We start from the raw sequence: 52,821 nt of genomic DNA, 5'->3' as shown, positions 1-52,821 counted from the left end.
CTCCGTCCCGCTAACGCGAATGGAAACAAGCAGAATGCTATCGCTGCATAGTTGAACAGTGATGTTCAGCAGTGTTCAGCGTAAATGTATCAGATACGCCATCAAGTCTCAACCCGGCCTGGAGGCGGCTGGCAGCGGGGGCAAAAGTGGGCCGAGCGGCCCGAGAGCTTACTCCGCTGAATGGGGGTGCCACAGAGGCGACAGGGATCCCCTTCTCGACCGTACACCCACGCCTGCCCCTGGTAGTTGCCGTTGAGCCCACGCAGATCCCGGTAATCCCGCAGGGTGGTGCCCCGCTGCTCCAGCCCGGCCCGTAACACCTGGATCAGGCTTTCTCGCAGGCGGCTCTTGGCAGCGTCGGAAAGCTGCGCGGCGGGTGTTGAGGGGTGGATGCCGCTCAGAAACAGGGCCTCGTCGGCGTAGATGTTGCCCACCCCCGCCACCAGCGACTGATCCAGCAAGGCGGCTTTGATGGGGCGGCGGCTCTTCTGCAAGGCAGCTTGGAAATAGGCCTCGGAAAAGGCCGGCGAAAGCGGCTCCGGCCCCAAGCTCTGCAGGGCAGGGATCACCGTCTCCGGCTCCACCCCGGCGGGCACCAGCCACATCTGGCCAAAGGTGCGCAGATCAACAAAGCGCAGCTCCCACCCCTGCTCCAAATGCAGCCGGACGCGAGTGTGGATCGGCAAAGGCGCGGATCCCTGAACCCAGAGCAGTTGCCCGGTCATGCGCAGATGCACGCCCAGAACCGCTCCAGAGTCCAGGGATCCCAGAAGATATTTGCCTCGCCGCTGCCACTGGGTCAAACAGCTGCCTGCCAGCCCCTGCGCAAACTCGTCTTTGCCGGGGTAGGCCACGGTGCGAGGGAGAAGCACCTCCACCGCCAGGATGCACAGACCCAGGGTGAGGCGCTGCAGATCCCGCCTGACGGTTTCAACTTCCGGCAGCTCGGGCACAGGAAGAGGAAGCCAAAGAGCTTGGTTGAGTTGGCAGGGGCAGCCTTAGCTGGAAGCTTTGGCTTTGGGCTTGGGCTCCTCCACCACTTCCAGCTCATCTTCGCGGAAGTTGTTGGTGTTGATGTTGTAGTAGTTGATCTTGTCGAAGCGGACGATCACCGGGTAGAGAATGCCGCTGGTATCCACCGCCGCAACCGTTCCCACATCCCGATACCAGTAGGATTCTTTCCGCAACACCCGGACTTTGGCACCACGCTGAATCGCCATAGAGGTTCTCTCCATTGACCTGCCCTTCAGATTACCCTAGTCCGTGAGAAGGCTGCGATTTCCGAATTTTTGTAACGGGGATCCCTGTGGCTTCCCTGCAGGTGGGAATCTTCTGGACGCTGGTGCCGCCCCTGCGTTAGGGCAAAGCCCAGCCCCCAAGGCTGCCACTCCCCTGCTGCCGTCGGAAGCGGCTGGTGTTGCGATGTGAAGAAATGCAAACTATACTGAAGGGCAGGTGCTCCTCTTGTAGCCCTTCCCAAGCCCTAACTGGAGGTTTCCATGTCCAACCCCAACTTGTCTGAGCCCAAGTTTGGCTTTAACGAATATGCCGAGCGTCTCAACGGCCGCGCGGCCATGATCGGCTTTGTGTTGGCCATTGTCATCGAAGCGGTGACGGGCCAAGGCGTCGCCTCCTGGCTGGGCCTGATCTAGATCTAGAAAACTCAGCTTGCCGCGCTATGGAGTCGCTCCCGAAGCGGTAAACGCGAGATTCTGGGATCCCTGTGAGCAGAGAGGCAAGCTTGAAAGCCCTGCTCTCTCTGTTTTTTGTTGAGTTGAGGAAAAGCTTTGTTCTGGGGTCTGCCGGCCGGCAGACCCTCATTCACAGAAAACATACCCGCACCCCTACCCCAATCCTTGCAGGAAAAGCGAAACCGGTTGCGCTCTCCCAACCCTCCTCTCCCTCTGGGAGAGGGACCGGGGGTGAAGGTCAACTGATCCCTTCCTGGCGTTTGGCAATGGGCATGCGCCAGCCGGTGCCAAAGGCCCGATCGGTCACGCGCAGGCCAGGGGGAGCCTGGTGGCGCTTGAACTCGGCACTCTGCACCAGGTGCAGCACCTGCTGAACAGTGTCGGGATCAAACCCTTGGGCCACCAGCTCGGCAGCGGATTGGTGCTGCTCGATGTGCCGCTGCAGGATGGCATCCAGCACGTCATAGGGGGGCAGGCTGTCGCTATCTTTCTGGCCGGGCCGCAGCTCTGCCGAGGGGGGCTTGGTGAGGATGGGAAGAGGGATCCGCTCTTGGTGGCGGTTGATCCAGCGGGCCAGGCGGTAGACCCAGGTTTTGGGCACATCGGAGATCACCGCCAAGCCGCCGGACATATCCCCGTAGATGGTGCAGTAGCCCACCGCCAGCTCCGACTTGTTGCCCGTACTCAAGAGCAGCCGGCCAAACTTATTGGAGAGGGCCATGAGCAGGGTGCCGCGAATGCGCGATTGCAGGTTCTCCTCCGCGATGTCGGGGGGCAGGCCGGCAAAGGGCTCATCCAGCAGGTGCTGGTAGCTCTCCATAATTGACTGGATGGGCAGCTTCAGGGTCGGGATCCCCAGGTTTTGCGCCAGTTGGTAGGCGTCCGTCAGGCTGCCGGGACTGGAATAGGGAGAGGGCATGAGCACCCCCAGCACCCGCTCTGGCCCCAAGGCGTCGGCGGCAATGACGGCAGTAACAGCCGAGTCAATCCCTCCCGACAGGCCCAGCAACACCTCGCGAAAGCCACATTTGCTGACGTAGTCGCGGGTGCCCAAAACCAGCGCCTCGTAGAGCTCCGCTTCCGGCTCCGCTGGCCAGCGGGATCCCTGAACTTCCGGGCCTTCCTCAGGAGGGTGAACCAGCGCCTCCACATCTACCATCAGGCAGTCCGGCTGAAAGGCAGCGGCTTGGGCCACCACCCGGCCCCGGCAGTCTAGGGCGCAACTGGCCCCGTCGAAAATGAGGTCGTCGTTGCCCCCCACCTGGTTGACATAGAGGATGGGCAGGGCGTGCTTGCGGGCCAGGGATCCCAGCATTTCCACCCGCAATTTTTGCTTGCCCAGGCTAAAAGGCGAGGCCGACAGATTGATGAGCAAATCGGCGCCGCAGCGGGCCATCTCGTCTACCGGATCCCGGTGGTAGCGGCGGTGCTGCCAGAAGTCACGGTCGTTCCAGATGTCTTCACAGATGGTGAAACCCAGGCGATAGCCGCCGTACTGGACGGGCTGGGGCGGGGATCCCGGCTCAAAGTAGCGGTCTTCGTCGAAGACATCGTAGGTGGGCAGGAGCGACTTCTGGAACCAGTGGCGGATCTGCCCCCCTTCCAGCCAGGCCGCGGCGTTGTAGAGGGGTCGCCCCTCCGGCAGCGGGTTGGGCTGCACGGATCCCACCACCACCGGAATGCTCTCCCGCAGCCGGGCCGCCAACTGCTGCAAAACCTGGCCTACCCTCTCAATCAGGGCCGGGTAGAGCAACAGATCCCGGGGCGGGTACCCCAACAAGGCCAGTTCAGAAGTAATCGCCAGCTCTGCCCCCTTGGCTGCTGCCGCCTCGACCGCCGCACGGATGCGCTCGGCATTGCCGCTAAGATCACCAACGGTATAGTTAAGTTGCAACAGCGCTACCTTCACTTAGCTCCCTTGGTCGAGAATGGCGGACTCCACGATGATACGCCAGCTCAGACTTAGGTTTGGCTAGAGGCGGGTTGCACTGTTGCCGGCAACTCGGTTTCGGCGTCTGGGTGGAAGTAGCGGTAAATCTGGCGGGCCAGCTTGGGGCCAATGCCTGGCACCTGGGCCAACTGCTCTTCGGTGGCCACTTGAATGCGGGCAAGGGAGCGAAACGCCTCCATGAGCAGCTTTTGGCGCTGCTTGCCTAGGCCAGGGATCTCCTCCAGAACCGAAGCCTGTTGGCGTAGTTTCCGCTGCTGGCGATGGTAGGCAAGGGCAAAGCGGTGGGCCTCATCCCGCAGACGCTGCAACAGCAGGCGGGCCGGATCCTGGGGCGGCAGCCGCAGCGGCTCAGGATCCCCGGGCCGAAAGATCTCCTCTTCCCGCTTGGCCAGGGCAAAGACCGGCAGGTGATCCAGCCCCAGCTCTGCCAAGACGGCCATCACTGCTGCCAGTTGCCCCTTGCCCCCGTCGATGAGCACCAAGTCCGGCTGATCCTCGGAAGTCATCTTGCTGAAGCGACGCCGCGCCACCTCGGCATGGCTGGCAAAGTCGTCGGAGTGGCCAGGACGCACCTCGGGGTTGCGAATCCTGTAGCGGCGGTAGTGCTGCTTGGCCGGCAGGCCGTCGATAAACACCACCTGGCTGCCCACCGCATCGGATCCCTGGATGTGGGAGATGTCGTAGGCTTCTAGGCGACGGGGCGGCTCTGGCAGATCCAAAACTTCCGCCAAGCGCTCCAGCGCTGCTGCCTCCCGCTCCGCCAGGCGCTGGCTGCGGGCTAGCTCTAGCTGGGCGTTCCGCTCCACCAGTTCGATTAGCTCGGCTTTGCTCTGCCGCTGCGGGGCAAGGAGGCTGACCTTGCGCCCCTTTTTCTGGCTCAGCCAAGATTCCAAAAAATCGCGATCCGGCAACTCATACTGGGTCAAAATCTCGGAGGGAATTTCCACCGGGTCGCAATATTGGTAATGTTCCTGCAAAACCCGCTGCAAAATAAGAGCCGGGTCGTCGCCGCGGTTTTCGGCCACAAACCCTAGCCGTCCCACCAACTTGCCCGCCCGCACCTGAAACAACTGAATACAAGCCCGCGAGTCGTTCATGGCCAAAGCTATGGCATCGCGGCTGGCGGTAGAGTTGGGCAAAGAGACCTTCTGGGATTGGCCCAGTTGCTCTAGGCCGCGGATTTGATCCCGATAGCGCGCCGCCGCCTCATAGTTTTCTTGCTGCGCTGCCTGGGCCATTTTCTCCTTCAACTCACGGATAAGCTCGTCCGTCTGGCCTTGGAAGATCATCGCCACTTGAGCAACGGTCTTGCGATACGCTTCCGGGCTAATCAAGCCCTGACAGACACCAGGGCAACGCCCGATGTCATAGTTCAAACAGGGGCGGTCCTTGTAAAGCGGCTTGGGGCGCTGGCGCAAGGGAAAAATGCGCTTTACCAGACCGAGGGTGTAACGCAGCAGGCCCACATCGGTATAGGGCCCGTAGTACTTATCTTGATTTTGGTTGAGACGGCGGTGGCGGGTAATGTAAATCTGCGGGTAAGGCTCTGACCACGTAATGCACAAATAGGGGTATTTTTTATCCTCTTTGAGGAGAACATTGTAGGGCGGCTGATAGGTTTTAATGAGATTGTCTTCCAGGGCTAGAGCTTCGCTTTCGTTATCAGTGACGATAAACTCGATCTCGCAAACCTGAACTACCATGCGCTGAATACGAGGAGACAGGTCGCCGGTAAAGCGAAAATAGGATCGCACGCGAGATCGCAACTTTTTGGATTTGCCCACATAGAGAATCTGGTCGGTGGCATCCCGCATCAAATAGACACCAGGTTCGGCAGGAATCTCCTTAAGGCGGCTTTCTAGAACCTCAGGGTTTTGAATCAGAGGGACAGTCATACAGCTTCGCTCCAACAGGCAAAGCCAGGGATCCCAAGGCTTTCATTCAGTGATGACCAAGTCACTCCCATCTTAAAATCATCCCATCGCCCAGTTGGCTGCAGTTCATTTTCTGGCCGGCTAAGTGTAGCTATCACTCGACTGAAAAACCTCCCAAGCGTTTCGCAACGCTGCCGGGCCGCAGCCCTGCCGCCCCTAAGCCCGTTTCCTTCGGGGGAGGAGATGTGACAGACGGTTTCGCGACAGCTTGCAACGCTCCCACCGGGCACTTCCCCCTGGAGAAGGGGGAGAGGTTTTCTGTCAAGTTGTTAGAACTTGTTTGCCAAGGTCGCCTATTGAATGACTTGGCTCATGTAGTTTCTCCAAGTTTGGGCGGCGATGCTGCTGCTGCCGCGGGTGGGGCTGGCGTCGTCGTTGCCCAGCCAAATGCCGGTTACCAGAGGCGGATTGGGCGTGTAGCCGACAAAGAGCAGATCCCTGTTGGCGGTGGTGGTGCCCGTTTTGCCGGCCTCCCCGATCCCAAGGCGGGCGGCGGTGCCGGTGCCGGAGCGGATCACCCCTTGCAATACGGCGGTCATCTGCTGGGCGACGCTCTCCGACAAAACCAGCCGCTGCGAGCGGGGATCCTCGCGACCGGGGTAGATCTCGCGGCAGGTGCGAAAGTCGTCGGGGTTGGCGCAATCGCTGCTATCCAGGATGCGGCGGATGGTGTGGGGCCTAGACCAAAGGCCGCGATTGGCCAAAGGGGCAAAGGCCGCGGTCAGCTCCAGCAGGTTCACCTCCATCGTGCCGAGAACCAGGGAAGGATAGGGCTGTAAGGGGGATTGGATGCCCATTTGCCGCGCCATGGCCACCACCCGCTCCAGCCCTACCTGTTGGGCCAGCCGCAGGGCGATCACGTTTTCGGAGAGGATCAGGCCGCGGGCCAAGTCCATGGGGGCACTTCCCGAGCGGCAGCCCTGAAAGGTGAGGTTGCCCCAAGTAAGCGGCTCACAGGAGAGCACCTGCGACAGCGGGATCCCCTGGCTGAGGGCAGCGGCATAGGCGAAGACTTTGAAGGTGGATCCGGGCTGCCGTTGGGCTTGGGTGGCACGGTTAAAGGGGCTGGCGGTGTAGTCGATCCCGCCCACGAGAGCTAGGATCTCGCCGTTGCGGCTGTCGAGGCTGACCAAGGCGCCTTGGTTGAAGCCCAGGCGGGATCCCACCTCGCGCACCGTTTGGGCCAGGGCCTGCTCCGCCAGCCGCTGGTAGGGCAAATGCAGCGTCGTCTCGATGACGAAGTTGCCCTCTGCCGAGAGATCTTGCCCCAAAAGCTGCCGCAGCTCCTGGAAGACGGTGCTGTAGAAGTAGGGGGCAACTGTCGAGGTCTGGGAGCGCAGGTTGGGGTTGAGGGTGAGGCGGCTGCGCCGGGCCCGCCGAATCTCCTCTTCCGGGAAAACTTTGAGCTCGCTGAGGCGATCCAACACCCGATCCCGGCCCCGCACGGCGGCCTCGTAGTTGGCGACGGGGTTGAAGGCGTTGGGGGCGGGCAGAATGGCGGCCAGGGTGGCGGCTTCGGAAAGGCTGAGCTGGCGGCTGGGGATCCCGAAGTAGAACTGGGCGGCGGTCTCAAAGCCGTAGAGGCCGTTGCCCAGGTAGACGTTGTTGAGGTAGAGGGTGAGGATTTCGTCTTTGCTGTAGCGCCGTTCCAGCTTGAGGGCGGCGACGGCCTCCCGCAGCTTGCGGCCAAAGGTGTTGCCTGAGCCGGTGTAGTCGCGCAAGACGGTGCGAGCCAGTTGTTGGCTGATGGAGCTGCCCCCCTGCTGCACCTCCCCGGAGCGCAGGTTGACCCAAAAGGCGCGGGCAATGCCCAGCAGATCGACCCCGAAGTGGGAGTAGAAGCGGTGATCTTCGGCGGCCACCACCACTTTGGGCAGAATCGGGCCAAAGGCTTCCAGGTTGGGCAGCTCCCGGTAGAGATCCCCCTGGTGGCGGCGCAGCTCGGTTTGCCGATCCCCGGCCAGGACGATCAGGGGGTTGCGATCGGCGGCCAGCGGCGGTTCTACTGAGAACTTGCTCCACTCATGGCCGATCCAAAGCCTCGCCCCCAGCCCCAAGAGCGCCATCAGGATCAGGCAGCCGCGCACCCCGTACACCTGCGGCGGCGGTGGATCCAACACCTGAATAACCACGCTCTCCGGATCCCGGGGCGGGCCAAGGCTGAGTCGCTGGCCGTGGCGCAGGATCACCCGCCGCACCCGCTCGGCGCCGCCAAAGGGCTTGAGGCGAAAGACGCCGTTGGTGGAGTCTTGATCTTCCAGTTGGTAGCGACCAGCGTTCCACCCCAGCCAGTAGAGGAGGGGATGCAGAGGGATCCGCCACCCCAAGCCAGGCAGACGCCAGCCCGGACGCGGGCGAATGCGGGCGTGCAGATGGCTCACCGCAGGGGCGGGGATGCGGATGGTGGCCACCGTCTGGCTGCGACCAAGAATGTCGGATCCCTGCAGGACAAACACCTGGGGAGGCTCTCCTGGGCAGGTGATCTGCAGGCGCACCGGGCGTTTGGGGGGAGGGGGCTCGGCAGGCTTGAGGAGGGCCGTAGGCCCGACCGGAAAGGGCCTCGCCAGGGTCTTGAAGAAGCGAGCGACGGTGCCCCGTAGGGAATTCTTGTCTTCAGAAGCAGACATGGCTCAATCTCCCCGCAATTCGCGCGCGCGGCGCAGCAGCTCCTGCAGGGTCTGGCCGGGACGAGGGCCGGCGGCGGCTGGAGTGGCTCTGGGGGCTGGGCGGGGCTGGGCAACGGGGACGGTGGGCGGGGGATCCCAAACGGCCATGTAGAGGTGGCCCTGGGGGGTGCGCTCGACCACGCCAGACCAGGGGCCGACGCGGAACTGGACGCGCTCAGAACGGTTTTCCCGCACCGCCTGCAGTTCTCGCTGCAACTGGGGGGGCAAGGGGGCCTGCAGCATGTCTTCCAGCAGCCCTTCCGCCTGCGGGGCGGGCACGTCGTCGGCGACGGTGGCCTCGATTTGTTGCAGCGCCAGGCTGGATTCGTCGTAGGTGAGGCTCAAGTTCATGCTGCCCAAGCGGTACAGGTCGTAGACGGTGTTGGGCCGAGCGCCTCGCCCCTGCTGGCTGGGGGATCCCAGGGCGGCCCGCACCACCTCGCGGGAAGTCTGGAGAGGGAAGGCGCGCAACACCGGCCCGCTGTAGGGTTCTAGCTCCGGTGCCGGATCCCGACGGGTTGCGCCCTCGTCCTGCCCAGCACTGCTGCCAAGGATATCCGGAACGAGAACTTCAGGGGCCGTATCGGGCTGCGCCTCCGCTCCTGGGCGCTCATCCTCTAACTCCGTGGCAGCTGGCGAGGGGCGAGAGCCGGAGAGCACCGGAGCCGCAGGGCGCTGCAGCAACCGTCCCAACCCCCAACTCACCAAGGCCAAGCCCAGCAAACTGCCCCCCAAGAAGGGGATCAGGCGGGCCCAGAGCAGGGATCCCCTGTTCTCGCTGGCCATTGTCGGGGGCGCAAGCCGCAGCGTGCCGGCCGTGGCCAGGGGGGGCGCCGAGGGAAAAAGCGGGCCAGAGGGGATCGCTGGAAATTGAAGGGCAACAGCCTGGGAAGCTCCTCTGGGGGATCCCTGCGCTCTGGCTTGGATGCGCTCCAGCTCCGCCAACACATTGGCCACCGTGGGCGGACGGGCGGCCGGATCTTTGGCCAAACAACTGAGGATCAGATCCGACAAACCGGCGGGCAGCGCCAACGGCAGTCCCAGCTCTTCCAAAGGCAGGGGACGCTGCTTGTGGTGGGCCTGGTACCAGCCCGGGAAAGATTCGGTGGTAGGCTGGAGGGGCATCTGGCCGGACACCATCTGGTAGAGCATGATCCCGAAGCTGTAGATGTCGGAGCGGGCATCCAGCGGCAACCCTTCCAGTTGCTCCGGGGAGGAGTAGGCCAGCGTCCCCAGGTAGGCGTGGGTAAGGCTGAGCGACTCGCGGGTGTTGAGCAGCTTGGCAATGCCAAAGTCCACCAGCTTCGCCAGCTCCCCCAAGCTTTCGTCGGCCAGCACGATCACGTTGGCCGGCTTGAGGTCGCGGTGGATCACCTGGATCCGCTGTCCTTCCAGGAGGATCCCTTCGTGGGCTGCTTTGAGCCCCAGGCCAATTTGGCGGGCCAGCCGAAAAAAGCGCTCCAGCGGCAGAGATCCCGTCGCCAGAATGTCCTTGAGGGTTTGGCCGTTGAGGTATTCCATCACATAGAAAGGCACCCCATCGGCAGTGATGCCGTAGTCGCTTACCTTGACAATGTGCAGGCTTTTCTGGCCCAAAGCGGCGCAGGCTTTGGCTTCCCGCTCAAAGCGCAGGCGGGCCTGCTCGTCCATCGCCGGCTGGGAGAGCAGCTTAACGGCCACTTCCACCCCGCCAAAAAGCAGATCCTGGGCCAAGTAGACCCGCCCCATGCCTCCTTGCCCCAGCAGATGGGTCAGGCGATAGCGCTGGGCCAAGAGGCGACCCAAAAAGGGATCCGACGCAGTAAACATAGGGAATCGCGGCGGTAGAGAGAACAGCGCAGAGCCCCCGCAGGGATCCGGCCAGAGTGGGCTACCTCTACCATAAGCACTGGGGCCCCAATAGGCTATGCTCACCCCCGTCGATCCGGTTGCTTGGAATGTCTTTGCCCGTCGTTTACCACCCCGACTACAGCGCCCCCCTGCCGCCGGGCCATCGCTTTCCCATGCCCAAATTCCGCCTCCTGCACGAGCTGCTGCTGCGGGAAGGGGTGATCCGCCCTCAGCAAGTGCATCAGCCGGAACTCCCCCCCCTGGCTTGGATCGAATCGGTGCACACGCCAGAATACGTGCGGGCCTACTGCGAGGGATCCCTGGAGGCCAAACTGCAGCGGCGCATCGGCCTGCCCTGGAGTCCCGAGCTGGTGCAGCGCACCTGTCGCGCGGTGGGCGGCACCGTCCTGACCGCCCAATTGGCCCTGCGCCACGGCCTGGCCTGCAACACCGCCGGCGGCACCCACCACGCCTTTCCCGCCTACGGCTCCGGCTTCTGTATTTTCAACGACCTGGCCATCGCCGCCCAAGTCCTGCTGCAGCAGGGGCTGGTGCAAAAGGTTCTGATTGTAGACCTGGATGTGCACCAGGGCGACGGCACCGCCTGGATCTTCCGCTCCGAGCCGCGGGTGTTTACCTTTTCCATGCACTGCGCCGCCAACTTCCCCGCCACCAAGCAGGCCAGCGACCTGGACGTGCCCCTGCCGGTGGGCCTGGAAGACGAAGCTTATCTGCAAACCCTGGCCGACTACCTGCCCGATCTGTTGGCTCAGGTGCGCCCGGATCTGGTGCTCTATGATGCGGGGGTGGATCCCCACCGCGAAGATCTCTTGGGCAAGCTGGCCCTCAGCGACGAGGGGCTCTTCCGCCGCGATATGCAGGTGCTGGACACCTGCTTAAAGCGAGGCTACCCCGTTGCCTGCGTTATCGGCGGCGGCTACGGCAACGACCTCGCTCAGCTTGTCTACCGCCACTCGCTCCTGCACCGGGCTGCCGGCGAAGTGTACCGGCAATACCGTCTCTAGCTGGCCGCGAACTAGGCGTATTCGGCGATCACCACCGTGATGTTGTCCCGACCGCCCCGCTCTTTGGCCGCCTCGACCAACTGGCAGGCCAGTTGATCCAAATCCTCCACCTTCAGGCAGTACTCGGCGATGACCTCGTCATCTAGCTCTTCGGTGAGCCCGTCACTACACAACAGCAGGCGATCCCCAGGGCGCATTGTAATCGGCTGAACAGCAGGCGGCCCTGCATCGGGGCGGCCCAGGCAGCGCTCGAGAATGTGGCGCCAGGGGTGCATGCGGGCTTGCGCCTGGGTCAACTCCCCTTGGCGAACCGAGCGAGCTACCAAGGTGTGATCCTCCGTCATCTGCTGCATCTCAGATCCGCGGAGGCGGTAAAGGCGAGAGTCGCCGATGTGAGCGCTCCAGCAATTGTTGTTGGGATCCACCAGAGCCACCACCACGGTGGTGCCCATGTCGGCCCGCTCCGGGTTTTCTCGCTGGTCTTTAAGAATGGCCTCGTTGGCCGCTTCTATCGCCTCGCTGAGCAGCTTGGGCGCTGGCACGGTCTGCCAACCCCGCTCAAGGCACTCGCGAATGACCTCGACCGCCAACAGGCTGGCTGTTGCTCCGGCAGCGTGCCCTCCCATGCCATCGGCAACGATGAAGTAACGTCCTTCTGGATCACAGTAGTAGGCATCCTGATTGCTGCTGCGGACCTTGCCTGGATCCGTAGCGCAGGCATATCGTCGCATCACATCAGTGGCTCTGATCCATTTGCCTTTAAGAGTACCCTGACCAGCGCCAAAGCGGCGAGAACGGCCAAAGCCAGGGTGACGATCGCTAAAGTAGCATGCCCAGCCGAAAATAGCTGGGTTGCGCTGAGAAAAAAAGTTGCAAACAACACCGCGTAGATAACTCCCCGTCCGGTGCTGTTCAGCTTGCGCAGCAAACGCTCTGCCTCGCTGGATCGCACCCGCAGGCGTAGCTCCCCCTGTTCCAGCTTGCTCAAGGTCGCTTCAAGACGGCGGGGCAAGCTGAGGCTGCTGCTGGTGAACTCTGCCGCCTGGCGGCTGACCTGGGCTAGCAGAGTCTCCGTCTCCGGTTTGCTGCCGTTCATCAGCTCCTCCGCGAAAGGCTTGGCCACTTCCAGGAAATTGAACTCCGGATCCAAGCTTTTCCCCAGCCCCTCCAACGTGGTCAGGGCCCGCATCACAAAGGTAAAGGTGGCGGGAAAGCGAAACGGCTGATCGTAGGCCAGCTCGTAGAGGTCTTCGCTGATGGCCATCACCGAGATCTCGTCGGAGCTGTTGGAAAAGGGCTTGTCCATGAAGTGATCCAACATGTACTGCACCGAGCGGCGTACTGGCGCCAGATCGGCAGTGGGCACCAACACGCCCAGCTCCACCAGCGAGGCCACCACCAGGTCGGCATTTTTGGCCACCACAGCCGCCAGCATGGCCACCAACTTTTCCTTGATGCCAGGGCGAATGCGCCCCATCATGCCGAAGTCGTAGAAGATCAGCGTGCCATCCGGCTTGACGGCAATGTTGCCAGGGTGGGGATCGGCGTGAAAAAAGCCGTCTTTGAGCAGTTGCCGCAAATAGGCCTCTGCCCCCAAGCGGGCCAAGAGCTTGCGATCCAGCCCCGCCGCGCTCAGGGCTTCGTAGTCGCTGATCTTGATCCCTGGCAGGTATTCCAGCGTCAGCAGGCGGGGGGAAGTGTAGCGCCAGTACACTTTGGGGACGGCAATTTGTGGCATGTCCCGAAAGTTGCGGCGAAAGGTGTCGGCGTTGCGGCCCTCGTTGAGGTAGTCCACTTCCTCCCAGAGGGTGCGCCGACACTCTCCGTAGATGCCGATCCAGTCGCGGCCCGGCCCGCCCCAACGGGTGTGGTACTGAAAGAACTCGGCAATACCGCGGCAGATCTCCAGATCGATCGTGAACAGGCGGGTCAGGCCCGGACGCTGCACCTTGACCACCACTTCTTCGCCGGTCTTGAGCTTGGCCCGATGCACCTGCCCCAAGCTGGCCGCCGCCAAGGGGGTGGGATCGAAATAGCTGTAGATCTGCTCAATGGGCTTGCCCAACTCTTGCTGCACGATGGCTGCCACCTGTTCGTAGCCAAAAGCAGGCACCCGATCCTGCAGCTTGGACAGCTCCTCGACGTACTCGGAGGGGAAGAGATCGGCCCGGGTGGAGAAAAACTGCCCCACCTTGATAAAAGTAGGACCGAGGTGGAGCAGCGTCTCGCGGATCCAGATGGCCCTGGCGCGGCGGCGTTTGGCTTTGCGCTCCGCTGTGGGCTGCCCCCCGTAGCTCCACGCCTGCTGATCCAGCCAGAGGTAAAACAGCCAGGTGAGCACAAATCGCCAAATATCAATGAGGCGGCCCCAGCGGGTGTAGTTTTCTCGGGCCCAACGGTAGGCGGTATAGGGCTTGGCGGGTTCGGATCCCAAAACGGCTCGGGATGGGAGTGTGCTGGCGTTCAAGCGTTTCGACTCCGATACTTCTGCAATTCGGAGCGCAACTGCGCCACCTCTGCCCGCAGGTCGTCTAGGGTTGCCTGCAGGTCTTCTGCCTTGAAGGGGGGTGCCGCCATTTCCTGGGCAGCTAGCGATGCTTCCGCCTCAGCCCGGGCCATGACATCCTGGGCAAAGGTCTGCCAGCCCTCTTGGAGCTCCGCCCACACCTTGCCCACTTCCCCGGCAAGGTCGGCAAGGGTGCTCTCCAGGCGCTCTCGCAGCACGTCGGCCACCGCCTTGCCGACAAAAAAAGCCCGCACAACTGGATTGTTCATGTAACCCAAGTGTTAAGAAGCATCACCCAGATTATAACGAATCTTGCCCCAACCAAGCCGAAGAGCCGATCCACCCGAACGGCGTCGGATGATCGGCTTGAGAGCTTGGCAAGGGCGCAGTGGGTAGGAGGCCCAACCCTCAGCGGCGGTTGGTGGTCATGTCGGGGATCTTCAGATCGAAGACGCTGATGTTTTGCCGCGCTGCCGGCTTGGGATTGAGCATGCGGGCCATGTTGAGGAAGTTTTCCGGATCCCCGGGCTTGGGAGGCCGAGTAATCCGGTAGGTGCGCACCACTTCCCGCGTCGAGCGCTTCACGCCGGAAACATCCCGCCACCGCGCCCCGTAGCGGGGGTTGAGCAAGTTGGTCGGCTTCTCGGAAAGGCGGCGGCGCTGGTAAGGCACCACATCGTCCCCGAAGGCGGCGTTGTACTCCTCACTGTCGACAACGGCGTCGATAAAGCCGTTCAGACCGCGGGTGGCCAGGATGATGGAGTACTTGATGCGCTCCTGCTGGCTGTAGGTGGGCCGGCCCAGGAAGCGCTGGAAGGTGATCTCGACGAAGCGGTAGTTGTCGTTAGGAACCATGACCAGATCCCGGTACACCTCCGACTTGCCCAGGCCACGGATAAACTCCTTCACCGAGATCGCCCCGTTGCGCAGCTGGGACTCCAGCGCTTTTTGCCGGTAGCTCTCCAGCATCAGGTGTTCGCTGAAGATCTGCCGGTAGGCGGCGCGGATGACATTTTCGATGCCCGTCGGGTCGTCGGGGCGATAGGCGGGCGGGGTTTCGTCGCTGGGTACAAAGTAGCGCTCCACCCGCACGCTTTGCGTGGTGGGGCGATCGGCAAGCAGCGGAAGAGTCATAGGTTATGCTCCTGAGGAAACGAAACAACAAAATGGCAGGGGTTATGGATCAGCAGCCAGCTCCTGCTGGCTTAGGCGGGCGCGTAGGGGAATCAAGGGATCCGCATCCTGCAAGGCCATTTGCAGGGCTGCCTCGACGGCAGATCGCAGGGACGCCTCTCCCAGCCGAGCCAAATCCGTCAGGGATCCGACGGCGGCATAGCGAACTCCCCAGTCGGCGTCGCCCAGGCATTGCCGCAACAGGTGCAAGGCTCGCTCTTGATCGGAGAGGGGCCGCCGTGCCGCTACCTGTCCCAGCCCACGGGCCGCCGCTCGCCGCACGCTGGGGGCGAAGTCCGCCACAATGGCTTCCGCCAAAAAGGGGTAGGCATCGCCGTGGCCGATACGGGCCAACGCCCGCACCGAATAGGCGCGCGCCCCATAGTCGAAGCCATCGATGTTGGCCAGCAAAGGCCCTACCGCCGCCTCCCCAAAGCGCAACACCTCTTCCAGCGCGGCCTCCCCCACGGCAGGGCGGTTGAAGCCAAAGGCGCGAATGAGCAGGGGGATCCCTTCCACGTGGCCCAAGGATCCCAGCGCTCTCACCACCCGCAACAGTTCTTCCGCTGAGGTGGCCTGTTCCAGTTCAGCGGCCAGTTGAGCCACAGCAGCGGGAAGCACTTGCGCAGCCGAGGAAGAGGACATAGACAACCCAGAGGCCAAGGTAAGTAAAAAACTAACGAAACATCCAAGCGAGCCAATAGGGGGGGAGAGCCCCAAGCCCTTTCACGTCTAGAACAGCCTGTCCAGTTGCGGGATGATCGCTGCTGCCACCCGATCCGGCGGCACTCGCCCTAACTGCAGCGCCACGTCGAACAGTCGCTTCAGAGCATTGATGCGCAGGTTAAGCGCCACATCGGCTGTCGCCAACAGCGGCGCCCCTGCCACCCAGCCGGATTCTGCCAGATCGAAAAGGGCCGCCTGGCGCAGGCTGAAATTGGGGTGGGCCAGCAGCGCCACCAGAACTTGGGTCAGCTCCTCGGCTTGTGTAAAGCGATAGAGCACCCAAGCGGCTGCCGAACGCACCCGCTCCGAGGGGTGGCTTAAGAAAGGCCGAATCGCCGCCTCGGCCTCGGTGGCGTTGAGCTGGCCCAGCGCCTCGATGAAGGCTTCCCAGGGCTGCTCCTGCTCCCGCGACTGCAGCAAGGCCAGCAAGGGAGCCACCGCCCGCCGGTCTCCCAACTGGGCCAGGGCATAGGCAGCCTCTTCCCGCACATGCAGATCGCTACAGCCAAGGGCCTCGATCAGGCCGGGCACGGCCCGCACGTCGCCAATTTGCCCAAGGGCTTTGGCCGCATTGCGCCGTAGCGGGTAGCCCCCCAAGGCGGTGCGATCCCGCTCATCTCGCAACGCCAACAGCAGTGGCTCTACCCCCCGCGGATCCCGAACCGTGCCCAAGTACCAAGCGGCATAGTACCGATCTTGCGGGTCATCCCCCTGCAGCCGCGCTATCGCCTGCTCCCAGGTGAGCGGCTGGGGCAGCACCGCCGTGTTGGATGTCATGGGAACCCTTGCAGAGCCGTCCATGGAATCGAGGCCACCTTGCCGATGACTGCCGTTGAGCAGAGGGATCCCTTACTCAGCAGCGCCGTTGCTCTGGGCAGGGGCCGCCGATAGAGCAGTGACCTGCACGATTTTGCCGCCCATCCGCAGAATGCGCTGCATCTCCGTGGACAGCCGGCTGTAAGGAACTGTGATGCTCATGGTACTGCGACGCACCTTAGCCGAGGTGGCCAGAGCATCGGGTGGGTTGAGCAGGCCAGTGTACTCAACCTTGTAAACCCGGCTGCCGGCTTCCGTCAAAGTTTCAGGGCCGCTGGTGCTTTGACCAAACATCGTTTTCCCCCGAGTCGAGTTCAACTTTGTGCGGCACCTGGGCACGAAGACCTCCTGACCGCCAGAGAGGCCGCAAAAGCCACCTCTAGAGGCAGAACTGTACCCAGGCACAAAAGCTTGGGAAGCAGGCAGACAACCTAGCTGGCTCGAAGAGAGCCGCGGCGCCGAAAACCTGGAAACGACCAGCTCAGCTCCACTTGGGCTGCTGCCTGCTCTGTAGGGGCACTCAATTGGAAGACGAAGAAAGAGATCGCTCCCCCAAAAACGGGATCTCTACTCTGGCATCCCTTAGCTAAGGGCGTTGATGGCGTAGTCGAAGTAAATGGCTGCTTCGTTCGCCGCTTGGCCCTTCAGCATGCCCAGAGCACGGCTCTTCATGTGCTGCAGAGCTACAATGTACCAGCTCGGGGAGAGGTTAAAGGAGCGGTTCACCTCCCGCAGGCCCGCCACCAGGTATTCATCGAGGGGGCCCGTGCCGCCTGCAACCAGCGAGTAGGTGATAAAGCGCAGGTAGTAGCCAATGTCGCGGGCACACTTGGCCTGAAACACATCGCCGTGACCCATTTCGCCCGGCTGGGTCAGGTAGGGGAAGCGCTTGAACACTTCCTGCACCGCTTCGCGCACCAGCGTTTGTTGGTTTTGGGTCAAGACACGGGCCGCTTCCAGAGAGGCAGCAGCGCGCTGGTAACGACCATTAACGGCCTGCAGCTCGCTGGCATTGAGAAAACGCCCTTGATTGTCAGCAGCGGCAATCGCTTCGGTAATGACAGTTTTCACCTTGCAACTCCTAAATGCGTTGACTGTTAGCAAAAGTCTTAGTTGAGCAGCCGGCACTCCTCCAAGTTGGGAATGCCTGTCTGCCTGTCGGAAAAAAGGGATCTAGGCGATCTCACGGAGCTTTAAAGAGGGACGACCGCTTTTAACTTAAACAATGGCGGCAGCCGCCTTGTCGAAGTAGCTGGCCACCTCGCTTTGCAGCGCCGAGCAGTCGCCAGGGGTGATGCCGTTCGGATCCATGATCTTGGCCAGGGCTTCCTTCTTCATGGCCGCAATGGCGTTGGCCATGGAGCTGGTGGGCACCCCCAGCGCAATGTAGGTCTCCCGCAGGCCGTTGAGGCAGCGATCTTCCAGCACCGAGCTATCCCCCGCCAAGGTGGCGTAGGTGATGTAGCGCAAGATGATCTCCATGTCCCGCAGGCAGGCGGCCATGCGACGGTTGGTGTAGGCATTACCGCCAGGGGCGATCAGATCCGGCTCCTGGGCAAACAGGGAACGAGCCGCGTTGGTTACGATTTGGGCGGCGTTGCTGGTCATGCGGTTGACAGCATCCAGGCGTTTGTTGCCTTCTGCCACCAAAGCCGCCAGACGGTCGAAGTCTTGATCACTTAAAAAGGCACCGCGTGCATCTGCCTGAGCGATCACCCGGGTAAAGGCGTCTTGCATGATGGATCTCCTTCTGGTCTTTCCAAAAAGCGATGGGCGACTGGCTGAACCTCTCAAAAGTGGGATCCCAAACTCTGTTGTTTGCGGGATCCTCCTTGCCCAAAAACCGGGGATCCTGTGGAGCGGGTTGCTCAAAACTACCCCCACCGAAGCCCCAGATTTTGAGACAGGTCAAGAACCTCTGCGACTTTCAGACAGCCGAGCATCCAGGTCAATTTTATAGCGTGGGAGGGATGAGTGTTTTGTGAAGATTTACAAATAAACAGGCACCAGAGTGTCTGCTTGGCCGCCAATCCTCTGGCTCTGTTGGGTCAGCAGGCCAGAAACTGGTCGGCGAGGGCAGTAAAAAAATGTAAACATTCGTTTCACTTGTTTTGAGATAAAGGCAAGCCTCTTGCCCACACACTGCAGCAGTCAATGTTGCGGGGTACCTATGCCTTGCAGGGCAGCTTTGAGATCCCGGCAGAAGTGGGCAATTTGTTGCAGCCCTTGGGCGGGGGTGGGGGCCTTGGCCAGCCGTTGCACAAAGGCACTGCCCACGATCGCCGCATCCGCTCCCCAGAGAGCAATCTGGCGGGCCTGGTCGGGGGTGGAGATGCCGAAGCCTACCCCAATCGGCAGGGAGGTGTATTGGCGCAGTTGCTGCAGCAAGGCCGGGATCCGCTGCTCCAGGGTGGCCCGTTCGCCGGTGACGCCGGTGGTGCTGACCAGGTAGATAAAGCCGCTGGACTGTTGGGCAATACGGCGCATTCGCTCGGCGGGGCTGGTGGGGGCCACCAGCAGGATGAGGTCGATCCCCTCCGCCTGCGTTGCTTCCCGCAGGGATCCGGCCTCTTCCAGGGGCAGGTCGGGGACGACCAAGCCGGCACAGCCGGCCTGGCGCAGTTGCCGCACAAAGGTGGGGATGCCGAGCTGGTGGATGGGGTTGTAGTAGGTGAACAGGACGAGGGGAGCCCGCAGCGAGAGGCCCCGCAAGCCCTGCAAGATGTCGCCCAAGGTGACGCCCCGGCTGAGGGCGCGGGTGGCTGCTGCCTGGATCACCGGCCCATCGGCCAGGGGATCCGAATAGGGCACCCCCAACTCGATGAGGTCGGCGCCGTTCTCCTCCAAAACTTGCAGGGCCGCAAAGGTGGTTTCCAAGTTGGGATCCCCGGCGGTGAGGTAGGGGATGAGGGCGGCTTCGCCGCGGCTGCGCAGCGCCTGAAAACACGCGGTGATCCGGCTGGGCATGGGATCTGTCCAAGCTGAGGAGATGGAGAGCACCCCCTACTGTAGCGCCTGCCCTAGGGGAGGGGCACAAAATCGTAGCCGGTGCCGGAGCGGTTGCCCCGTTCAATGCGCACCAGCACATGGGGAGCATCGCGGTCGCCGGAGGGCAAAAAGCGCACCTCCCCGGAAGCGCCGTCTGGCAAGCGGAAGTTGGGGTCGCCCAGGGCAGTGAGAATGCCGCTGCGGCTGGGGGATCCCTGCCGAATAGCCTGGAGAAAAACACGGGTGGCGTCGTAGGCCAGTGCCGTGCGCCAACTCACCTGCCCTCCCCACATCTGGGCTGCCTTCTGGGCAAAGCCGCGGTTGCGGGGCACGTCGGGATGCCAGGGCACCGCCACCACCAGCCCCTCTACTGCTGCCCCCCCTTCCTTGAGGGTGGTGAGACTAAACAGCACATCCCCCCCCACCAGGGCGAGGGGCTGGCCAAGGGCAGCGTTCTCGCGGGCAACGGCCAGCGCTTTTTCGGCCACGGAAGCCGTGGGCGCCAAGAAAGCCGCCTGAGATCCCTGCCCCAGAGCTGTCTGCAGGCTGGCCTGGGGGTTGAAATCGGCTGCCGACAGGTCGAAGGTCGCCAGCACAACGCCCCCTTCGCTGGTCAGGGTAGCGGCAAAGGCGTCGCGCAGGCTGGTGCTGTAGGCGCTGTTGGGGTTGTAGAAGATGGCCACCCTCTGCAGGCGCAGTTTGTTAAGGACATAGCGGGCCAGTTGCGTGCCAGCAATCTGGTCGGAGGGGACGGTGCGAAAGATGGCGTTCCCCAGCAGGCTGATGCGGGTGCTGGTGGAGGTGGAGGAGATCATGGCCAGGCCGGCAGACTGATAGATCTCAGCCGCCGCCAGGGTGGCATCGCTGGCGTTGTGGCCGATCACCCCCAGGATCTCGGGCTGGCCCACCAGGGCTTTGGCCACTGCCGCCGCTCGCTCTGGGTTATCCCCGTCGTCGGCAATCACCACCCGCAGCAGCCGCCCTGCAATACCCCCTTGCTGAAATAGCTCCTCTTGGGCCTGGGCCACGCCGCGCAGGGTCTCCTTGGCGCGGTTGGGGTTGCTGGAGATGGGCACCACCACGGCTATGCTCAAGGGGTTGCCCTGCTGCTGGGCGCGGGCGTTGTTGAGGAAAATGCGAGCTTCCGGGTCGTTGCGGTTGTTCTGTAGCCCCATCTCTAGGAGCGGGATCGCCGCGCCGAAATTGCCCTGGCGCAACAGCTCTGCTGCAGCCACGGCGGCGGGACTGCTATCGGCAAACAGGGTGCGCTCGCCGCTGGTTAAGAGCAGATCTTGGGCCCTACCGCCCAACCCTGGCAGAGGGATCCCTTCTGGCCAGCGGATGTAGCCCGCCTGCCAGGCGCGATGACCACCCCAGAGGAGCAATAGCCCTAGGGCAATGTAGACGATAGGGGGTGGAGACTTCGCAGCCATGGGCCCCAAGGAAGAGAACAGCAGAATCCGGACAGCAGGGGTACCGCTCACGCCTTCAGGAAGCTCTTGGACCCCCCCTCTTCAAGGATCTTCAAGAACTTTCTTGAAGCATACGCTAAGGATCGGGACGGTAGGAAGGGCTGTTGCGGTATTGGCGCTCCAGTTGCTCCACAATGGAAACAGGAACAGATGGGGTTGCCGGGGGCTCTTCTGGAGGTGCGCCGGCCTGTGGCTCGGTCTCCAAGTTAGCCGGCTGAGAGGTGGCCCAAACGACTCCTGCGATCAGCAAAAGAACCAAAGCGGCAGCGTAAAGAAATGCGGCAATGGCCATTGGGGCAAGACTCTAGCTTTCCCTTCCCATGATAGAGTCCCATGATAGAGGTTGTCGAAAACCCTTTGCCTCAGGATCCGCTCGAGCAAGCCCTGTGGGACTGGCACCGGGGCCAGGCGAGGGGATCCCTGCTCTTGCACGCCTACAGCGCCGAGGGGATCCCGCTGGCAGAGGAGCCCCAGGTGGTCTCGCCGGAGGTGTTCTTCACCCAAGAGCTGCCGGAGGTGGAGGCCCTGGCCTTAGAGCTCTGCCGCGGTCGGGTGCTGGACATTGGCGCCGGCACGGGCCGCCACAGCCTGCTGTTGCAGGAGGAGGGGTTTGCCGTAGCCGCCCTGGATCGCTCGCCGGTGGCGTTGCAGATCATGGCCGAACGGGGGGTGCATTGCCGCATCGCCGCCGACCTGTTCCACTGGGAGGGGCCGGAAGAGCCCTTCGATACGCTGCTGCTGCTGATGAACGGCGCCGGCCTGGTGGGATCCCTGGCGGGGTTGGAGCGCTTTTTAAGCTTGGCCCGCCACTGGGTTCAGCCCACCGGCCAGTTGCTTGTGGATTCCACCGATCTAGCCGATCTCAGTGAAGAGGGCGACGCGGCGGATCTGCCGCAGGTAGAAAGTTCAGCTAATTCTGAAGCCGAGGATCGGGAGAAGGGGAGAGACTGCAGAACAGCGGGCGAGGCAAAAGCCAGGGTGGTGAACTTTGTGGCCGAGTACGGCGGGCAGCGCGGGGATCCCTTTCCCTGGCTGTTTGTGGATCCGGAAACCCTGCTGCGCTGTGCCCACGCCAACGGCTGGCAGGGACAAATTCTCTACCAAGAGCCGGAGGGGGCCTTTCTGGCACGGCTTGCGCCTCTCTAAGCGCAGCCCCTTAGTGGGAAAGGATCTGCGACAAGAAAAGGCGAGAACGCTCTTCCTTGGGGTTGCTGAAAAACTCTTGGGGGGTGTTTTCTTCCACGATCTTGCCGCGGTCGAAGAAGACAATCCGATCCGCCACCTCGCGGGCAAAGCCCATCTCGTGGGTTACACACACCATGGTCATGCCCGAGCGGGCCAGCTCCCGCATCACGTCCAGCACCTCTTTGACCATCTCCGGATCCAAGGCCGAGGTGGGCTCATCGAAGAGCATCACCGCCGGATTTATGGCCAAAGCGCGGGCAATCGCCACCCGCTGCTGCTGCCTCCCCGAAAGTTGACCAGGATACTTCTCGGCTTGCTCGGCGATCCCCACTCGTCTCAACACCTCCATAGCCCGTTCAACTGCCTCGGCCTTTTTCTATTTTCTATGAGCGCAACTGCTGAAGCGAGTGGAGCTAGCTTTCTGGCCCGCCATCGGCGGAACATCGCTGTCTCTCTGGCCCATCGTCTAGAAGCAGCCAGGGCAGCCAACAACACCCACCTGCTGGAGTTGCTGGAACAGGAGCATGACTCTAGTCAATAATAAGCTCAACTATACTGAAAATAATGTATAATATGTTCAGTACGGATTACTACCAGTTGATCTTTCTGTTTACTTTCGAGTCTGCCAACATGGTAGCCAAAGCAAAGCAGAAAATTGGTAGTAAGACGACACGGAAACTGCGCTTTGGGTATTCTACTCAAAGCTTTGCGGGATACCGCCATTCTGTTTGGACTCCGTCCCGCTAACGCGAATGGAAACAAGCAGAATGCTATCGCTGCATAGTTGAACAGTGATGTTCAGCAGTGTTCAGCGTAAATGTATCAGCAACGGCAACCAGCAGCAGAGTCCAGCGGCAGGGATCCCTCTGTTTCGGGTCTATGGCGCCACCTTTGGGAGGGTCTGAGCATCGGTTATCGGGCTTTAGGCGGAGGTGGGATCCGCTTGTTAGGATTGACCTAAATCACGGGAGAGGCGCGGGGATGGTTTGGCAATTGCTGACGTGGCCGGCCCAGAGCTTGCTGTGGTTGGCGGAGCAGATTCGCGAGCGGGCCGAGGCACAACTCGACAGCAAAGAAAACCTCCAGAAAGAACTCACCGCTCTCCAGATTCAGCTCGATCTGGGGGAGATCGATGAAGAGACCTATAGCCAGCGAGAAGAGGAGATCCTGCTGGCTCTGGAAGCCCTGGCCCAGGCCGAAGCCGGCAGTGCCGACGAGGATCCCTGAGTTCTGCGGGGGATCAGAACATGGGAGAATAAGCTTGGGTTGACCTCATTTTCCTACCCTGGGTTGCTTTCCATGGCCGAATCCCGCGAAACCTTAGTGCTCCGCGACGAGCAGAACCAGCCTCTGAAATGCGAGATCCTGAGGCAGGTGGTCATTGAGGAACAAGCCTATGCACTGGCCACGCCCGTGGACGCCGTGATCAAAGTTCTGGTTTGGGAGGGGGAAGAAGAGCCCGGCCAAGCGGTGAACGGAGATGCGGACATGGAAGGGATCCTGGATGAGCCGGATCCAGAGGAGCTCCAGGCTGCTATCCCCACCATCCAGGCCGTCTTGGAGGAGTTGAACTTGACTCTGCAGCAAAACGGCTTCGACATCCTGACGGTGCAGGGAGAGTTGCCCCCTGTTGAAGAGGAAGATGTGTTCGAGCTGGGCGAAAGCGAGGAAGATGCCCAGGAATTCCAACTGCTGGCTACCTTCTTCTACAAAGACAAGAAATACGGCATCTTTACGCCCCTCGACCCAGTTCTGGTCTACGTGGCCCTGCCTGACGAGGGGGATCCCTACCTACTGAACCCAGAGGACTCGCCAGCCCTGTTCGACCAACTCAATGCTGTGCTGCTCGATCTGGACGAGGTAGTGGAAGAGGAGGAGTACGATGATGAAGAATATGACGATGAAGACGAGGACTAGGCAGCTCGGGGTTTCTGCCTGAGAATTGAAGGCACCTGGGCCAAAAAGCCCAAAGGTGGAAGTACCAAGCCTCTTGCCCCAATGCAGCCCCTTGGTTGCCGCTCAAGTCGATTGGGCGGAGTCTTTTTGTTGCCAGCGCCAGCTAGGGGAGCGGCAGATAATGGAAGGAGGCCCTCGTTCAGTTCCCCAGGCGTTGCCCGATCCCAAGGAGCAGCAGGGATGCAACCGGTTGACCTGACCACCCTCCGTGCTGTGCTGGCAGATCTAAAAGGGGCTGAGGCCGGGGGGGATCCCTTGCTGCCTGCCCGCGTGGAGTGGATCCAGCAGACGGATCTGTGGACGGTGGTGATTGGCCTGCGCACCCTCAAGGCGCGTCCTTGCTTGCTACTGTCTTGGCATCCTCAGGCGGCCCGAGTTCACCTCTGTCAGGCTCCCCCCAAGGAAGCAGAGGACTTGCCCTTTAGCCAACACCTGCAACGGCACCTGCGGGGTTTGGCGCTGACGGAGCTGGCGCTGCTGGACGAGTGGGAGCGGGTGATTGACTTTCGCTTTGCCCCTCGCCCCGCGGATCCCCCTCAACGCCACCTTTATCTGGAAGTGATGGGCAAGTACAGCAACGCCATCTTGGTGGACGAGGGGGGCATGATCTTGGCCTGCGGCCACGGGGTAAGCGAGCGACAGTCGCGGGTACGGCCGGTGCAGCCGGGTCTACTTTACGAAGCTCCCCCTGCCCTCAGCGATCCCATCCCCCAGCGAGCCGAGCCCTTCTCCCAGTGGCAAGAGCGTCTTGCCCTAATCCCTGGCCCCATTGCTCAGCGGCTGCTGCGCTGCTACCGCGGCCTGAGCCGGCATTTGGCAGAGGCCATGTGCCTGCAGGCCGGGATCCCACCCCAAACCCCCACCAACCAACTCTCGCCCCAGGAGTGGCAGGCCCTGTTTTTTTGGTGGCAGGACTGGCTGGCCCGCCTGGAAACGGCTCAGTTTAAGCCGGCCCTTACCCCCCAGGGGTACACTGTTCTCGGCTGGAGGGGCTCTGGCGGGGATCCCTCTACACCCAACTTGCATCAGCTCCTGGAAGCCTACTACCAAGCCCAGCTCAACCGCGAACGCTTTGAGCGAGAGCGGCAGCGCCTGGGGCAAAAGCTGGCTGCCCTGCTGAAAAAACTCCGCCAGCGGCAAGAGCACTTCGAGAGGATGCTGGCCGACTCGGCCCAAGCGGAAGCCTCCAAGCAGGCTGCCGATCTGCTCATGGCCCATCTCCACCTCTGGCGGCCAGGGCTGAGCTTGATGGAGCTGCCAGACTTTTTTAGCGGCCAGATGGTCAAGATCCCGCTGGATCCGGAGAAAAACGCTGTTCTCAACGCCCAGGCCTACTACCGCAAGCACCGCAAACAAAAACGAGCCCAGGAGGCCGTCCAGCCCTTGCTAGAAGCTGTAGCGCAAGAGATCCGCTACCTGGAGCAGGTGGAAGCGACCCTGCAGCATCTGGGAACCTATCGGGATCCCCAGGACTTGGCCGCCCTTCGAGAAGTTGAGACCGAGCTGATTCAACAAGGCTACCTAGAGAGCCCCAGCCGGGCAGAGGGATCCAGACGGGCCTCTTCAGCCAGCTTCAACCCCTATCGCTTCACTAGCCCCAGCGGCTTCTCCATCTGGGTGGGGCGCAACAACTGGCAAAATGATCGGCTGACCTTCCGCGTGGCCCAAGACCAAGATTGGTGGTTTCACGCCCAAGAGATCCCCGGTAGCCACGTGCTGTTGCGCCTGCCTCCGGGCGCGGTGGCCGAAAGTGAAGATCTGCAGGCGGCTGCCGATCTGGCGGCGTATTTTAGCCGCGGTCGCTTCAGCGACCAGGTACCGGTGGTGTATACCCGCCCTAAGTGCGTCTTCAAACCCAAGGGATCCCCACCCGGCATGGTGGTTTACCAGCAGGAGCAGGTGCTGTGGGGCCGTCCCAGCCGTGCCCAGTTGCTTGTGGAAAAGGAGGGGGCGCCCAAGCCGGAGGTTCCAGCAGAGCTACAGCCCTCTACTTGGGGTTGACTACGGATCCCATAAACAGCACAGTTTGCGCCTCCCGGTTGGCTCCGGAGGCCACAATGGCAAACCAGAAGGGGCGATCTGCTACGAACTGGAAGGGCTCTTGCCGGTCGCTGGCGGTGCGGGAGACGATGACCCCGGTGGCGGCTGCCGCCCCGGATCCCTTTTCATCTACTTCGATGGCCGCCTTGTGCAAGACTCTACTGACCTGCGTCGGCTCTGGGGTCATCTGGCTGAAATCGGCCTGAGGGGAAAAGGCGATCCCCAGGCCCAACTGTTGCAAAGCCGGCACCAGATCGGTTTCGTAGGCCAGCTTAAACTTGGGGAGCCACAGCGAGCCGGGGCGGGTGGGCAGGGATCCCGTCCATTCTTGCCAAGTTTCTGGGCTGAGCTCCTGTCGCAGGGCTTCCAGGCTCACCCCTGGCTTGGGCAGCAGGATCACCATAGCCAGTTCCCCTTCCCCATAGGGCAGGCGCACCACCTGGAGCTGCTCGGTCTCCCGGTAGCCGTAGCGACCGGATTGGGCCATCAGCGGCACTTGGACACGGCGGCCATCTGGGCGGGTAAAGGGCTGGGGCTCTGTCAGGGCCGGATCGAAGGGTTGGGTCCACTCTCCCTTGAAGTAAATGGCGTTGAGCAAAACCAGCCTGTCTTCCCGGCTGAGGCGATCCACGATGCGGTCGATCTGGCCCTGGGTGCGCTCGGCTACCCAACGGTTAATCGCCTGCACCGTCTGGCGGGATCCCAGCTCCACCCGATTGGCCACTGCTTGGTAATAGGTGGCCAGCGCCTGCAAAAAGGGAGGCCGCAGGGTGAGGGTTTGATCGACCCAAAGGCCGTTGGCAATTTGCACCTGGATCGGCCCTTCTGCTTGGGATCGCTCCACCAGCCAGCGCGCCATCTGGGCATTGGTCCAGTTCAACTCATGGAGGGAGAGGTCTTGGGCCTCCAGCACCTCGGCCATGGCCGCCTGCGTTTCCCCAGCGGCGCCGTTGTACAGCATGCTCAGAGCCAAGTGAATGCTCAAAGGAGAGAAAAAGAGGTTCTCTTGCGGCTGCTGCTGGAGCAGGCGATCAAACAGCTTTAGCGCAAAGCGACTTTGGGCTTGTTGGGCCACAGCCTCTTCTCCATAGCCTTCCCCATAGGTCACGGTCGGCTCAAACGGGATCCGCACCGGGGCCTCCTGGGATCCCATCCCCTGTGCGGGCCAGAGACCCAAAAGCAATAGGCCAAACAGAGCCAGAAGCGAGCTCCGGCTCAGCGAGGATCTGCTCAAAAGGTCTTTCATGGGGTCTCTCCTGGCCGGGTGGGGAACGATAGATAGACTCTATGGCTATGGTATCGGGTTGGGGGTGGATGGCTCTTTGCGCTTGAGGAGAGATCGACAGGCCAAAGCCCGCAGGAGATCCCGGCCAAACTGGCTACGGATCCCCTCCCTCTTCAACCTAAAGAGCAGGGTAGGATCAAGCCTGCACAGCTAGCTCGGCAGGAGACAAGGGATGAGTTTGCGGGCAAGGGAGGGGCGGCGCTCTCGCCGGGTTGCCACAGCGGGCGGGATTGCCTTAGGCCTGGCTCTGCTGCTGGGATGTACTGCTGGGGGATCCTCATCTTTAGAAGCCCAGGAGACGGCAGCCGTTGCCAACGCGACCTCGGCCAAAGGAGAGCCCCAGCACCTGCCGGTGGCAGCAGAAGTCACCATCGCTGGCCGGCGCTTTGAGCTGGAAGTGGCCCGCACCCCTGAGCAACAGCGGCTGGGCCTGATGTTTCGCACCGATTTGCCGCCTGATCGCGGCATGTGGTTTCCCTTCGACCCGCCCCAGCCGGCTGCCTTCTGGATGTTTAACACCCTGCTCAACCTGGACATTATCTTTCTCCGCCAAGGCCAGGTGGTGTACATCGCTGCCGATGTGCCCGGTTGCCCCGCCCAACCCTGCCCCGTCTATGGGCCACCCTCTGACCAGTTGGTAGATGGCGTGCTGGAATTCCGCGGCGGGACGGCGGCGGCCTTAGGTTTGCAAGTGGGAGATACGGTTGAGATCCGCGAGCTTCCCAGCTCCGCCCCTTGATCTCTATCTCCCCTCTCCCTTTGGGAGAGGGGCTGGGGGTGAGGGCTGGGAAAGGGGCTGGGGGTGAGGGAAGACAAGCTTGCAGAAGAGGTTGAGACCATGCTCCTGGGATCCCAAAAGCTGCCGTTGGCCGTCTTGCTTGCGGCCTGGGATGATCTTTTCAGGGATCTTTGCGATGATTTTTGAGGGTCGCCAACTGCTTTGAGATTGATGCCAAGAGGCGACCGCGAGCCCAGGATGGTTTGGCTACTGCCGGCAAAGCCCTATGGATGTTAGCAGCGTAACTCAGTGGCTGGGGGTTGGGGTCGTTGCCCTGGCTTCCGTCCTTTGGGCCGAGGTTGTGCGGGATGGGCGCCATTGGCTGGCCCACCAGTGGCCCTGGCTGATGCCCAAGCACACTCTGCACCACCGCCTGTTTCGCCCCGATCTCAGCGTGGTAGACCCGAAGCTGTACCGAGAATCCCAGTGGCACCACGATGTCCCCGAAGCGGCGACGATGATCCTGGCCGGGATCCCTTGGGTGGTGCTGTTGGGACAGGGATCCTGGCTGTACGGCCTGGCAGCGGCGGTGGGAGTGGTCTACTCGGCCAGTTTCTTAGCTGCTGGCCTGCTGCGGGGCTGCGGGCTAGCTCTGCAAACGGATATTACCCACCAGCCGGGGCCTTTCCCTACTCCTCCCAGCCAGTGGCATGTCAACCGCGCCTACCACTGGCGGCACCACTTTGACGACACCAACGCCTACTTCTGCGGCACCCTAACCTTGCTGGATCGGATCATGGGCAGCAGTCTCTCTTTTAAAGGCAAGCGCGTGGCCATCACTGGCGCCTCTGGCACCCTGGGCCGGGCCCTCTTGAAGCACTTTTCCCGCCATGGGGCCCAAGTCATCGCCCTCAGCTCCCATGCGGATTCGGTTTCCATCGAAGTGGACGGACAACTTCAGCCGGTGCCGACTGTTCGCTGGCAGGTGGGGCAGGAGGGATCCCTGGCCGAGCTCCTGGAGGAGGTCGATATCCTGGTAATCAACCACGGCCTAAACGTCCATAGGCAACGGGATCCCGAATCGGTTCGCCAGTCCTATGCCGTCAACACCTTCTCGGCATGGCGCCTGATGGAGCTATTTTTCCAGACGGTGCGCGGCAATCGGGAAATGGCCACCAAAGAGGTCTGGGTGAACACCTCCGAAGCCGAGGCCAGCCCTGCTTTTAGCCCCCTCTACGAGCTCTCCAAACGGGCACTGGGCGACCTGGTGACCCTGCGCCGTCTCGATGCTCCCTGCGTGGTGCGCAAGCTTATCCTTGGCCCTTTCAAGAGCCAGCTCAACCCGATTGGAGTTATGTCGGGGGATTGGGTGGCCGCCCAAATCCTGGCCCAGGCCAAACGCGACTGCCGCAACATCATCGTCACTATCAATCCCCTCACCTACCTACTTTTCCCGCTGAAAGAGTTGGCCGTCAGCACCTATTTCCGGCTCTTCAGCCGCCGCTCTTCTCCACTAGCCGTCCCCGATCCCAGCGCTGGGATCCCAATCTAGGGAGTCGGGCAAGTCCTAGCCAGCTTATGGCATTGGGCGCAAAGGTGGAGTAAGACAAAAGCAGGTTCTTTGGCGTCAGCAGGATGGGATCCCTTGCGCTAACCCGAACTTTTGGGGAGCGAGAGGGCTCTTCCGCTCGATCTCCCTTATGAACCCTGGGTGTGAGGAGTAGGAGTGAGTGTAAACATGGTGCGACAGTGGGTGAGCGCAGTCCTCTGCGTGGTGGGCGGGGCTTTAATGCCGGGGCTTTTGTCCGGCTGTGCCATCCCGATGCCTTCGGCATCCGCGGGAGTTTCTGAGATCCAGGTGCGCTTGGTGCATGTGGCCCCCAATGCCCCTCGGATCGACTTGGAAGTGGGGGGGGTAAGGGCTGCTCAAGGTGTAGCCTATGGCTCGGTGAGCGAGTACGTGCGTATGCCGGCGGGCGAGTACGACATTGTTTTGTTTTCAACCCCTGAGACGACCAGCCCTGGCCAGCCCGCGAGTTTTAAGGACTCCGTTCCGCTAGCGCGAACGGTTGCGGCCAGAACTGTGGCCAACCTCAGAGGCGGGGGAGTGTTCTCGGTGGTGGCTGCTGACGAGCCCAATCGCGTGACGGCCTTAGTTTTGGAAGACAACATCAACTCGCTGTTTGACCAAGCCCTGGTTCGGTTTGTTCACGCTGCCCCTGATGCGCCGGCCCTGCAATGGCAGGGGGAGCAAGGGCGGGTGCTGATACCTCAGTTGGCCTTCGGGCAAGTTTCCACCTTTCAAGCCATGCGACCCGGCTTTACCCAAATTCAGGTGGCCATAGCTCCTTCAGCCCCCGCGCCAGGTGGGCAGTCGTCTCCTGGCCGGAGCATTCCCTTGCAACGGTTTGACCTCCAGTTAGAGGCAGGGAAAGTCTATACCCTTTACGTGGCGGGGCTGATGCGCAGCAATCCGGGCCTAAACTTGGTGCTGGCAGAGGAAACGCGGGCTCGTAGGCTCCTATAGCAAGGCTGCTTGCGGCTTGATCCTCTCTATACTGTGAGACTAGCCAGTCGTCTCTAGCTTTGGGGACACAGCCCGTGGATGCCTTATTTCAAGTGGTGGTGCTCAGCCAAACCCCAGATCCCGAACGGGTGATCTACCAGGCGATGCACCAAGATCACAGCCCTGATTTTGTTACCCCAGAGAGCCGGATCCCGGAAAAATATGGCGAGGCCGTGGTGCGGCATCTGCTGGAGGGCAACCGTGGCCACTATGGGCCGCTGGAGCACCCTCAGATCACGTTTGGGGTAGGCTATTTTCCCCATGCTGTCATGCAACAGGCCCGTACTCATCGGGTGGGAATTTCTTTCGACGTTCAATCTTTTCGATATACAGGCCAGCAAATTGCCGATTTGGGCAAAAGACTCTTGTCTGGGCCCCGGAGAACGCCCCCCAACCCCCCGCCCGGCCCCCCCAACCAGCCCCCCAGCCCCCCGTATACGGGGGGCTGGGACGAAACTTCTGCTTTTGCCGACAAAACCGGGGCAGAGTTAGCTTTGCAAGAGTTGGAAACTCTATTTTACGTTCCCGCCAGCGTCAAGGAAGGCAAAGCCAAAACCCGCCAAGGCTTCAAGCCCATCTCTCCCGAGGCCCTAAACATCATTCTTGAGCAGTATCGCAGCCAGGCCATTGCCTATTATCGCCTGGTCGAAGAGTGTGGGGTGCCCTATGAGGATGCTCGTAACATCATCGGCTACGGGATCCGCCAACATTTTGTAGTGTCTTTTAATTGCCGCAGCTTGATGCACTTTCTGGATTTGCGGGCTAAGGAGGATGCCCAGCGGGAGATCCGCGAGCTGTGCGAGTTGATGTGGCCCCACTTCGAGGCTTGGTGCCCCCATGTGGCCGCCTGGTACCGCCAAAACCGCTGGGGCAAGGCCAGGCTTTCTCCCTAACAAGTTCCCAACCATTGGGGACGACTATGGATCCCAAAGCTTATGAACAAATGGCAGGCCTAGAGGATCGACATTGGTGGTTTGTGGGCCGCCGACAGATTCTCAGCCGGGTTATTGCAGGGATCCCTCTTCCTCCCTCAGCTTGTATCTTGGAAGCGGGATGTGGCAGCGGTGGCAACCTGGAAATGTTGTCTCAGTTTGGCCAAGTCTGGGCCATGGAAAGAAGCGAAATAGCATTGCCTTTGGCCCGGGCTCGTGGCATTGCGATTGTGGAAGAAGGCGAATTGCCGCATCGGATCCCTTTTGGCTCTCAACAATTTGATTTAATTGCTCTGCTGGACGTTCTGGAACATTTAGACGAAGACACAGCAGCTCTGGAAGCCCTCATCCAGAGGTTAAAGCCATCTGGCTACATGGTGATCACGGTGCCGGCTTATCCCTGGCTGTGGAGCGCCCATGACGAGCTCAATCACCACAAGAGACGCTACACAGCGGCACAACTTCTCTCCTTACTCAAGAGCGCCGGCTTGCAAATTCATACCTTTACCTTTTTCAACAGCTTTCTCTTCCCTCTGGCAGCAGGGATCCGCCTAGCCCAGAAAATACTTCGCCTGCGGGAAAGTCCAGACTTGAAAATGCCGCCCCTTTGGCTCAATCAACTTCTAGCAGAGATTTTTGCCGCGGAAGCCTATTTGATCCCCAAGTTTTCGTTGCTCTTTGGCCTGTCGTTGTTGGCGGTAGCCAGCCCTATTGCGGCAGCGGGACGGAGCCCTTTGAAAATTGCTCCTCTGGGAAACTGAGCCTCTTAATCCTCAACTTCTCGCCGTTATTACCAGTTTTTTGAGTCAACTTGGCCGATCGCGCTAGCGAGACGGAGTCCTTGCAGCCTCAAGGGGATAATCTTTTCATAAGATTGTTCCCAGTCTTCGTTTTTGGAGGAGATAGCTCTTGGCCGATCGCGCTAGCGGGACGGAGTCCTTTCGCACCAGGGAGACGGAACCTTTGCGCAGCTACGCCCTTCGCTTGGATCCGCATCGTCTGTGGGTGCCCCTAGCTTGCTTCGGGGATGGCCTTTGTATTTGGTTGGCCTTTGGGGCAGGTTACTGGCTGCGCAGCTTGCGCCCTCACCAGCTTTTGCCGTGGGATGTTTATGCCGGCCTGGGATTGCTGACCGTTCTCAGCTACTGGGGCGTTCAGGCCGGTTTGGGCGGATATGGCGAATCGAAGCGCCTATCCCGCTTTGAGGAATGGGCCAGTTTGCTGCTGGGGCTGGGGGTGACCTTTGGCCTGGTGTTGGCAGGGGCCTTCTTCGTGCGCTCTGTCTCGCTGTCGCGCTTGGTAGTGGGCTATGCCGGCCTGCTGGCCCTGCTCGGCCTGACGGGGATGCGGTTAGCGCTGCGGCTGGGCATGGGCTGGCTGTATGCCCGCGGCCAGGGGCGGCGACGGGTGATCTGGGTGGGATCCGGCTTGCTGTTGGCCGAGGTGCTGGAGCGGCTAGAGCGCTGCCCGGCTTTGGGGTTTGAGATCAAGGCTTGGGCCGTGGCCGGGGATCCCTCGGCGCCAGAAGCGGGGCCTCTGCAAAAGCTGGAGCGCCTGGATCCCGCTCATCTGGTGGCCTATGTGCAAGCTCACCCTGAGATCCAAGAGGTGTGGTTTGGGCAGCCGGAGCTGGCCAACGCGCCCCTGCTTCTTACTTTGCAGGCTCTGTCGGTGCAGGTGCGCCTGGTGCCAGATATTCTTGGCTTCTTAACGGTTAACCTGCAGTTCCACTCTCTGGACGGGATCCCGCTGCTGACGCTGCGCCACCCCCCTTTGCGCTACGCCCACAACCGTTTCCTCAAGCGAGCTATGGACATCTTGGGAGCTTCCCTGGGCTTACTGTTGCTCAGCCCCCTGTTTGTGGTCATCGCCGTGCTGGTGGCCTGCAGCAGCCCCGGCCCCATCCTGTATTGGCAGGAGCGGGTGAGCTTGGATGGGCGTCGCTTTTGGATTGCCAAGTTCCGCACCATGCGGGTGGATGCTGAAGCACCCGGCCAGCCGCGCTGGACGCGCCCCGGGGATCCGCGCCGAACCAAGATAGGAGCCTTTTTGCGCCGCACCAACCTGGATGAGCTGCCCCAGCTTTGGAACGTTTTGAAGGGGGAAATGAGCTTGGTGGGCCCCCGCCCGGAGCGGCCCTACTTTGTCGAGCAATTTAGCCAGGAGATCCCCAAGTATCTGGATCGGCATTTGGTCAAAAGCGGCCTCACCGGCTGGGCTCAGATCCACGGCCTGCGGGGAGACACCAGCATCGCCCGCCGCACCCAGTATGATCTCTACTATGTGCAAAACTGGTCCCTGTGGCTGGATCTGCGCATCCTGGCCATTACCCTTTGGCAAGGGATCCGCGGACGGCTGACCGGATATTAGGGGTTGCTTATGCCATCCTCGCCCACGCCCCAAGAACTCCTTTACGAGGGCAAAGCCAAACGGGTCTACCGCACCGCCGATCCCCAGGTTTACCTCTGCCAATACAAAGACGACGCCACGGCTTTTAATGCCCAAAAGCGGGGATCCATCCCCGGCAAAGGAGAAGTCAACTGCACCGTCTCTAGCCGGGTGTTTGCCTACCTGGCGCAGCAGGGTATTCGCAACCACTTCTTGAGCCAGACCGGCCCCCGTGAGATGCAGGTGCGCGCCCTACAGATCCTGCCTTTGGAAGTGGTGGTGCGCAACCGCACTGCCGGCAGCCTCTGCCAGCGCTTAGGCCTGGAGCAGGGCCTGCCCATCGAGCCACCCCTGGTGGAGTTCTACTACAAAAACGACGCCTTGGGAGATCCCCTGGTCACTCCCGACCACATCCGCCTGTTGCACCTGGCCACGCCGGAGCAGGTGGAGAAACTGGGATCCCTGGCTTTGGCAGTCAACACTCACCTTGGCAACTTCTGGCGGCGCTGCCGGCTGGAGCTGGTGGACTTTAAGCTGGAGTTTGGCCTGGACGAGGAAGGGCAGATTTGGCTGGCGGACGAGATCAGCCCCGACACCTGCCGCCTGTGGGATCTCCAAGGGACCGAGCCGCGGGTGCTGGATAAAGACCTTTTTCGCTTTGATCTCGGCGATCCGGCAGCCGGCTACCAAGAGGTGCTGCAGCGAGTGCTCCAGGCTACTGATCCCAATCTCCCCTCTCCTGCAGCGCGGGAGAGGGGCAGGGGGTGAGGGTGCCATGACTTCTCCCCGCCCCCCCGGCCCTGACGAGCGCTTCCGCCGCCAACTGGCCGACCTGTTGGACACCTGGGTGGAGCAGGGGCTCATCCAGCCGGCGCAGCGGGATCGCCTGCGCGAGCACTACCAACTGGACAGCTTGCCGCGAACAGCTGGCAGCCGCTTTGCCCTGTTGCTGCTGCTGTTGGGCGCCGTGCTGGTGGGCTTGGGGGTGATCTCCTTCGTGGCCGCCAACTGGGACGCCATTCCCCGCTCGGCCCGAGCCTTGGGATCCCTGGCCCTCATGGTGGGGCTGCAGGTGGCCGGCTTGCGGCTCTGGCAGCAGGGATCCCCGCGCTTAGGCAGCGCTTTGTTGATGGCCGGCGAGCTGTCTTTGGGGGCCGCCATTGGCCTGATGGCCCAGTGGGTTCAAATCGGGGGATCCCTGGCGGGCTTGTTTTTGGGCTGGGGGCTGGGCAGCTTGGCCGTGGCCTACAGCTTGGTCCACACCCCCAGTGGCGTCTTGGCCTGTCTTTTGTTTGCCCTGGCTGGAATGACTGCCGTCTGGGAAGGAGGGATCGGCTCGGCTCTGGATCCCCTCTACCCCTGGCTGGCCCTGGGCCTGTTGCTGCCTCTTGCCTATGGGTGCCGCTCCCGCTGGATCTTGGCTTTGGCGCTGGTGAACTTCGGCCTGGCGCTACAAAGGTTGGCAGAGCGCTGGGACAGCTGGACCCTCTGGCTGCTGCTTGGCCTTGCCGTCGTCTGGGGGCTGGGAGTCGGGCACCAACGCCATGGGCACTGGCTAAGCCGGATCTGGACCGGAGAAGAGGGCCAGGGTGGCGAGCAGGAGCAGGGCTTGGATCTGATCCCGACGGCGGAGGGGCTGGCTTTGCTGGGGTTGGGCTTCTTGCTCTACATTTGGAGCTTTCGTGACGCCTGGGACTGGGATCCCAAACCCCTGCCCTTGTTCCAAGCTGGGGATCCCTGGGCGGGCCTGTCGGCAGCAGGATTGCTATTGCTAGCCGGTTGGAGCTGGTGGCAGGGCTGGCAGGCAAAGAGTTCCCAGCCCGTTTCTGCCTGGCTGAAGGACGCTCTGGTTCTCATCTCCCTGGCTGCCCTGGCCCTTTTGCTGGCGATCCGTGCGGCTGTTTCTGGGAACTTGACCTCAAGGGTGGCCCTGGCCTTTGTTGCCCCCTGGCTCCTGACCCTGCTGCTGGTGGGATTGTCGGTGATCCTCTGCTGGGAAGGTCTGCAGCAAGGGCGACGGGGGCGCTTCTGGCAGGGGCTATTGGGCCTGACCTTGGTGGTGCTGACCCGCTTTTTCGAGTACGAGACCGGCCTCTTGGCCAAGTCGGCAGTGTTGGTGGCCTGTGGGATCGGAGTGATCTGGATGGGGCTGAAGTTTGAGAGACGTATCTTTAAGAGTAATGCCTAGGTCGATAAAAGTTTACAAGAAATCGGGACACATCGGGAACTTACTCTTCCCTGAAAAGTCTTTGTTGGTAGAAGGTTTCCTGGAGAACGTCAATGAAAAAAACAGGCCTGGGTCTAGGGATACTGGCTCTACTCTCTTTTTCTAGTTTTTGGAGTTATAGCTCTTCTTCAATTGCTGCGGGCGGAGATCCGTTTTGGGAGCATTTCCCAGTAGCGCAAGCTCCGAGGCCGGCTGTGCCCGCAAGGCCTAGGTCTCCAGGAGCCGCACCCTCGCCCGTTCCCCAAACTGGGGATCTCGATGAGCTGTTCCGCCAGATCCCTATTCTCCCTTCCTCAAGACCGTTGCCCAAACTCCCCTGTTCTCAGCCTATGCAGTTGCAATCGGTAAGGCTGCAGGCTCCGCCACCCAGCCCTGCTGTTCCTTTGCAGTCAGAGATCCCGGCCACCATTTGGAGCAATCTCCAGGGTTCTTACGGAACTACCAACTGGGCAGAACCAAGCCCCAACAAAGTCTTTGCCCATACTTTTCAATGGGATCCTCCTTGTAAAACAGGCTGCCGGCTGGGAGGTACCCTGACATTTGCCTACCGCAACAATCTGCCGGCTAGCAGTAGCAGTGCTCCGGATGCGGGCAACGACAAGTACTACGTGTACAACGGCGGCACTCTAACTCAATCGGGGTTCTTATATGCTTCACCTGTGAGTTCGGCCGGTCAGACTTTTACCAAAACCCTAACGCTCTCTCCCGCTGAAGTTGCCAACAACAGAGTTACGTTGGTGGTTCAAGACGACACGGCTGTTTTGGAAGCTAAGGTAGAGCTCAACTACTGCTGCTGTGAATGTGAGTTCCCTATCTAAGGTAAGTTCTTGGCAGCAGCGACGGCAGAGGGGAGGATTTGAAACTCTCCCTGCCGTTTTTCTCTCCCTTGGCTGGCTTTTTTCAGAGCTAGCCCACAGAATTTAGCGGCGAGCCTGGGCAAAAATGGCCTGCAGGATTTCGTCAGCCCCCTGTTGCTTCAGCTTTTCCGCCAGGGCTGTTCCCACCGCTTCCGGATCGGCAGGGGAGCCTGTTTGGGTATCGCGGATGAGCTGTCGCCCCTCCAGGTCGGCCACCATGCCGGTCAGGTGCAGCTCTTCCCCCTGGACTTGGCTGTGGACGCCGATGGGCACCTGACACCCCCCCTCCAAGGCCCGCAGGAAAGCTCGCTCGGCCAAACAGCGGGCTGTGGCCTCCGCATCGGCTAAGGGTCGGATGAGCTCCAGGATCCGCTCATCCCCCTGCCGGCACTCGATCCCCAGGGATCCCTGGCCAACCGCGTACAGAGACACACTGGGATCCAGCACCTCGTGGATCCGCTGTTCTTGGCCCAGGCGCTTCAGCCCCGCCACCGCCAAAATTAGGCCGTCGTACTCCCCCCGATCCAGCTTGGCCAGGCGAGTGTTGAGGTTGCCCCGCACATCCTTGAAGTGCAGGTGGGGAAAGGCGTGGCGCAGTTGGGCCAATCGCCGCAAAGATGAAGTGCCGATCACCGTTCCTGCTGGCAGGGTGGCCAGTTGGTAGCCGCGCAGCTCTTCCCGCAGCACCAGCGCGTCCAAAGGATCCTCCCTCTGCGTAATCGCCCCCAGGACCAGGCCTTCCGGCAAACGGGTGGGCAGATCCTTAAGGCTGTGCACCGCTAGATCGCTGCTGCCGTTGAGCAGGCTGACCTCCAGCTCCTTGGTAAACAGGCCCTTATCGCCAATTTTGGCCAGCGCCACATCCAGGATGATGTCTCCCTGGGTGGAAAGGGTGTGCAGCTCTAGCGGCAATCCCGGATGGTGGGCCTGCAACTGCTCCATCACCCAGTGGGTCTGGGCCAAGGCCAGCTCACTTTTGCGGGAGGCGATCCGCACCGGCTGGGCAGCCCCTGCCGAGGGTTGCCAGGGAGTTGAGGCCAGTTCGCTCATGGCTGCTGCAAAATCCGAGAACACCGTCTTTCACGCTAACTGACTTTGCGGCGCCGCACGGCAGCGGCCTTCAAGATCCTTAACCAAAACTGCCATTTCCCCCCGATCCAGACTTTACTACGGGGATCCCAGCCGGTAGGATAAGTAGACGGATTCTCCGCCGCGGCGGGGAGAGTTGTGGTCTGTCAAGCCTCCTTCTCCAAGGTTGCTAGAGGACAATTCTCTGTAAGCACAGGGCCCCCTGATTTGCTTGGTAGTCTGCCTGGATAGGTCTTATGGAAGAAAACAACGTCGGCAACGGCACTCAGTTACTGCTCAAGCGCACCATCCCTGTCAAGGTGGTGGTCACCCCCCTTTGGAAGAAAGAAATGCAGGAGCAATTGGAGCGGCAGATCGAAGCCACCGATGCTCAGATGCAGCAACTGGAGTTTCAGGGCAAGCGGGCCATTGCCGAGCTGGAGAAGCAAAGCCCTAACCCCAACAGCCCCCAGGTGCTCCAACAGGTGGAAGCGGTGAAAAGCCGCGTGAACGAGCAAAAGATCAAGCTCTTGGATCAAAAAAACCAGTTGCTTCAGCAGATCAACCAACTGAACAACCTGGAGCTGAACCAAGAGGTGCTCCAGGGCAGCGTGGAGAGCTTCTTCCGCGTGCAAAAGGGAGACAACCTGATCCAGAAAATGCAGGTGGAGATCCTGCTGGAAGATGGGGTGATCAAGGAAATTCGCGGCAACCCATAAGCTCTTCATATCCTTTGGGAGGACAGGGATCCCTTGCTGTGGGGTAGCAGATCAAGACCTTTGGTCTTAACCCAAGTCGGTGGCAACACAATAGGTGACAATAATTAACGGCCTCTTAGCAGCCGCTGGGCTCAAGCTTGGGACGGCTGGTGCGTACGGGCAAAGTTGTTACCTACGAGATGCTCGCCATGTCTGAGTTTGTCTGGTCAGAGCCTGCCCCCCTCGAGGACCTACATCTTCCCGATTGGTTGCTCACCTCGGCTCAGCGCCGCCGTCTCAAAGCTTTCCTGGTTCTGGCGACGGTGTGGGGGCTGGTCAGCCTGATGCACCAGGTAGCGGTAGCCCGCTGGTTTACCGTTGGCCTGGCCACCTTCATGGTCATCCACATCAACCGCCTGTTCCGGCTGCAACCGGCGGCTCTGCCGCCCCCCTTGAGGCTTTACCCTCCTGGAACAATGGCCTGGGATCCCGCCGCCGCCGAAACGGCCTCCCTGCCTTTGCCTGAGGTGGGCGGGGCTCAGCCCTTAGCGCTGGCGGGTTCTCCTCTGCCGCGAGTGGCGGTGTTGATCCCGGCCAAAAACGAAAGCGCAGTGCTGCCGCGGCTGCTGCACAGCCTCACCCAGTTGGATTACCCCAGCAGCCACCTGGAGCTGTGGGCCATTGACGATGCCAGCAGCGATGCTACCCCCGACATCTTGCAGGAAGCCCAAAAGCGGATCCCTCACCTGCGAGTTTACCGACGGCCACCAGGGCGAGGAGGCGGCAAGTCTGGCGCCCTCAACGAGGTGCTGCCCCTGACGCGGGGGGAGATTATCTTGGTCTGCGACGCCGACGCCATTGTGCCCCCGGATTTGCTGACTCGCACCCTGCCGCTGTTCGGCCAGACCCCCCGCCCCGGCAGACGGACAATCGGCGCCGTTCAGGTGCGCAAAGCCTTGAGCAACCCCAACGTCAACTTCTGGACCCTGGGCCAGGTGGCGGAGATGGCCTCCGATGCCTACTTGCAGCAGCAGCGGGTGGCCATCCGCGGGATTGGGGAGCTGCGAGGCAACGGCCAACTGGTGCGACGGGATGTCCTGGAAAAGTGCGGCGGCTGGAACGAGAACAGCCTCACCGACGACCTGGATCTTACTTTTAAGTTGCACCTGGCGGGGGTGGATATTGCCTTTTTGACGGAGCCGGCCATCGTCGAAGAGGGAGTCACCTCTTGGAAAAGCCTTTGGCACCAGCGTTGCCGCTGGGCGGAGGGGGGCTACCAGCGCTACCTCGACTACTGGCCAGGGATCCTCAGCCGCCGCCTGGGCATGGCCAAGACAGTCGATCTCTGGGCCTTTTTCATCTCTCAGTACCTGCTGCCGATGGCCTTAGTTCCCGATACCCTCTGGGTGCTGTTGACGGGCCACTCCTCGGTGCTGCTCCCCTTGAACGCCCTGGTCATGGGATCTGTGACGGTGGCCTTCTACCGCGGCCTGCGCCAGGTGGAGGGGCTGCGCGGGCGAAAACTCTGGTGGCGTACGGCTCTGGGCTTGGTGTACATGCTCCACTGGCTGCCGGTCATGATCGTGACCACGGCTCGTATGTGTGTGCAGCCCAAGCGGTTGCGGTGGGTAAAAACGGTGCACCATGGCCTCTAGTTCTGCTGTTGGGGATCCCCCAGATCCTGCTATCCTAATCAAACGCCAGCTCACCAAACTACCCAGCCCGACTATGGCCCGCCTCTACTACGACACTGACGCCAACCTGGATCTGCTGGACGGCAAGACCGTCGCCATCATCGGCTACGGCAGCCAGGGCCATGCCCACGCCCTCAACCTGCGCGACAGCGGTGTCAACGTCCTCGTCGGCCTCTACCCCGGCAGCCCCTCTTGGCCCAAAGCGGAGCGGGACGGGTTGACGGTCAAGACTGTAGCAGATGCTGCGGCTGCCGCCGACTGGGTGATGATCCTGCTACCGGACGAAGTGCAAAAGACCGTCTTCCAGAGCGAGATCCGCCCGCATCTAAAGCCGGGGAAGGTGCTCCTATTTGCCCACGGCTTCAACATCCACTTCGGGCAGATCCAGCCGCCCGCAGACGTGGATGTCATCATGGTCGCTCCCAAGGGCCCCGGTCACCTGGTGCGGCGCACCTACCAGGAAGGCCAGGGGGTGCCGTGTCTGTTTGCCGTCCATCAAGATGCCTCCGGGATGGCGCGGGAGCGGGCCATGGCCTATGCCAAGGCCATCGGCGGCACGCGGGCCGGCATTTTGGAGACCAGTTTCCGCGAGGAAACTGAAACAGATCTCTTCGGCGAGCAGGTGGTGCTCTGCGGCGGCCTCACGGCTTTGATCAAGGCGGGGTTTGAGACCCTGGTGGAAGCAGGCTACCAGCCGGAGCTGGCCTACTTCGAGTGTCTGCACGAGGTTAAGCTAATCGTGGATCTCATCGTCGAGGGGGGCCTGGAAAAGATGCGCCACAGCATCTCCAACACAGCAGAATACGGCGACTACACCCGTGGCCCCCGCATTATTACCGAGCAAACCCGCGCTGAAATGAAGCGGATCCTGTCAGAAATCCAAAGCGGCCAGTTTGCCCGCGAGTTTGTCTTGGAAAACCAGGCCGGCAAGCCCGGCTTTACGGCAATGCGCCGCCGCGAGGCGGAGCACCCCATCGAGAAGGTGGGCAAAGAGCTAAGGGCCATGTTTAGCTGGCTGAAGCAATAGCCAGAGGTCGTCTCACAGGCAAGTCTCGTGCTGGATCTGAAGCTGCTGCGGGATCGCCCAGAAGAGGTACGCCAAGCCCTGGACAAGCGCGGGGCCAGTGTCGACCTGGACGGCATTCTCCAGTTGGATCGGGAGCGCCGCCGCTTGGAGGCCCGACGCGGCTCTCTGCAGGCAGAAAGCAACAGCCTCGGCAAGAAGGTCGGCGAGCTCATCCGCCAGGGAGCGGATCCCCAGGGAGCGGAGGTGGCGGCCCTGCGGCAGCAGGGGGCAGATCTCAAGGCCGAGATCGCCCAACTGGAACAGCGGGAGCGGGAGCTGGAGGAGGAGGTGCGCGCCCGGTTGCTCACCTTGCCCAACTTGCCCTTGCCCAGCGTGCCGGTTGGCCAGGATGAGGCCGACAATGTGGAGGTGCGCCGCTGGGGGGATGCGCTAAAACCCACCCACCCCGTCCTTCCCCACGACGAGGTTGCCGAAAAGCTGGGCCTCCTGGAGGTTGGCCGTGCCGTCAAGGTAGCCCAGAGCCGTTTTGTGGCTATGGTAGGGGCAGGGGCGGCTCTGGAGCGGGCCTTGATCGCCATGATGCTGGAGCGCCACATTGCCGCTGGCTACACCGAGGTGATCCCTCCCTTTTTGGTCAACAGCGCTGCTCTGGAGGGGACAGGGCAACTGCCCAAGTTTGCCGCTGAGAGCTTCCGCTGTGCCGACGACGACCTCTGGCTGATCCCGACGGCGGAAGTGCCCCTCACCAACCTGTACCGGGAGGAGGTGATCCCAGCCGAGCGCCTGCCGCTCTATTTCTGTGCCTACACACCTTGCTTTCGCCGCGAGGCCGGCAGCTATGGCCGGGACACCAAGGGCCTGATCCGGCTGCACCAGTTTCAAAAGGTGGAACTGGTCAAAGTTACCCACCCCACCCAGTCGGAGGCAGAACACGAAAAGCTGGTGCAAGATGCCGAGGCCATTTTGCAGATGCTGGAGCTGCCCTACCGGGTAGTGGAGCTGTGTACCGGCGATCTAGGTTTTTCAGCAGCCCGCTGCTTCGATCTGGAGGTGTGGTTCCCCTCCCAAAACCGCTACCGCGAGATCTCCAGTTGCTCCAACTGCTGGGATTTCCAGGCCCGCCGCGCTAACCTGCGCTACAAAGAAGCAGGGCAAAAGGGCACCCACTTCGTCCACACCTTGAACGGCTCCGGCTTAGCGGTGGGACGGGCTCTGGCCGCCCTGTTGGAAAATCACCAGCAGCCGGACGGCTCGATTCGCATCCCCCAGGCGCTGCGTCCTTTCCTCAGCTCCCGCTTCCTCTCGGAAGACGGCGCTCTCCGGACTGCTCCCTGAGCCATTCTGCCGCGGTGCTCCAGCAAGCCATAGCTGTGGAGAGTATGAGAGTATGTCAATCTAGATAGGGATCCCTACCCTGCCAGGGTTTATGTTGCCCAAGCATCGTCCCAAGCAACTCTCACTAGGCCCTCTGGAATCCGAGATCCTCGATATCCTTTGGGAGCTGGGCAGTGCCAGCACCCGCCAAATCCACGAGCGCATCTTGGCCGATCCCGACCGAGAGTTGGCCTATGCCTCTGTAACTACGGTTTTGCGGCGCCTAAGCCAGAAGGGCTGGGTGAGCTGTGAACGTCGCACCGATGCAGAAGGGCGGAGTCTGCCGATGTTGTGGCGGCCCCGTCTTTCTCGCCAGGAAGCTGCCAGCCTCAGGGCCTTTGCCCAGTTGCAGCAGTTTTTGGCGGTGGGCGACCCAGACACCGTGGCAGCCTTTGCCGATAGCCTGGATCAGGCCAGCGTGTCCCAGTTGCAGGCGATTGCCGAGCGGTTGCGGGCGGCCCGCGAGGCCAGGAGGGATCCCCAATGAGCCACTTGGGCATGTTGCTGTTGGGTTTGGCCCTGAGTTGGCTGTGGCGGGCCCAGGTGCGGCTGGATCGAGCTGGTTCCTGGGCCCAGCGCTGGCAGTGGGCCTGGATCCACTTCTTGCTGCCGCCGCTGTTTTTGCTAATGACTGCCCTTGCTTTGGCTTGGATGGGGCCGTGGGGACAAATGGCCGGGGCAGGAGGCTGGTTCTGCTACGGCTGTGCGCTGCTGTTGCTGGCGCTGGCTGCAGGCGTGGCCCTGCGCTGGGCTTGGGAGTACTGGCGCGTCTGCCGACGCGCCCGCCTGCGGGCTCTGGCCCAAGTCAATTTGTATGGCTCTTCGGCCTATGTCTTGAATTTGGAGATCCCTTTTGCTGCCCAAGTGGGGGTATGGAAGCCGCAATTGGTGGTCAGTCGCGGCCTGCTGGAGCAGTTGGATGAAGAACACCTGCGGGCGGTGCTGGCCCACGAAGAGGCCCACCGCCACTACGGCGATACCTTGTGGATGTTTGCGGTGGGCTGGCTGCGCCATCTCAGCGGCTGGCTGCCGAATACAGAGGTCCTCTGGCAGGAATTGCTCACCCTGCGGGAGCTGCGGGCAGATCGCTGGGCGGCCCAACGGGTGGATCCCTTGGTGCTGGGAGAGGCTCTGGTGCAGGTGGTGGGCTATGGCATGGCGCAGCAACCGGCAGCGGCTTGGGTTGGCTTTGCCCTAGAAATGGGATCCGGTGCGGGGGGACGGCTGCAAGAGCGCATCGATGCCCTATTGCAGCAAGAGGAGTCAGGCCCGGTCGCCTCCCACCTTTCCCTGCAGGGTTGGGCCTGGCTGGGGCTGGCTCTCCTGCCTCTGTTGGCCATCCCCTTTCACAACTGAGGTTGACGCCATTCCCCAGCTTGCCTTGGCGCGCCGGTGGGCAGCAGCTTTACAGCCGCTTGAACCATGGCCTGGACAGAGCCAAGAATTTCTTCCTCCGCGGGAGTTGCTTGATGGCCTTTTTTTTCCTACGATGGAAAATACTTCGATCCTCGGTAGCTCAGCGGTAGAGCGGTCGGCTGTTAACCGATTGGTCGCAAGTTCGAATCTTGCCCGAGGAGTTGGGCGGGGGGATGCAAGCTTGATGTTCTCCTCAGCCCGAGAGGACGAGGATTCTTTCTCGCTTGTCGCAAGCTACGCGGACGGGCTGGCGCCGCTGCCACCGCGCCCCCTTTTTCCCACCCTATACGGGGGGATGAAAGGGAGGCCGGGGGCGCCATCACCCCGACTCCTGGGCGACGGCAGGGACATCGAAAGCGTGGGCAGTCGACTCCAGCCTGCAGGATGTCGAGATGGGGAGACTTATCTCCAGGACTAAAGTCCGGGGCTTGTGCCTCCCGACTTGCTGGTCACCCCTAGTTGGGGTTGGGATGCCGCTGCTGAAGGAACGCTTCGATTTATAATGCCCTCTGGCCGTTTCACCTATTCCGAGGGTAATTGCTGTGATCGACCTGTCGCGGATCCCTGCCCAACCAAAGCCAGGCCTACTTAACCTCCTGATTGAGATTCCGGGCGGGAGCAAGAACAAGTACGAGTTTGACAAAGACATGGGCGTAATGGCCCTAGACCGGGTGCTCTACTCTTCGGTGCAGTACCCCTACGACTACGGCTTTGTGCCCAATACGCTGGCAGGGGACGGGGATCCTTTGGATGGCCTGGTGATCATGGATCAGCCCACCTTTCCAGGGTGTGTGATTGCGGTGCGCCCGCTGGGCATGCTGCAGATGATCGATGCGGGGGAGCCGGATGAGAAGTTGTTGTGCGTGCCCGCTAAGGACCCTCGCTATGCTTCCGTAACCAGGCTGGAAGATATTGCCCAGCACCGCCTGGACGAGATTGCCGAGTTTTTCGCCACCTACAAGCGCCTGGAGAAGAAAGAAACCCAGATCTTGGGCTGGAAAGGCCTAGCCGAAACCGAGGCAGTGATCGCCAGCAGCATTGCCACCTACCAACAGTCCAAGTAGCTCCCCAACTTTTCTGGACTGAAGCTCCCAGTTGGCGCCAATCTGTTCTGGCTTGGATTCCTCGAGCTAGCTTAGGGTTGGACTCGATGGCTTCTGCTATGGCCGATACCCTTCAGCTTTGGCTTTACCACCTGGAACAATGGGCAACGCAACTTGTCCAAGGCCAACTGCAGCACCTTTCTCCGCTGAGCCTGCTGCTGGTGGGTCTGGCAGGTCTGGTCACCAGCCTTTCTCCCTGTATGCTCTCCCTGTTGCCGGTAACCATCGGCTACATCGGCGGCTACGCTCCCACTACCCCCGCCGCTGCCGGAGAAGTGCGCTGGCAGGTTTGGGTGCAATCGCTAGGCTTTGCGGCTGGCGTGGCTTTGACGCTCAGCGGGCTGGGCTTGGGAGCAGCTTTGCTAGGCCGGGTTTATGGACAAACCGCTGCCTTTGGATCCCTAGTGGCGGGAGGGATCGCCATCCTCATGGGCCTGAACCTGCTGGAAGTTGTCCCCTTGCGCTTCCCCGATTGGTTTAACCGGTTGGAGATCCCTGGCCAGTGGCCTGGGCTAGGCCGGTCGGTGTTGCTGGGATCCACCTTTGGCCTGGTAGCTTCTCCCTGCAGCACGCCGGTTTTGGTGGCCCTGCTCGGCTGGGTCTCCACCACAGGGCAGCCCTGGGTGGGGGGCGGGCTGCTGCTGGCCTATGCGCTGGGGCTGGTCTCGCCGCTGCTGTTGGCGGGGGTGTTCGCCGGCTCGATGAAGCAACTGTTGGCCCTGCGGCGCTGGTCGATCTGGTTTACCTATGCCAGTGGCGTGGTGTTGGTGGGCTTTGGCACCGTGACGATCCTCTCCGCTTGGGCCTAAGGGATCCCTGCTGCAAGCTAAGATGGGGCTGCCCTCCAGTTGGGGGGCAGTTCAGATCTTGAGCTGACAACTTCCCATGGTTATCCCCTCTCTGCCGCTGTCGCGGTGGCTTTCCCCCTTGCGTCGGTACTTTCGCCATGAGCTGCTGCCGCTGCTGGCGGATCTGCGTCTGGCCATCGGCCTTTTCTTGGCAATTGCCCTTTTGAGCGCGGTTGGCACGGTCATCGAGCAAGAGGAAACCGTGGCCTTCTATCAGGCCCACTACCCCGAGCATCCGGCCCTGTTTGGCTTTCTCACCTGGCGGCTGATCCTCAAGCTGGGGCTGGATCACGTCTATCGCACCTCTTGGTTTCTGGCCCTGTTGATCCTCTTTGGCAGCAGCCTGGCCGCCTGTTCTTTGACGCGCCAGTGGCCGATGCTCAAGGTGGCCCGTCGCTGGAGCTACCTCACCCGTCCCCACTCCTTCCAGCGGCTGCCCTTTTGGACCTATCTGCCCCAACGCTCCCTGCAGGGGCTGCCGCAGCGGCTGCGCCAGCGGGGCTATGCGGTGTTTCAGGACGGATCCCGACTTTACGCCCGCAAGGGTCTGATTGGGCGGTTTGGGCCTATCCTGGTGCACGTCAGCCTGCTGCTGATCCTGCTGGGGGCCATCTGGGGCAGCCTTGCCGGCTTCAAGGCCCAAGCGCTGATCCCCAGCGGCAGCGTCGCCGCCATTGAACAGGTAACCGGGGCAGGGGATCTGGCTCATCTACCCACCTGGCAAATTCGGGTCAACCGCTTCTGGATTGACTATGCTCCTGATGGCCGGGTGAAGCAGTTTTACTCAGATCTCTCGATTTTGGATGGGGGCCAGGAGGTCAAACGCCAGACCATTTCCGTCAACCATCCCCTCTCCTACCGGGGGGTGACCCTCTACCAGGCTGATTGGAGCATCGACAGCATCCGCATCCGCCTCAACAACAGCCCTCCCTTTCAAATCCCGGTGGTGCCGGTGCCCACCCAAGCGGGCAGCAAGCTCTGGGGCGCTTTTGTCCCCACCCGGCCAGACCTAAGCGAGGGCCTGACGCTGTTGTTGCCCGATTTGCAGGGGACGGCCCTGCTCTACGACACCCAAGGCCAGTGGATAGGATCCCTGCGCCAGGGCATGAGCCTGGCCCTGGACGAAGTTGCCCCCCAGCGCTTCCCCAACCGTCTTACCCTGCACCTAGACGAGGTTATCGGCGCCACCGGTCTGCAGATTAAATCCGACCCAGGGATCCCGCTGGTCTATCTCGGCTTTGGGCTGCTGATGCTGGGGGTGGCGATGAGCTATTTCAGCTACAGCCAAGTTTGGGCCCTGGAGACGGAAGCAGGGCTCTACCTGGGAGGCAAAACCAACCGCGCCCTGGTGAGCTTCGAGCGGGAGTTTGCCCGCCTGGTGGAGCAGCAACTGCTCTCCTCTCCCCCTTCGCCGGCAAAAGAACCCCCTCCTGCCGCTCGCGTCGGCGGGACGGAGTCCTTAGCCAACGGCTAGCCATGGCGGCTGTTTGACCGGCAACGCTGCCCAGGGTCATCTAGCTCCCCTCTCCCTGAGGGAGAGGGGCTGGGGGTGAGGGCGGAACTGCCCAAATCCGGCAGGCTGACCGCGAACAGGGTGCGGTTCTCGCCGCTTTCCACTTGCAGGATCCCTTGCAACAGCTCCACCGCCTTTTTCACCAGCGGCAGGCCCAAGCCGGTGCCCCCCTGGTGGGCGTAGTCCAGGTGCGGGATGCGGTGGAACTTCTCGAAGATGCGCGGCAGGTGCTCCGCTGGGATCTCGACACCGGTGTTGGTGACCTGCAAATGGAGACCCGACGAATCGACCGCCACTTCCAGATGAACCTGCTGGCCGGCAGGGGTGTACTTGGCGGCGTTGGCCAGCAACTCGCTCAAGATGCGGGTGAGCAGCCCCACATCGGTGTTGAACAAGATGGGTTCAGAGGGGGGGTAGGAGATAAAGGTGAGCTGGCGCTCTTGAAAGCGCAGGGCAAAGGGCGGCAACAGCTTTTCCAGCCACTCGCGCACCTCGAAGCGGGCGATCTCCAGACTGCGGCTGCCGGCCTCTAGCCGCTGCAAGTCCAGCAGGTCGTTGACCAAGTCCAGCTCTTTTTGCCACTCCTGTTTGAGGATGTTGAAATAGGGGATCTGCGCCTCGGAAAGGCCGCGCACCTCCAGCATTTTCAGGGCCATTTTCATGCTGGTCAGAGGCGTGCGCAGCTCGTGGAAGACCATGCTGAGAAACTCTTCTTTGAGCTCGTTGAGCTGCTGCAGTTGCTGGAGCTGAGCCTGGGTTTCCTGGTAGAGGCGGGCCTGGCGAATGGCGATGCTGCACTGGGTGGCCACCTGCTCGGCAAAGTGGATCTCGGCCTCGGTAAAGCCCTCCTGGGGCAGGCGAACTAACTTGAGAAAGCCCAGCAACGAGCCGGTGCCTGAGACAAGCTGCCCTTCTTGCTCTTCTACAACCAGGGGGCAGGCAAGCAGGGTACAGCGCCCCCGCAGCGGGTGATCCGTGCTGAGGTAGAGGGTCTGGCCTTGGCGGAGCTGGCGCAAAAGCACGGGATCCAAGGGCAGAGTGACCTTGCCCAGGGGGGGCAGGGATCCCGCCGCTTCGTAGGCCAGCGTGTAGGTCTGGGTTTCCGGATGGATGAGGGCCACACCGCAGGCGCCCAGTTGGAAAGCCTGGGTGAGCTCCCGCACCACGGTGGCCAAGATCTCCTGTTCGTCCAGGCTGGAGCGCACCTTGTCGCCAATCAGCCGCAGCAGTTGCTCGTATCTCACCCGCTGGGCCAGCTCGGCATTGCGCACCTCCACCTGGTAGCGCAGCTCGGCGTTGGCAGCTTGGAGTTGCTCAAACAGCTCCGCCTGTTGCAGCGCCAGCCCCAGTTGATCGGCAATTTGTCGCAAAAAATCCGGCATCCAGGGATCCCATTGTTTGGGGGCGCTGCACTGGTGGGCGATCAACAGCCCCCAGAGGCGGGCCGGCTCGCTGTCTTTGCCGTCAGGGCCAGCCGCCTGCAAAATGGGCACCACCAAGTTGGCCCGCACCCCCAAACCGGCCAGCAGCTCGCGGTGGCAGGGCTGGATGGGGGCGGTGTCGATATCTTCAATGGCCGAAATGCGGCCCTGCTGATAGGCCTGGTGCCACTGGCTAACAAAGCATTGATCTTCGATAACCAGGCCCAGCAGGCTCAACTCTGGCCGGCTGACCGATTGCATGGCGATCTCGCCCACCCAATTGGGGAAAAAGCGGTAGATCACCACCCGCTCCACATCCAACAAACGGCGGACTTCTTCTACGGCAAAACCCAGGATGGACTCCACCTGCAACGATTGCCGGATCCCTTGGGCGATGCGGTTGAGCAGCCGGGCTTGGTGGAGTTGCAGTTGAGCCTGCTCCTGGGCTCGCTTGCGCTCGGTAATATCGACAATGGAGGCAATGCCGTAGATTTGTTTGTCGGGAGTCTCCGCCACAAAAGACGAGAGGTCAACCCAGAGGATCTCGCCGCTTTTGCGGATGTAGCGTTTTTCCATGCGGTAGCCCCGGCGGCGGCCCGCTCGTATTTCTTCGACATAGATTGCCTCCTGCCGCAGATCCTCAGGGTGGGTGAGGTCGGCGTAATTCATGCTCAAGAGCTCGGCCTCGGTGTAGCCGGTGAGCTGGCAAAAGCTCTCGTTCACCTTGACGATCTGCCCCGCCGCATCCGTAACTGCCATGCCCACCGGGGCTTGCTCAAAGAGGTTTTGAAACAGATCTGGCTGATCGTGCAGCGAGTGCTGCCGTTTTTGTTGTGGGTTCTGCAACTCTTTTTCCTGGGTCAAATCCTGTACGCTGGCAATGCCGATTACCTTCCCCTGGGCATCCTGCCAGGGGGCATCCAAAATCCGCACCGGAAACCGCTCGCCGTTGCGACGCATAAAGGTCAGCTCCCAACCCTGCGGGGGCCGACCCTGAGCCAGCCCCTGGGCGAAGGCGGTGGCGATCTTCTCCATCTCCTCCGGGGGCCAATAGACAAAAGGGGGATCCTTAACGCCAGCGGATCCCGGTAGTCGCCGGCGGCCAAGGTTACAACAGGGGCGGTCATCGCCTCAGCCAGGGTGGATCCCTGCCAAGATCGGTCGCTGGCCACCCACCGCAACACAAAAGGATAGCTTGGTAGCCCCGTACTAAAGTACGGGGCGGAAAAGCCCTTGAGCCACTTTAGTTGCTTCTTTGTTATAGTTAGTACAGAGCTTCTCCAGGAAAACAACCTACTGCGGTGCAAAACCCGCGCGGCAATAACTAACCTGGAGGAACTTAAGTCCGAAGTAAGCAGAACTTTGAGGTTATGCCTCAAAGGACTGTCTAGGGGCGTCTTGACAGCGCCTTTGCGAGTCCATTTTGGGCTGCGTAAGAATCCCCTGGGTGGGAGTGTCAAATCCACAGCCGTCAAAATGTCCACCACTCGGCCTGCATCCACCACCAAGGCGTAGGGCCGGGAGCCATTCTTTTGCGCCAACAGGGAGAGAACCTCGGCAAGGGGGCTGTCGAACCCGACCAAGAGTGGCATCTGGCCAAAGCACTGTTCCAGGGATCCCGATGAAGAGCGCAAGTCTTGCACCATGTCGGTGTCAGGGGATAACCGAACCTTAAATTGTAGTCAGAAAAATTTGCAAACAGTATGGCAGAGGGAAACTTTAGCCAAGACCAGACAAAATACTTACTTACGGACTTACTTGCAGGCAGTTTTAGCTTTAGGCATTTGATAGCTTTAACCCAAGCTTAACTTTACTTACAAGTTAGAGTACCACGTCGCGCAAAGAAGTTTCGAATTTTGATATAAATCTTTACATCTATCTGCTGTTTAATTTGCTGGTGCCGAGACTTGGGGAGCAAGTTAAGCTCTTAGCTCGCTGTTAACAGGAATTGTCGATCTAAGTTGCGGCTCTTCCGGTTTATCGAGGTTTTTCCTTCATCTAAAAAGGGGCAATCGCCATCCTGTTGCTCTGTTTTTTTCAAGTATCTTCGCGTCATCGAGTTGAGCTTGGGTTGGTTTCATTGGAGACAGATTTGACAGATTTTGAGCGGCTGCCAGATTACTTGAGTTCAGCCCGTGCTGCCGCGACCCCTCTCAGCCCTCCGCTCCCGGCGAGGGAACTTGGGAAGCTGGCTGCATTCTAAGCCTCATCAAGTACCCATCTGTGGCTGTGCTGCCCAGGTGAGGAGTTTGCCCCCTACACTGAAATTGGGCAAGTTGATCCCGATAGCTAGGGGATCAGATGTTGCCGGCGTTTTGGGCTTAGCTCTTCTCGATGGCTTTTTCTCCGCCGCTGACAGATTTTCTCTCCGGCCAGGCCGCTCCTATTCCCATCCAAACTCCCTCGACGGTTCCAGAATTGGCGCAGCTCCTAAAAGAGTGCCGCGAGCGGAAGGTGCTGCCGCTCGGGCAGGGGAGCAAGTGGGGATGGGCTCCTCGCTTGGAGGCTGTGGATCTCATCCTCAGTACCCGTGGGCTGCGCCGCTTGATCGACCATGCGGCTGCCGACCTAACGGCGACAGTGGAGGCCGGTATGACCCTAGCGGAGCTACAAGCCATCTTGGCAGAGCGGGGGCAATGGTGGCCGGTGGATCCCCTTTACCCTGACTGGGCCACAGTGGGGGGCATCGTCGCCACGGCCGATACGGGCTCGCTGCGCTGGCGTTACGGTGGGATCGGCGATTTGCTGCTGGGCATCACCTGGGTACGGGCCGATGGGGAGGTGGCCAAAGCGGGTGGGCGGGTGGTTAAGAATGTGGCCGGCTATAACTTGACGAGACTGTTCGCCGGATCCCTGGGCAGTTTGGGGATCCTGACGCAGGCGACCCTACGGCTCTATCCCCTGCCGGCAGCCCAAGCAACTTTGGTGGCTACAGGATCCCTGCCCGATTTGGAAGCCTTGGCTCGGCAGGTGCTGAGGGCGCCGGTCAGCCCGGTGGGGGTGGATCTCTGGCTGAAGGCAGAAGGGCCCCAGCTCTGCCTCCATTTCCACGGCTCCGAGCGGGTAATTGCCCAACAGATGACCCAGGTGCAACAGCTAGCTCCTGCAGGATTGAGCTGGCAAGAGGCAAGACCTGAAGCCCCGCCTCTGCCCTCCCGCCGTGCGGGGATGGTGTTGGCCAAGTTCGGCTGCTTGCCTAGCCAGAGCCTGGCTACTCTAGAGCAGTTTCAGTCTCTATTTCCCGACGCTCAGGTGCAACTGCATCGCGGCTGTGGATTGGGGCGAGCCTGGATCTCCCAGCCTGAGGTGGGATCCCTGCTACAGTTACAGCGCCACCTCAAGTCGGTGGGCGGGTTTCTCCTGCTGCTGGAGGCACCGGCAGCCCTGAAGACAGCTCTGGCCCACGATTTCGGCCCGACGGCGACCCTAATGCGCAAGCTGAAGCAGCAGTTTGATCCCGCCGCCATCTTCAGCCCCAGCTTGATATAGCTACTCCAAATCACGCCGAAACGTGACATCCTCTCCCGCTAAGCCCTGACGGGCTGTAGACGGGAGCTTCCGAGAATCACTTCCCGGAGTTGCTGCTTCAACGGACTGGTAAACCAGGATCCTCCACAGCCAGAGAGCGGCAGTCCCACCGCCCCCCTATATCCCCCCGTATACGGGGGGACCTGAGTCCACGCTTCAAAATCTCGATAGCAGCGTTCAAGTCTCTGTCCCACGACCC

At 61.3% G+C, this 52,821-nt stretch carries 46 protein-coding genes, 1 tRNA gene and 3 pseudogenes; 27 read left to right on the top strand and 23 right to left on the bottom strand.

Annotated features, from left to right (window positions below; all coding sequences use genetic code 11):
• Nucleotides 1–101: 101 nt before the first annotated feature.
• Both SYN60AY4M2_RS06820 and SYN60AY4M2_RS06815 read right to left on the bottom strand, forming a co-directional pair.
• A complete protein-coding gene (locus SYN60AY4M2_RS06820; protein ID WP_099812575.1) occupies nt 102–953 on the bottom strand; it encodes a DNA-formamidopyrimidine glycosylase in 852 nt (283 codons plus the stop codon).
• 45 nt (nt 954–998) lie between these two features.
• Entirely contained in the window at nt 999–1,220 is a 222-nt protein-coding gene (locus tag SYN60AY4M2_RS06815; protein ID WP_011429119.1) for a photosystem I reaction center subunit IV, read from the bottom strand.
• A gap of 279 nt (nt 1,221–1,499) precedes the next feature.
• Here SYN60AY4M2_RS06815 and SYN60AY4M2_RS06810 point away from each other — a divergent pair, with 279 nt between their 5' ends.
• Nucleotides 1,500–1,652, top strand: coding sequence for a chlorophyll a/b-binding protein (locus tag SYN60AY4M2_RS06810; protein ID WP_011429120.1), 153 nt, complete (start codon nt 1,500–1,502; stop codon nt 1,650–1,652).
• Nucleotides 1,653–1,929: 277 nt separating this feature from the next.
• Here SYN60AY4M2_RS06810 and SYN60AY4M2_RS06805 read toward each other — a convergent pair whose 3' ends face one another.
• The 4 genes from SYN60AY4M2_RS06805 to SYN60AY4M2_RS06790 form a co-directional block, all read right to left on the bottom strand.
• A complete protein-coding gene (locus SYN60AY4M2_RS06805; RefSeq protein ID WP_099812574.1) occupies nt 1,930–3,600 on the bottom strand; it encodes an NAD+ synthase in 1,671 nt (556 codons plus the stop codon).
• Nucleotides 3,601–3,653: 53 nt separating this feature from the next.
• Complete coding sequence (gene uvrC, locus SYN60AY4M2_RS06800; RefSeq protein ID WP_099812573.1) at nt 3,654–5,537, bottom strand: excinuclease ABC subunit UvrC; 1,884 nt, start codon at nt 5,535–5,537, stop codon at nt 3,654–3,656.
• A gap of 332 nt (nt 5,538–5,869) precedes the next feature.
• Complete coding sequence (locus tag SYN60AY4M2_RS06795; RefSeq protein ID WP_011429123.1) at nt 5,870–8,203, bottom strand: transglycosylase domain-containing protein; 2,334 nt, start codon at nt 8,201–8,203, stop codon at nt 5,870–5,872.
• A gap of 3 nt (nt 8,204–8,206) precedes the next feature.
• Nucleotides 8,207–10,051, bottom strand: coding sequence for a serine/threonine-protein kinase (locus SYN60AY4M2_RS06790; protein ID WP_011429124.1), 1,845 nt, complete (start codon nt 10,049–10,051; stop codon nt 8,207–8,209).
• Nucleotides 10,052–10,179: 128 nt separating this feature from the next.
• Between SYN60AY4M2_RS06790 and SYN60AY4M2_RS06785 the strand changes: the two genes are divergently transcribed.
• Nucleotides 10,180–11,097 carry a histone deacetylase gene (locus tag SYN60AY4M2_RS06785; protein ID WP_011429126.1) on the top strand — a complete coding sequence of 306 codons (918 nt, stop codon included), beginning with the start codon at nt 10,180–10,182 and terminating at the stop codon, nt 11,095–11,097.
• 11 nt (nt 11,098–11,108) lie between these two features.
• On the opposite strand, the gene SYN60AY4M2_RS06780 is transcribed toward SYN60AY4M2_RS06785, so the two are convergent.
• From SYN60AY4M2_RS06780 to SYN60AY4M2_RS06725, 12 genes are all read right to left on the bottom strand, one after another.
• Entirely contained in the window at nt 11,109–11,828 is a 720-nt protein-coding gene (locus SYN60AY4M2_RS06780) for a Stp1/IreP family PP2C-type Ser/Thr phosphatase (RefSeq protein WP_011429127.1), read from the bottom strand.
• Entirely contained in the window at nt 11,828–13,531 is a 1,704-nt protein-coding gene (locus SYN60AY4M2_RS06775; RefSeq protein WP_240527759.1) for an AarF/ABC1/UbiB kinase family protein, read from the bottom strand. Before SYN60AY4M2_RS06775 ends, SYN60AY4M2_RS06780 begins: the two co-directional genes overlap by 1 nt.
• Before the next feature lie 29 nt (nt 13,532–13,560).
• Nucleotides 13,561–13,872 (bottom strand): DUF6825 family protein, encoded by a 312-nt coding sequence (locus tag SYN60AY4M2_RS06770; RefSeq protein WP_011429129.1) that lies wholly within the window; start codon nt 13,870–13,872, stop codon nt 13,561–13,563.
• Nucleotides 13,873–14,011: 139 nt separating this feature from the next.
• Nucleotides 14,012–14,737 (bottom strand): phycobilisome rod-core linker polypeptide, encoded by a 726-nt coding sequence (locus SYN60AY4M2_RS06765; RefSeq protein ID WP_011429130.1) that lies wholly within the window; start codon nt 14,735–14,737, stop codon nt 14,012–14,014.
• A 42-nt stretch (nt 14,738–14,779) separates the two neighbouring features.
• Nucleotides 14,780–15,421 carry a HEAT repeat domain-containing protein gene (locus SYN60AY4M2_RS06760; RefSeq protein ID WP_099812571.1) on the bottom strand — a complete coding sequence of 214 codons (642 nt, stop codon included), beginning with the start codon at nt 15,419–15,421 and terminating at the stop codon, nt 14,780–14,782.
• 87 nt (nt 15,422–15,508) lie between these two features.
• Nucleotides 15,509–16,279, bottom strand: coding sequence for a HEAT repeat domain-containing protein (locus SYN60AY4M2_RS06755; protein WP_228375394.1), 771 nt, complete (start codon nt 16,277–16,279; stop codon nt 15,509–15,511).
• A gap of 72 nt (nt 16,280–16,351) precedes the next feature.
• Nucleotides 16,352–16,612, bottom strand: coding sequence for a phycobilisome linker polypeptide (locus SYN60AY4M2_RS06750; protein ID WP_011429133.1), 261 nt, complete (start codon nt 16,610–16,612; stop codon nt 16,352–16,354).
• Nucleotides 16,613–16,900: 288 nt separating this feature from the next.
• Entirely contained in the window at nt 16,901–17,389 is a 489-nt protein-coding gene (locus SYN60AY4M2_RS06745; RefSeq protein WP_011429135.1) for a phycocyanin subunit alpha, read from the bottom strand.
• Nucleotides 17,390–17,536: 147 nt separating this feature from the next.
• Nucleotides 17,537–18,058: a phycocyanin subunit beta gene (locus SYN60AY4M2_RS06740; protein ID WP_276307372.1), complete on the bottom strand. Its 522-nt coding sequence runs from the start codon at nt 18,056–18,058 to the stop codon at nt 17,537–17,539.
• 411 nt (nt 18,059–18,469) lie between these two features.
• Nucleotides 18,470–19,285 carry a tryptophan synthase subunit alpha gene (gene trpA / locus SYN60AY4M2_RS06735; RefSeq protein WP_011429138.1) on the bottom strand — a complete coding sequence of 272 codons (816 nt, stop codon included), beginning with the start codon at nt 19,283–19,285 and terminating at the stop codon, nt 18,470–18,472.
• A 53-nt stretch (nt 19,286–19,338) separates the two neighbouring features.
• Nucleotides 19,339–20,739 (bottom strand): ABC transporter substrate-binding protein, encoded by a 1,401-nt coding sequence (locus tag SYN60AY4M2_RS06730; protein ID WP_011429139.1) that lies wholly within the window; start codon nt 20,737–20,739, stop codon nt 19,339–19,341.
• Between the two features lie 115 nt (nt 20,740–20,854).
• Nucleotides 20,855–21,070, bottom strand: coding sequence for a hypothetical protein (locus SYN60AY4M2_RS06725; RefSeq protein ID WP_011429140.1), 216 nt, complete (start codon nt 21,068–21,070; stop codon nt 20,855–20,857).
• A gap of 41 nt (nt 21,071–21,111) precedes the next feature.
• Here SYN60AY4M2_RS06725 and SYN60AY4M2_RS06720 point away from each other — a divergent pair, with 41 nt between their 5' ends.
• The gene (locus tag SYN60AY4M2_RS06720) at nt 21,112–21,924 is read left to right on the top strand and encodes a class I SAM-dependent methyltransferase (protein WP_011429142.1); all 813 of its coding nucleotides are present in this window, start codon (nt 21,112–21,114) and stop codon (nt 21,922–21,924) included.
• Nucleotides 21,925–21,934: 10 nt separating this feature from the next.
• On the opposite strand, the pseudogene SYN60AY4M2_RS06715 reads toward SYN60AY4M2_RS06720, so the two are convergent.
• Nucleotides 21,935–22,339 (bottom strand): annotated as a pseudogene (locus SYN60AY4M2_RS06715) (ATP-binding cassette domain-containing protein); the annotation flags it as partial.
• Nucleotides 22,340–22,348: 9 nt separating this feature from the next.
• Here SYN60AY4M2_RS06715 and SYN60AY4M2_RS14070 point away from each other — a divergent pair.
• The 5 genes and pseudogenes from SYN60AY4M2_RS14070 (at nt 22,349) to SYN60AY4M2_RS06695 (ending at nt 25,920) form a co-directional block, all read left to right on the top strand.
• Complete coding sequence (locus SYN60AY4M2_RS14070) at nt 22,349–22,504, top strand: hypothetical protein (RefSeq protein WP_168173320.1); 156 nt, start codon at nt 22,349–22,351, stop codon at nt 22,502–22,504.
• 35 nt (nt 22,505–22,539) lie between these two features.
• A pseudogene (locus tag SYN60AY4M2_RS14745) lies at nt 22,540–22,747 on the top strand (hypothetical protein); the annotation flags it as partial.
• A 197-nt stretch (nt 22,748–22,944) separates the two neighbouring features.
• Nucleotides 22,945–23,190: a gas vesicle protein GvpG gene (locus SYN60AY4M2_RS06705; protein WP_011429145.1), complete on the top strand. Its 246-nt coding sequence runs from the start codon at nt 22,945–22,947 to the stop codon at nt 23,188–23,190.
• Nucleotides 23,191–23,262: 72 nt separating this feature from the next.
• On the top strand, nt 23,263–23,880 hold the full coding sequence (locus SYN60AY4M2_RS06700; protein ID WP_011429146.1) for a DUF3727 domain-containing protein: 618 nt from the start codon (nt 23,263–23,265) through the stop codon (nt 23,878–23,880).
• 219 nt (nt 23,881–24,099) lie between these two features.
• Nucleotides 24,100–25,920, top strand: coding sequence for an NFACT RNA binding domain-containing protein (locus SYN60AY4M2_RS06695; protein ID WP_099812570.1), 1,821 nt, complete (start codon nt 24,100–24,102; stop codon nt 25,918–25,920).
• Here the strand turns inward: SYN60AY4M2_RS06695 and SYN60AY4M2_RS06690 are convergent.
• A complete protein-coding gene (locus SYN60AY4M2_RS06690) occupies nt 25,907–27,205 on the bottom strand; it encodes a serpin family protein (RefSeq protein WP_099812569.1) in 1,299 nt (432 codons plus the stop codon). The two genes, SYN60AY4M2_RS06695 and SYN60AY4M2_RS06690, sit on opposite strands and share 14 nt — an antisense overlap.
• A 211-nt stretch (nt 27,206–27,416) precedes the next feature.
• Here SYN60AY4M2_RS06690 and SYN60AY4M2_RS06685 point away from each other — a divergent pair, with 211 nt between their 5' ends.
• The 8 genes from SYN60AY4M2_RS06685 (at nt 27,417) to SYN60AY4M2_RS06650 (ending at nt 36,036) form a co-directional block, all read left to right on the top strand.
• Nucleotides 27,417–27,983: a DUF192 domain-containing protein gene (locus SYN60AY4M2_RS06685; RefSeq protein WP_099812568.1), complete on the top strand. Its 567-nt coding sequence runs from the start codon at nt 27,417–27,419 to the stop codon at nt 27,981–27,983.
• 265 nt (nt 27,984–28,248) lie between these two features.
• Nucleotides 28,249–29,514: a bifunctional sterol desaturase/short chain dehydrogenase gene (locus tag SYN60AY4M2_RS06680; protein ID WP_099812567.1), complete on the top strand. Its 1,266-nt coding sequence runs from the start codon at nt 28,249–28,251 to the stop codon at nt 29,512–29,514.
• 174 nt (nt 29,515–29,688) lie between these two features.
• Nucleotides 29,689–30,489 carry a DUF4397 domain-containing protein gene (locus tag SYN60AY4M2_RS06675; RefSeq protein WP_228375396.1) on the top strand — a complete coding sequence of 267 codons (801 nt, stop codon included), beginning with the start codon at nt 29,689–29,691 and terminating at the stop codon, nt 30,487–30,489.
• A gap of 74 nt (nt 30,490–30,563) precedes the next feature.
• Nucleotides 30,564–31,421 carry an FAD-dependent thymidylate synthase gene (locus SYN60AY4M2_RS06670; protein ID WP_011429152.1) on the top strand — a complete coding sequence of 286 codons (858 nt, stop codon included), beginning with the start codon at nt 30,564–30,566 and terminating at the stop codon, nt 31,419–31,421.
• 26 nt (nt 31,422–31,447) lie between these two features.
• Nucleotides 31,448–32,221: a class I SAM-dependent methyltransferase gene (locus SYN60AY4M2_RS06665; protein ID WP_240527758.1), complete on the top strand. Its 774-nt coding sequence runs from the start codon at nt 31,448–31,450 to the stop codon at nt 32,219–32,221.
• A gap of 148 nt (nt 32,222–32,369) precedes the next feature.
• A complete protein-coding gene (locus tag SYN60AY4M2_RS06660; RefSeq protein WP_099812565.1) occupies nt 32,370–33,830 on the top strand; it encodes a sugar transferase in 1,461 nt (486 codons plus the stop codon).
• Between the two features lie 9 nt (nt 33,831–33,839).
• Entirely contained in the window at nt 33,840–34,616 is a 777-nt protein-coding gene (purC, locus tag SYN60AY4M2_RS06655; protein WP_099812564.1) for a phosphoribosylaminoimidazolesuccinocarboxamide synthase, read from the top strand.
• Between the two features lie 7 nt (nt 34,617–34,623).
• A complete protein-coding gene (locus SYN60AY4M2_RS06650) occupies nt 34,624–36,036 on the top strand; it encodes a DUF2157 domain-containing protein (RefSeq protein ID WP_099812563.1) in 1,413 nt (470 codons plus the stop codon).
• 959 nt (nt 36,037–36,995) lie between these two features.
• Here the strand turns inward: SYN60AY4M2_RS06650 and hemC are convergent.
• Nucleotides 36,996–37,982, bottom strand: coding sequence for a hydroxymethylbilane synthase (gene hemC, locus SYN60AY4M2_RS06645; RefSeq protein ID WP_206336817.1), 987 nt, complete (start codon nt 37,980–37,982; stop codon nt 36,996–36,998).
• A 275-nt stretch (nt 37,983–38,257) separates the two neighbouring features.
• Here hemC and SYN60AY4M2_RS06640 point away from each other — a divergent pair, with 275 nt between their 5' ends.
• The 10 genes from SYN60AY4M2_RS06640 (at nt 38,258) to SYN60AY4M2_RS06595 (ending at nt 47,634) form a co-directional block, all read left to right on the top strand.
• Entirely contained in the window at nt 38,258–38,719 is a 462-nt protein-coding gene (locus tag SYN60AY4M2_RS06640; protein ID WP_011429159.1) for a YlqD family protein, read from the top strand.
• A gap of 188 nt (nt 38,720–38,907) precedes the next feature.
• The gene (locus tag SYN60AY4M2_RS06635) at nt 38,908–40,353 is read left to right on the top strand and encodes a glycosyltransferase family 2 protein (RefSeq protein WP_011429160.1); all 1,446 of its coding nucleotides are present in this window, start codon (nt 38,908–38,910) and stop codon (nt 40,351–40,353) included.
• A 73-nt stretch (nt 40,354–40,426) separates the two neighbouring features.
• Nucleotides 40,427–41,419 carry a ketol-acid reductoisomerase gene (ilvC, locus tag SYN60AY4M2_RS06630; RefSeq protein ID WP_099813279.1) on the top strand — a complete coding sequence of 331 codons (993 nt, stop codon included), beginning with the start codon at nt 40,427–40,429 and terminating at the stop codon, nt 41,417–41,419.
• Between the two features lie 27 nt (nt 41,420–41,446).
• The gene (serS, locus tag SYN60AY4M2_RS06625) at nt 41,447–42,754 is read left to right on the top strand and encodes a serine--tRNA ligase (RefSeq protein WP_099812562.1); all 1,308 of its coding nucleotides are present in this window, start codon (nt 41,447–41,449) and stop codon (nt 42,752–42,754) included.
• A 91-nt stretch (nt 42,755–42,845) separates the two neighbouring features.
• Nucleotides 42,846–43,280 carry a BlaI/MecI/CopY family transcriptional regulator gene (locus SYN60AY4M2_RS06620; protein WP_011429163.1) on the top strand — a complete coding sequence of 145 codons (435 nt, stop codon included), beginning with the start codon at nt 42,846–42,848 and terminating at the stop codon, nt 43,278–43,280.
• Nucleotides 43,277–44,149, top strand: a complete 873-nt coding sequence (locus tag SYN60AY4M2_RS06615) for a M56 family metallopeptidase (protein ID WP_099812561.1) — start codon at nt 43,277–43,279, stop codon at nt 44,147–44,149. Before SYN60AY4M2_RS06620 ends, SYN60AY4M2_RS06615 begins: the two co-directional genes overlap by 4 nt.
• Before the next feature lie 149 nt (nt 44,150–44,298).
• Nucleotides 44,299–44,370: transfer RNA gene (locus SYN60AY4M2_RS06610), tRNA-Asn, on the top strand.
• A 384-nt stretch (nt 44,371–44,754) separates the two neighbouring features.
• Entirely contained in the window at nt 44,755–45,273 is a 519-nt protein-coding gene (locus tag SYN60AY4M2_RS06605) for an inorganic diphosphatase (RefSeq protein WP_041438773.1), read from the top strand.
• Between the two features lie 98 nt (nt 45,274–45,371).
• Complete coding sequence (locus SYN60AY4M2_RS06600; protein WP_011429166.1) at nt 45,372–46,121, top strand: cytochrome c biogenesis protein CcdA; 750 nt, start codon at nt 45,372–45,374, stop codon at nt 46,119–46,121.
• Between the two features lie 76 nt (nt 46,122–46,197).
• Nucleotides 46,198–47,634 carry a cytochrome c biogenesis protein gene (locus SYN60AY4M2_RS06595; protein ID WP_011429167.1) on the top strand — a complete coding sequence of 479 codons (1,437 nt, stop codon included), beginning with the start codon at nt 46,198–46,200 and terminating at the stop codon, nt 47,632–47,634.
• On the opposite strand, the gene SYN60AY4M2_RS06590 is transcribed toward SYN60AY4M2_RS06595, so the two are convergent.
• Both SYN60AY4M2_RS06590 and SYN60AY4M2_RS14740 read right to left on the bottom strand, forming a co-directional pair.
• The gene (locus SYN60AY4M2_RS06590; RefSeq protein ID WP_346426064.1) at nt 47,631–49,940 is read right to left on the bottom strand and encodes a GAF domain-containing protein; all 2,310 of its coding nucleotides are present in this window, start codon (nt 49,938–49,940) and stop codon (nt 47,631–47,633) included. The genes SYN60AY4M2_RS06595 and SYN60AY4M2_RS06590 overlap by 4 nt on opposite strands.
• A 3-nt stretch (nt 49,941–49,943) precedes the next feature.
• Nucleotides 49,944–50,138 (bottom strand): annotated as a pseudogene (locus SYN60AY4M2_RS14740) (PAS domain-containing protein); the annotation flags it as partial.
• A gap of 1,290 nt (nt 50,139–51,428) precedes the next feature.
• Here SYN60AY4M2_RS14740 and SYN60AY4M2_RS06580 point away from each other — a divergent pair.
• Nucleotides 51,429–52,583 carry an FAD-binding oxidoreductase gene (locus tag SYN60AY4M2_RS06580; protein WP_099812558.1) on the top strand — a complete coding sequence of 385 codons (1,155 nt, stop codon included), beginning with the start codon at nt 51,429–51,431 and terminating at the stop codon, nt 52,581–52,583.
• The last annotated feature ends 238 nt before the right edge of the window (nt 52,584–52,821 follow it).

The sequence above is a fragment of the Synechococcus sp. 60AY4M2 genome, from assembly GCF_002760375.1.
Classification (GTDB): domain Bacteria; phylum Cyanobacteriota; class Cyanobacteriia; order Thermostichales; family Thermostichaceae; genus Thermostichus.
Note: the sequence above shows the minus strand (reverse complement) of the source record. Positions and strands in the feature narration are given on the sequence as shown.

Bases quoted from the DNA above. Each gene is read 5' to 3' on its own strand.
- SYN60AY4M2_RS06815 (WP_011429119.1), bottom strand. From the start codon at position 1,220: ATGGCGATTCAGCGTGGTGCCAAAGTCCGGGTGTTGCGGAAAGAATCC.
- SYN60AY4M2_RS06810 (WP_011429120.1), top strand. From the start codon at position 1,500: ATGTCCAACCCCAACTTGTCTGAGCCCAAGTTTGGCTTTAACGAATAT.
- uvrC (WP_099812573.1), bottom strand. From the start codon at position 5,537: ATGACTGTCCCTCTGATTCAAAACCCTGAGGTTCTAGAAAGCCGCCTT.
- SYN60AY4M2_RS06795 (WP_011429123.1), bottom strand. From the start codon at position 8,203: ATGTCTGCTTCTGAAGACAAGAATTCCCTACGGGGCACCGTCGCTCGC.
- SYN60AY4M2_RS06790 (WP_011429124.1), bottom strand. From the start codon at position 10,051: ATGTTTACTGCGTCGGATCCCTTTTTGGGTCGCCTCTTGGCCCAGCGC.
- SYN60AY4M2_RS06785 (WP_011429126.1), top strand. From the start codon at position 10,180: ATGTCTTTGCCCGTCGTTTACCACCCCGACTACAGCGCCCCCCTGCCG.
- SYN60AY4M2_RS06780 (WP_011429127.1), bottom strand. From the start codon at position 11,828: ATGCGACGATATGCCTGCGCTACGGATCCAGGCAAGGTCCGCAGCAGC.
- SYN60AY4M2_RS06770 (WP_011429129.1), bottom strand. From the start codon at position 13,872: ATGAACAATCCAGTTGTGCGGGCTTTTTTTGTCGGCAAGGCGGTGGCC.
- SYN60AY4M2_RS06765 (WP_011429130.1), bottom strand. From the start codon at position 14,737: ATGACTCTTCCGCTGCTTGCCGATCGCCCCACCACGCAAAGCGTGCGG.
- SYN60AY4M2_RS06760 (WP_099812571.1), bottom strand. From the start codon at position 15,421: ATGTCCTCTTCCTCGGCTGCGCAAGTGCTTCCCGCTGCTGTGGCTCAA.
- SYN60AY4M2_RS06755 (WP_228375394.1), bottom strand. From the start codon at position 16,279: ATGACATCCAACACGGCGGTGCTGCCCCAGCCGCTCACCTGGGAGCAG.
- SYN60AY4M2_RS06750 (WP_011429133.1), bottom strand. From the start codon at position 16,612: ATGTTTGGTCAAAGCACCAGCGGCCCTGAAACTTTGACGGAAGCCGGC.
- trpA (WP_011429138.1), bottom strand. From the start codon at position 19,285: ATGCCCAGCCGGATCACCGCGTGTTTTCAGGCGCTGCGCAGCCGCGGC.
- SYN60AY4M2_RS06730 (WP_011429139.1), bottom strand. From the start codon at position 20,739: ATGGCTGCGAAGTCTCCACCCCCTATCGTCTACATTGCCCTAGGGCTA.
- SYN60AY4M2_RS06725 (WP_011429140.1), bottom strand. From the start codon at position 21,070: ATGGCCATTGCCGCATTTCTTTACGCTGCCGCTTTGGTTCTTTTGCTG.
- SYN60AY4M2_RS06720 (WP_011429142.1), top strand. From the start codon at position 21,112: ATGATAGAGGTTGTCGAAAACCCTTTGCCTCAGGATCCGCTCGAGCAA.
- SYN60AY4M2_RS14070 (WP_168173320.1), top strand. From the start codon at position 22,349: ATGAGCGCAACTGCTGAAGCGAGTGGAGCTAGCTTTCTGGCCCGCCAT.
- SYN60AY4M2_RS06705 (WP_011429145.1), top strand. From the start codon at position 22,945: ATGGTTTGGCAATTGCTGACGTGGCCGGCCCAGAGCTTGCTGTGGTTG.
- SYN60AY4M2_RS06700 (WP_011429146.1), top strand. From the start codon at position 23,263: ATGGCCGAATCCCGCGAAACCTTAGTGCTCCGCGACGAGCAGAACCAG.
- SYN60AY4M2_RS06695 (WP_099812570.1), top strand. From the start codon at position 24,100: ATGCAACCGGTTGACCTGACCACCCTCCGTGCTGTGCTGGCAGATCTA.
- SYN60AY4M2_RS06690 (WP_099812569.1), bottom strand. From the start codon at position 27,205: ATGAAAGACCTTTTGAGCAGATCCTCGCTGAGCCGGAGCTCGCTTCTG.
- SYN60AY4M2_RS06685 (WP_099812568.1), top strand. From the start codon at position 27,417: ATGAGTTTGCGGGCAAGGGAGGGGCGGCGCTCTCGCCGGGTTGCCACA.
- SYN60AY4M2_RS06680 (WP_099812567.1), top strand. From the start codon at position 28,249: ATGGATGTTAGCAGCGTAACTCAGTGGCTGGGGGTTGGGGTCGTTGCC.
- SYN60AY4M2_RS06665 (WP_240527758.1), top strand. From the start codon at position 31,448: ATGGATCCCAAAGCTTATGAACAAATGGCAGGCCTAGAGGATCGACAT.
- purC (WP_099812564.1), top strand. From the start codon at position 33,840: ATGCCATCCTCGCCCACGCCCCAAGAACTCCTTTACGAGGGCAAAGCC.
- SYN60AY4M2_RS06650 (WP_099812563.1), top strand. From the start codon at position 34,624: ATGACTTCTCCCCGCCCCCCCGGCCCTGACGAGCGCTTCCGCCGCCAA.
- hemC (WP_206336817.1), bottom strand. From the start codon at position 37,982: ATGAGCGAACTGGCCTCAACTCCCTGGCAACCCTCGGCAGGGGCTGCC.
- SYN60AY4M2_RS06640 (WP_011429159.1), top strand. From the start codon at position 38,258: ATGGAAGAAAACAACGTCGGCAACGGCACTCAGTTACTGCTCAAGCGC.
- SYN60AY4M2_RS06635 (WP_011429160.1), top strand. From the start codon at position 38,908: ATGTCTGAGTTTGTCTGGTCAGAGCCTGCCCCCCTCGAGGACCTACAT.
- ilvC (WP_099813279.1), top strand. From the start codon at position 40,427: ATGGCCCGCCTCTACTACGACACTGACGCCAACCTGGATCTGCTGGAC.
- SYN60AY4M2_RS06620 (WP_011429163.1), top strand. From the start codon at position 42,846: ATGTTGCCCAAGCATCGTCCCAAGCAACTCTCACTAGGCCCTCTGGAA.
- SYN60AY4M2_RS06615 (WP_099812561.1), top strand. From the start codon at position 43,277: ATGAGCCACTTGGGCATGTTGCTGTTGGGTTTGGCCCTGAGTTGGCTG.
- SYN60AY4M2_RS06600 (WP_011429166.1), top strand. From the start codon at position 45,372: ATGGCCGATACCCTTCAGCTTTGGCTTTACCACCTGGAACAATGGGCA.
- SYN60AY4M2_RS06595 (WP_011429167.1), top strand. From the start codon at position 46,198: ATGGTTATCCCCTCTCTGCCGCTGTCGCGGTGGCTTTCCCCCTTGCGT.
- SYN60AY4M2_RS06580 (WP_099812558.1), top strand. From the start codon at position 51,429: ATGGCTTTTTCTCCGCCGCTGACAGATTTTCTCTCCGGCCAGGCCGCT.